The organism is Rothia sp. HMSC066G07 (assembly GCF_001814485.1).
In the GTDB taxonomy this organism is placed as follows: Bacteria; Actinomycetota; Actinomycetes; order Actinomycetales; family Micrococcaceae; genus Rothia.
In genome coordinates, this window is record NZ_KV816922.1 from 382,835 (window position 1) to 440,335 (window position 57,501).

Annotated in this window: 51 protein-coding genes and 3 tRNA genes; 12 read left to right on the forward strand and 42 right to left on the reverse strand. The window is 59.4% G+C overall.

The annotated features are described in order from the left end of the window. Positions 1–120 precede the first annotated feature (120 nt). From HMPREF2971_RS03170 to HMPREF2971_RS03185, 4 genes are all read right to left on the reverse strand, one after another. Positions 121–558: a hypothetical protein gene (locus tag HMPREF2971_RS03170; protein ID WP_049346177.1), complete on the reverse strand. Its 438-nt coding sequence runs from the start codon at positions 556–558 to the stop codon at positions 121–123. Positions 559–722: 164 nt separating this feature from the next. Continuing rightward, positions 723–1,352: a polyprenyltransferase gene (locus tag HMPREF2971_RS03175; RefSeq protein ID WP_049346007.1), complete on the reverse strand. Its 630-nt coding sequence runs from the start codon at positions 1,350–1,352 to the stop codon at positions 723–725. 201 nt (positions 1,353–1,553) lie between these two features. Continuing rightward, complete coding sequence (locus tag HMPREF2971_RS03180) at positions 1,554–2,042, reverse strand: hypothetical protein (RefSeq protein WP_005504421.1); 489 nt, start codon at positions 2,040–2,042, stop codon at positions 1,554–1,556. 209 nt (positions 2,043–2,251) lie between these two features. Continuing rightward, a complete protein-coding gene (locus HMPREF2971_RS03185) occupies positions 2,252–2,599 on the reverse strand; it encodes a DUF4190 domain-containing protein (protein ID WP_049346009.1) in 348 nt (115 codons plus the stop codon). A gap of 253 nt (positions 2,600–2,852) precedes the next feature. On the opposite strand from HMPREF2971_RS03185, the gene HMPREF2971_RS03190 reads away from it, so the two are divergent. Further along, positions 2,853–2,944, forward strand: a tRNA-Ser gene (locus tag HMPREF2971_RS03190). Between the two features lie 93 nt (positions 2,945–3,037). On the opposite strand, the gene HMPREF2971_RS03195 is transcribed toward HMPREF2971_RS03190, so the two are convergent. From HMPREF2971_RS03195 to HMPREF2971_RS03235, 9 genes are all read right to left on the reverse strand, one after another. Then, positions 3,038–3,583 carry a SixA phosphatase family protein gene (locus HMPREF2971_RS03195; protein WP_049349918.1) on the reverse strand — a complete coding sequence of 182 codons (546 nt, stop codon included), beginning with the start codon at positions 3,581–3,583 and terminating at the stop codon, positions 3,038–3,040. A 151-nt stretch (positions 3,584–3,734) separates the two neighbouring features. Further along, positions 3,735–4,487, reverse strand: a complete 753-nt coding sequence (locus HMPREF2971_RS03200) for a winged helix-turn-helix domain-containing protein (protein ID WP_070599639.1) — start codon at positions 4,485–4,487, stop codon at positions 3,735–3,737. Between the two features lie 579 nt (positions 4,488–5,066). Further along, positions 5,067–5,705, reverse strand: coding sequence for a uracil phosphoribosyltransferase (gene upp, locus HMPREF2971_RS03205; RefSeq protein ID WP_049340400.1), 639 nt, complete (start codon positions 5,703–5,705; stop codon positions 5,067–5,069). 205 nt (positions 5,706–5,910) lie between these two features. Further along, a tRNA-Ser gene (locus HMPREF2971_RS03210) sits at positions 5,911–5,997 on the reverse strand. 167 nt (positions 5,998–6,164) lie between these two features. Further along, entirely contained in the window at positions 6,165–6,785 is a 621-nt protein-coding gene (locus tag HMPREF2971_RS03215) for a TetR/AcrR family transcriptional regulator (protein ID WP_049340402.1), read from the reverse strand. Positions 6,786–6,865: 80 nt separating this feature from the next. Then, entirely contained in the window at positions 6,866–9,472 is a 2,607-nt protein-coding gene (locus HMPREF2971_RS03220) for a YhgE/Pip domain-containing protein (protein ID WP_049349917.1), read from the reverse strand. A gap of 2 nt (positions 9,473–9,474) precedes the next feature. Beyond that, positions 9,475–10,377: a P-loop NTPase family protein gene (locus tag HMPREF2971_RS03225; protein WP_239668368.1), complete on the reverse strand. Its 903-nt coding sequence runs from the start codon at positions 10,375–10,377 to the stop codon at positions 9,475–9,477. A gap of 299 nt (positions 10,378–10,676) precedes the next feature. Then, the gene (locus tag HMPREF2971_RS03230) at positions 10,677–11,204 is read right to left on the reverse strand and encodes a nucleoside deaminase (protein WP_049340406.1); all 528 of its coding nucleotides are present in this window, start codon (positions 11,202–11,204) and stop codon (positions 10,677–10,679) included. A 42-nt stretch (positions 11,205–11,246) separates the two neighbouring features. Beyond that, positions 11,247–13,433, reverse strand: a complete 2,187-nt coding sequence (locus tag HMPREF2971_RS03235; protein ID WP_070691267.1) for a RecQ family ATP-dependent DNA helicase — start codon at positions 13,431–13,433, stop codon at positions 11,247–11,249. 337 nt (positions 13,434–13,770) lie between these two features. On the opposite strand from HMPREF2971_RS03235, the gene HMPREF2971_RS03240 reads away from it, so the two are divergent. After that, positions 13,771–14,427, forward strand: coding sequence for a DedA family protein (locus tag HMPREF2971_RS03240; protein ID WP_070507274.1), 657 nt, complete (start codon positions 13,771–13,773; stop codon positions 14,425–14,427). 132 nt (positions 14,428–14,559) lie between these two features. Here the strand turns inward: HMPREF2971_RS03240 and HMPREF2971_RS03245 are convergent, their stop codons facing one another. From HMPREF2971_RS03245 to HMPREF2971_RS03285, 9 genes are all read right to left on the reverse strand, one after another. After that, complete coding sequence (locus tag HMPREF2971_RS03245) at positions 14,560–15,219, reverse strand: hypothetical protein (RefSeq protein WP_070691269.1); 660 nt, start codon at positions 15,217–15,219, stop codon at positions 14,560–14,562. Between the two features lie 326 nt (positions 15,220–15,545). Next, positions 15,546–16,370 carry a hypothetical protein gene (locus tag HMPREF2971_RS03250; protein WP_246825022.1) on the reverse strand — a complete coding sequence of 275 codons (825 nt, stop codon included), beginning with the start codon at positions 16,368–16,370 and terminating at the stop codon, positions 15,546–15,548. A 201-nt stretch (positions 16,371–16,571) separates the two neighbouring features. Further along, positions 16,572–17,450, reverse strand: coding sequence for a multidrug ABC transporter permease (locus HMPREF2971_RS03255; RefSeq protein WP_246825023.1), 879 nt, complete (start codon positions 17,448–17,450; stop codon positions 16,572–16,574). Positions 17,451–17,538: 88 nt separating this feature from the next. Beyond that, positions 17,539–19,224, reverse strand: coding sequence for an ABC transporter permease (locus HMPREF2971_RS03260; protein ID WP_070691279.1), 1,686 nt, complete (start codon positions 19,222–19,224; stop codon positions 17,539–17,541). Positions 19,225–19,303: 79 nt separating this feature from the next. Further along, on the reverse strand, positions 19,304–19,897 hold the full coding sequence (locus HMPREF2971_RS03265; protein WP_070691282.1) for a flagellar type III secretion system protein FlhB: 594 nt from the start codon (positions 19,895–19,897) through the stop codon (positions 19,304–19,306). 108 nt (positions 19,898–20,005) lie between these two features. After that, positions 20,006–20,743: an organic solvent tolerance protein OstA gene (locus HMPREF2971_RS03270; RefSeq protein WP_246825024.1), complete on the reverse strand. Its 738-nt coding sequence runs from the start codon at positions 20,741–20,743 to the stop codon at positions 20,006–20,008. A gap of 252 nt (positions 20,744–20,995) precedes the next feature. Further along, a complete protein-coding gene (locus HMPREF2971_RS03275; protein ID WP_070691286.1) occupies positions 20,996–21,679 on the reverse strand; it encodes an amino acid transporter in 684 nt (227 codons plus the stop codon). A gap of 1 nt (position 21,680) precedes the next feature. Next, a complete protein-coding gene (locus HMPREF2971_RS03280) occupies positions 21,681–22,190 on the reverse strand; it encodes an asparaginase domain-containing protein (RefSeq protein ID WP_083314072.1) in 510 nt (169 codons plus the stop codon). A 170-nt stretch (positions 22,191–22,360) separates the two neighbouring features. Further along, positions 22,361–22,433 (reverse strand) — tRNA-Lys (locus HMPREF2971_RS03285). An 87-nt stretch (positions 22,434–22,520) separates the two neighbouring features. Here HMPREF2971_RS03285 and HMPREF2971_RS03290 point away from each other — a divergent pair. From HMPREF2971_RS03290 to HMPREF2971_RS03315, 6 genes are all read left to right on the forward strand, one after another. Then, positions 22,521–23,225: a histone acetyltransferase gene (locus tag HMPREF2971_RS03290; protein ID WP_070691293.1), complete on the forward strand. Its 705-nt coding sequence runs from the start codon at positions 22,521–22,523 to the stop codon at positions 23,223–23,225. A 466-nt stretch (positions 23,226–23,691) separates the two neighbouring features. Further along, a complete protein-coding gene (locus tag HMPREF2971_RS03295) occupies positions 23,692–24,309 on the forward strand; it encodes a hypothetical protein (protein WP_005504391.1) in 618 nt (205 codons plus the stop codon). Continuing rightward, on the forward strand, positions 24,309–25,343 hold the full coding sequence (locus HMPREF2971_RS03300) for an inorganic phosphate transporter (RefSeq protein ID WP_049360878.1): 1,035 nt from the start codon (positions 24,309–24,311) through the stop codon (positions 25,341–25,343). Before HMPREF2971_RS03295 ends, HMPREF2971_RS03300 begins: the two co-directional genes overlap by 1 nt. A 141-nt stretch (positions 25,344–25,484) precedes the next feature. Further along, on the forward strand, positions 25,485–26,552 hold the full coding sequence (locus HMPREF2971_RS03305) for a glycosyltransferase family 2 protein (RefSeq protein WP_070691395.1): 1,068 nt from the start codon (positions 25,485–25,487) through the stop codon (positions 26,550–26,552). A gap of 2 nt (positions 26,553–26,554) precedes the next feature. Continuing rightward, complete coding sequence (locus HMPREF2971_RS03310) at positions 26,555–28,294, forward strand: polysaccharide pyruvyl transferase family protein (protein WP_070691296.1); 1,740 nt, start codon at positions 26,555–26,557, stop codon at positions 28,292–28,294. A 171-nt stretch (positions 28,295–28,465) separates the two neighbouring features. Beyond that, positions 28,466–29,794 (forward strand): FUSC family protein, encoded by a 1,329-nt coding sequence (locus HMPREF2971_RS03315; protein ID WP_049363601.1) that lies wholly within the window; start codon positions 28,466–28,468, stop codon positions 29,792–29,794. 119 nt (positions 29,795–29,913) lie between these two features. Here HMPREF2971_RS03315 and radA read toward each other — a convergent pair whose 3' ends face one another. Continuing rightward, positions 29,914–31,347 carry a DNA repair protein RadA gene (gene radA, locus HMPREF2971_RS03320; RefSeq protein ID WP_070691299.1) on the reverse strand — a complete coding sequence of 478 codons (1,434 nt, stop codon included), beginning with the start codon at positions 31,345–31,347 and terminating at the stop codon, positions 29,914–29,916. A gap of 208 nt (positions 31,348–31,555) precedes the next feature. Here radA and disA point away from each other — a divergent pair, with 208 nt between their 5' ends. Both disA and HMPREF2971_RS03330 read left to right on the forward strand, forming a co-directional pair. Further along, on the forward strand, positions 31,556–32,632 hold the full coding sequence (gene disA / locus HMPREF2971_RS03325; RefSeq protein WP_070507302.1) for a DNA integrity scanning diadenylate cyclase DisA: 1,077 nt from the start codon (positions 31,556–31,558) through the stop codon (positions 32,630–32,632). A gap of 167 nt (positions 32,633–32,799) precedes the next feature. Then, positions 32,800–33,039, forward strand: a complete 240-nt coding sequence (locus HMPREF2971_RS03330) for a hypothetical protein (protein WP_049349900.1) — start codon at positions 32,800–32,802, stop codon at positions 33,037–33,039. Between the two features lie 99 nt (positions 33,040–33,138). On the opposite strand, the gene HMPREF2971_RS03335 is transcribed toward HMPREF2971_RS03330, so the two are convergent. After that, positions 33,139–33,936 (reverse strand): hypothetical protein, encoded by a 798-nt coding sequence (locus HMPREF2971_RS03335; protein ID WP_049363606.1) that lies wholly within the window; start codon positions 33,934–33,936, stop codon positions 33,139–33,141. 93 nt (positions 33,937–34,029) lie between these two features. On the opposite strand from HMPREF2971_RS03335, the gene HMPREF2971_RS03340 reads away from it, so the two are divergent. Next, complete coding sequence (locus HMPREF2971_RS03340; RefSeq protein ID WP_065423848.1) at positions 34,030–35,097, forward strand: HhH-GPD family protein; 1,068 nt, start codon at positions 34,030–34,032, stop codon at positions 35,095–35,097. A gap of 134 nt (positions 35,098–35,231) precedes the next feature. Here the strand turns inward: HMPREF2971_RS03340 and HMPREF2971_RS03345 are convergent, their stop codons facing one another. The 11 genes from HMPREF2971_RS03345 to folP all read right to left on the reverse strand — a co-directional run bounded on the left by HMPREF2971_RS03345 (position 35,232) and on the right by folP (position 48,926). Beyond that, on the reverse strand, positions 35,232–37,814 hold the full coding sequence (locus HMPREF2971_RS03345; protein ID WP_070604967.1) for an ATP-dependent Clp protease ATP-binding subunit: 2,583 nt from the start codon (positions 37,812–37,814) through the stop codon (positions 35,232–35,234). Between the two features lie 1,128 nt (positions 37,815–38,942). Beyond that, positions 38,943–39,296: a histone-like nucleoid-structuring protein Lsr2 gene (locus tag HMPREF2971_RS03350; RefSeq protein WP_049360019.1), complete on the reverse strand. Its 354-nt coding sequence runs from the start codon at positions 39,294–39,296 to the stop codon at positions 38,943–38,945. Positions 39,297–39,974: 678 nt separating this feature from the next. Next, positions 39,975–41,558 (reverse strand): lysine--tRNA ligase, encoded by a 1,584-nt coding sequence (gene lysS, locus HMPREF2971_RS03355; RefSeq protein ID WP_080973351.1) that lies wholly within the window; start codon positions 41,556–41,558, stop codon positions 39,975–39,977. A gap of 52 nt (positions 41,559–41,610) precedes the next feature. Next, positions 41,611–42,558 (reverse strand): pantoate--beta-alanine ligase, encoded by a 948-nt coding sequence (gene panC / locus HMPREF2971_RS03360; protein ID WP_049352737.1) that lies wholly within the window; start codon positions 42,556–42,558, stop codon positions 41,611–41,613. Continuing rightward, entirely contained in the window at positions 42,555–43,517 is a 963-nt protein-coding gene (locus tag HMPREF2971_RS03365) for a Rossmann-like and DUF2520 domain-containing protein (RefSeq protein ID WP_049340444.1), read from the reverse strand. Before HMPREF2971_RS03365 ends, panC begins: the two co-directional genes overlap by 4 nt. 128 nt (positions 43,518–43,645) lie before the next feature. Further along, positions 43,646–45,481 carry a PH domain-containing protein gene (locus tag HMPREF2971_RS03370; RefSeq protein WP_070604953.1) on the reverse strand — a complete coding sequence of 612 codons (1,836 nt, stop codon included), beginning with the start codon at positions 45,479–45,481 and terminating at the stop codon, positions 43,646–43,648. Then, positions 45,481–46,314 (reverse strand): PH domain-containing protein, encoded by an 834-nt coding sequence (locus tag HMPREF2971_RS03375; RefSeq protein ID WP_049352733.1) that lies wholly within the window; start codon positions 46,312–46,314, stop codon positions 45,481–45,483. Before HMPREF2971_RS03375 ends, HMPREF2971_RS03370 begins: the two co-directional genes overlap by 1 nt. After that, on the reverse strand, positions 46,301–46,819 hold the full coding sequence (locus HMPREF2971_RS03380; protein ID WP_012902773.1) for a DUF3180 domain-containing protein: 519 nt from the start codon (positions 46,817–46,819) through the stop codon (positions 46,301–46,303). The genes HMPREF2971_RS03375 and HMPREF2971_RS03380 overlap by 14 nt, the downstream gene beginning before the upstream one ends. Before the next feature lie 45 nt (positions 46,820–46,864). Next, positions 46,865–47,485 carry a 2-amino-4-hydroxy-6-hydroxymethyldihydropteridine diphosphokinase gene (gene folK, locus HMPREF2971_RS03385; protein ID WP_049349892.1) on the reverse strand — a complete coding sequence of 207 codons (621 nt, stop codon included), beginning with the start codon at positions 47,483–47,485 and terminating at the stop codon, positions 46,865–46,867. Continuing rightward, a complete protein-coding gene (gene folB / locus HMPREF2971_RS03390; RefSeq protein WP_012902770.1) occupies positions 47,485–47,898 on the reverse strand; it encodes a dihydroneopterin aldolase in 414 nt (137 codons plus the stop codon). Before folB ends, folK begins: the two co-directional genes overlap by 1 nt. A 68-nt stretch (positions 47,899–47,966) precedes the next feature. Beyond that, on the reverse strand, positions 47,967–48,926 hold the full coding sequence (gene folP, locus HMPREF2971_RS03395) for a dihydropteroate synthase (protein WP_049349891.1): 960 nt from the start codon (positions 48,924–48,926) through the stop codon (positions 47,967–47,969). A gap of 235 nt (positions 48,927–49,161) precedes the next feature. Between folP and HMPREF2971_RS03400 the strand changes: the two genes are divergently transcribed. Next, positions 49,162–49,362, forward strand: coding sequence for a hypothetical protein (locus HMPREF2971_RS03400; protein WP_371325813.1), 201 nt, complete (start codon positions 49,162–49,164; stop codon positions 49,360–49,362). 162 nt (positions 49,363–49,524) lie between these two features. On the opposite strand, the gene HMPREF2971_RS03405 is transcribed toward HMPREF2971_RS03400, so the two are convergent. The 7 genes from HMPREF2971_RS03405 to HMPREF2971_RS03435 all read right to left on the reverse strand — a co-directional run bounded on the left by HMPREF2971_RS03405 (position 49,525) and on the right by HMPREF2971_RS03435 (position 57,303). Next, the gene (locus HMPREF2971_RS03405) at positions 49,525–50,490 is read right to left on the reverse strand and encodes an Abi family protein (protein ID WP_049340464.1); all 966 of its coding nucleotides are present in this window, start codon (positions 50,488–50,490) and stop codon (positions 49,525–49,527) included. 454 nt (positions 50,491–50,944) lie between these two features. Next, positions 50,945–51,529: a GTP cyclohydrolase I FolE gene (gene folE / locus HMPREF2971_RS03410; protein WP_005507626.1), complete on the reverse strand. Its 585-nt coding sequence runs from the start codon at positions 51,527–51,529 to the stop codon at positions 50,945–50,947. Beyond that, on the reverse strand, positions 51,516–53,741 hold the full coding sequence (gene ftsH / locus HMPREF2971_RS03415) for an ATP-dependent zinc metalloprotease FtsH (RefSeq protein WP_070691305.1): 2,226 nt from the start codon (positions 53,739–53,741) through the stop codon (positions 51,516–51,518). The genes folE and ftsH overlap by 14 nt, the downstream gene beginning before the upstream one ends. A gap of 341 nt (positions 53,742–54,082) precedes the next feature. Beyond that, the gene (gene hpt, locus HMPREF2971_RS03420) at positions 54,083–54,634 is read right to left on the reverse strand and encodes a hypoxanthine phosphoribosyltransferase (RefSeq protein ID WP_005504342.1); all 552 of its coding nucleotides are present in this window, start codon (positions 54,632–54,634) and stop codon (positions 54,083–54,085) included. A gap of 193 nt (positions 54,635–54,827) precedes the next feature. Beyond that, positions 54,828–55,961: a tRNA lysidine(34) synthetase TilS gene (gene tilS / locus HMPREF2971_RS03425; RefSeq protein ID WP_070691308.1), complete on the reverse strand. Its 1,134-nt coding sequence runs from the start codon at positions 55,959–55,961 to the stop codon at positions 54,828–54,830. Positions 55,962–55,993: 32 nt separating this feature from the next. After that, the gene (locus HMPREF2971_RS03430) at positions 55,994–56,218 is read right to left on the reverse strand and encodes a helix-turn-helix domain-containing protein (protein WP_070691310.1); all 225 of its coding nucleotides are present in this window, start codon (positions 56,216–56,218) and stop codon (positions 55,994–55,996) included. A 257-nt stretch (positions 56,219–56,475) separates the two neighbouring features. Then, positions 56,476–57,303 carry an S-layer homology domain-containing protein gene (locus HMPREF2971_RS03435; RefSeq protein ID WP_070691314.1) on the reverse strand — a complete coding sequence of 276 codons (828 nt, stop codon included), beginning with the start codon at positions 57,301–57,303 and terminating at the stop codon, positions 56,476–56,478. Positions 57,304–57,501: the final 198 nt, after the last annotated feature.

The following is a 57,501-nucleotide window of genomic DNA, read 5'->3' on the forward strand; positions in this document are numbered from 1 at the left end:
TAGCTGCGACATCGCATCCACAACCTTTCACATTCAACATTAGAGAAGTATTACCCCCTAGCCCCTCCCCTAATCCACTAGAACAAGAGGACACGCAGGCTCCCTGTGGAGTCGACATAGTTATATTCCGCCGGTCAGGACAATCAAGAACAATGCGACGATGATGGCGAAGGGAAGGGCAAAAATTACACCCGCCCAGCTGAGAATACGACCCGCTAGGGCAGGTACACCGTGCTGTTTCGCTACTCGCCCCTGCCAAATACCCAGGACGTTCAGCAACGGTGCAACAACAACTATCTGCAGACCACCACTGTCAAAATCGTGGACAAACAACCAGCACCCTAGAAAGAAAAATAGGAGGCCGAGGGCGCCGAAAAGCAGGGATACGTTCGCTGCCTTTTTACCGTCTTGTGCCCTTTGCTCGTCGGAAGGTTGCTTGCTCGCATGTTGCGTCCAATCGTCCGTGTTGTCAGCGTCAGACTGCGGGCTGCCATTTCCCTGGTAGAGCTTGGCATATTCGGGATTGTAATCAAAAACTTCATTATTTTGGGGCATCATAACCTTTCAATACCGGGCGTTATGCCCACCCTAGACTTTCCCCCACCAAGGGAACAAGTATGTCGAGCCGATTTCACCAAACATACGGCATACATACAGAAAAGCCCCGCACCTCAACGTGAGGAACGGGGCTTTTGCGTACCCTCCAATGAGGGTGAAAGTGTTTAGAAAAGTACCAGCATCTGCGCAGTCTCCACGAGCCTAGAATTTGCGGCAGAATCAGAAAGAGCCAGCATAATCGCCAGCAGCATACCGCCACCAAAAAGCACCAGGAACATGCCACCAATGACTACGCTAATCCAGTTCAAGATACGCCCAGCCGAAGCAGCCGCGCCAAAACGTTCTGCCTCGTTCGCCTTGAAAATACCGATAACACCCAGAATCAGGGAAGGCAGACCAAACAGCCACCAGCTGAGAGTCACTATACACGCCAAGCTGATAATACCCAGCACCGTGGAAGTCTGAGCAGCCTTCTCACCGGCAAGCTGCTCGGGGGTCTTCTGAACAATGCCAATAGGAACCATCATGGGCTGACCGTACTGGCCGGGCTGCTGGTACTGCTGACCGTACGGGTCGTACTGATTCTGACCATACGAGTCTTGGCCGTACGAATTCTGACCGTACTGGTCATAAGAATACTGATCGTAGGAGCTCTGCCCGTACTGACCGTATTGGCCATACTGACCGTACTGAGTGTTCTGCCCGTACTGGCCGTTCTGGTTGTACTGCTCGTTCAGACGGTTGTAGTCCGGGTTGTAGTCGTAGGGGTCTGAACCCCGAGGATTCTGAGACATGGCATCTCACTTTCGTACGGCTGGTGTGTGTTAAACAGTATTCACCCTAACCTATCACCGAAACGGGTACAACTACATCTGTCGCACAAACCCGCGCAATACATTTTAAGAGGGCAGTAGAGTGCCAGCTGGTACGCGAAAGCCCCGCTCCTCAATACGAGAAACGGGGCTTTTATGTACCCTCTAGGAGGGCGAGACCTTTTAGAAGAGTGCCAGGGTGCTGACCAGCTCAGTAAAGTGGTTGGAAGAGGAAGAAGCAGCACCTGCCGCGCCGATAAGACCCAGCAGCAGGAAACCACCGATTACAACCAAGAATAGGCCACCAAAAGCTGCGTTAATCCAGCCCATGATGCGACCACCCGAAGCTGCAGTGCCAAAACGCTCAGCCTCATTAGCCTTCATAATGCCGATAACACCCATGATCAGCGAGGGCAGACCGAACAGCCACCAGCTAACAAAGAAGTTGCAGATCAGACCAATAATGCCGAGCACCATGGAGGTCTGACCAGCCTTCTCGCCAGCAAGCTGCTCGGGGGTCTTCTGAACAATGCCGACGGGCACCATCATGGGCTGACCGTACTGACCAGGCTGCTGGTACTGCTGCTGACCGTTCTGAGCGTTCTGCTCGTTCAGGTTGCCGTATTCCGGGTTGTAGTCGTAGGAGTTAGAGTCCTGCGGGTTCTGAGACATGTGGTCCCTCTTTCGTGTGAATGGTGTGTATTGAACCTTACTCACCCTAACCTATCGCTGAGGTGGGCACAAACGGATTCGTCATTCTGGAGCTATCCGCAGCATATATGCACTGACCAGAAAACTGATGAGGCGCACAGAAGCCCGCGAACACACGGGGCGCTCGCGGGCTTCTTCAAATCATGAGGCTACTGCAGGTAGCTTCAATCTTACTGCTTTACAAAAATCTTCAGAGCGACCAGCAAAATAATACTGACGACACCCAGAACAGTACCGGCAATAGCCATACCGCGGTTCTTCAGCTCGGGGTTATTCATAGCCAGGCGGCCGGTCGCAATAGCTACAGCACCAAGGATGAAACCGAGGACAAAGAAGCTCACAATACCGCTCACCAGAGAGACAATCGACAGGGTCTTTGCCTTCTTCGCCTGAGCCTGCTGCTCAGGGGTCTGAACGGGCACACCGTAAGGAACCTGCTGATTGAACTGGGGTGCCTGCTGGCTAAACTGGGGGTCCTGGTTGAACTGGGGCTGGGGGTTGTTGGGGTTTTCAGACATGATTTCTCATTTCGTTGAGTAAATAAGACGACTCTGGCAACGCTGCATGGAAAAATCACACGCCAGAGACGCCCTCTATTTATCGGTTGGACAGTAGCAGTCTATCGAAAATGTATATGAGCCTCAAAGCGCACAATCCATAATCCGCCCTATAAAGCAACACATACTCAGAGATATCTCCAAAGCACGGGCCGAATTGACCAAGCGCAAAACAGCCTATATTCTTATAGGGATGCGCTCACGAGCGCACCGTGGAGACGTGCCAGAGCGGCCGAATGGACTTCACTGCTAATGAAGGGTCGGGGTTAAACTCGACCGGGGGTTCAAATCCCCCCGTCTCCGCCACAAAAAGCCCCGTACCGGCTGGTACGGGGCTTTTGCTTTACCCATTTCTTCCAGGTACAAAGCCTAGAAAATCCTGGTCTAGAAACTCCTGGTCTAGAAGCTCTTGAAGTCCACGAGGCGCGCATCCGCACCATCAAGCAGAGCCCACTCCCCCGGCACCTCAAACACCGCAATAGAAGAGGGCGGGAAACCGTAATACACATCCATGGACGCATTCGGGTCAGAATCAGGGCTCATCAAATGCTGCGCGGCATCCTGCACACCGGGCAGATGCGACACCACCATCAGAGAATGAACATTCTCCGAAACGCTGTTAATGCGCGCAATAATGCGGGACGCAGACACCTCATACAGCCCCTCATCCAGATGAGCAGTAGGCGCCTTCGCCCCCAAACCATCCGAAACCCAAGTCGTCGTCTGACGAGTACGCAAAGCCGATGACGACATAATCTGCTCCGGAATATAACCGCGAGCCGCCAGCCAGGCGCCAGCAGCGGCAGCCTGCTCATGGCCGCGCTTCGTCAGCGGACGATCAAAATCATTCAGACCCCAATCAGCCTCCGCATGGCGCATAATAATCAGACGCTTGACCCCGCTGCGGTGCGAGCCAGATGCAGTGTTGGAAGAATTTTCAGCCATACACCCATTCTATCTAGAGGGCGCCGGATCGTGCCGCACGCCGCCACAGCACGCACACTAACACCCCCAGGCGGGCACAAGTAAACCCCGGCGCACCGGCATGACGCCAGCACACCGGGGTGCACTCTACAGAAGCTAAATTCTGTACACGCTAAATCGAGTATTCCGGAGCAGCCCAGACAACAACCTCGGGGTGCTCAAAGAAGCGGTAACCCTGACCGCGCACCGTACGCACGGTACCCGAGAGGCGGCCCAGCTTCGAACGCAGACGACGAATATGCACGTCAATTGTACGCTCATGCGGATGCTCGTCACCGGAGCTCCACAGCGCCTTCAGCAGCTCCTCACGACCCACGGTGCGGGAAGAGTTCTCCACCAGGTGTGCCAGCAGCTCGAACTCCTTGAAAGTCAGCATGAGCGGCTCACCATCCAGGAACACCTCGCGGCGTGCCAAATCAATCAGCACACCCGAAGAGTGGCTATTCGTGGTCTCTGCTTCGCGGGCGACATTCGCCTCCGGGTGCATGTACATTGCGGTCGGGTCGCCGAGCGCATTACGTACCACCTCAAGGTCGCTACCCTCAGCGTTCACCGGAGCCAACGCCACAGCGGCGTACGACTCCGACTCGGGAGCCAGGTGGTGTGCATAAGTGCGCAGATCTTGAACGATACGCACCAGGGAGGTGCCGTTCGCTGCAGCAAGTTCCTCATTCAAACCCACATAGAGCACAAAGCCGCGTGCCTCATTTTCCTGAGCCTGCTTATGGGCAGAGTCACCGGCTGAGAAAGTCATCGGACGCAACGTTGCGGCCTGCGCAGCGGGACGCTGAGGCTGCACGACCTGGCGCTTAGCGGCGCGGCCGCGCTGGGAGATGTGGACATATCCAGGTACAGCGCCTGACATGGTTCAACCTTCTCTCAAAGTCTGTGTACGGGATCCCTGTCGTACGTAGTGTGGGGTGCGCCGGAAGTGACGCCGAGTCAAACAGTCCCCAATACCTGTTCGAGCTTCAATCCTCTTACTTAATATTTCTCCTATTTGACGGATAAATCAAGCGGATTCAGCATAGTGGATTCATCTTTATGGGCGAGAGGAGTACAATGCCCCCTCTCATGTTTTAGGGTTTCAGGGACTACCTGAAGCTTTCAGTATTTTTTTCCCTTATAAATATTCATAGCTTCTTTTATTTACTGGTTCCACCCTGTATTTTCATGTGAAGCTGTGAATATGCTCAATATATTTTGAACCCTTCAAAACATTATAGTGTTCCTCATCACATACTATTAAGGGTGTTTCATAAACCCACACAAGCGCCCAACAACACCATAAACACCCAAGACAGCAGACCGTTAGACACACATCCCCCAACACCACACCATATAACCTGCGCACAGCCTCCAGCAGATACAACAAAGCGCCCCCGCACATGCTTAAACATATGCAGAGGCGCCCCACTCACATCACGTGAATAACGCTGAAAAACTACTCAGCCAGACCGTACAGGCGGTCACCAGCATCGCCCAGACCCGGAATAATGTACGCCTTCTCGTTCAGACGCTCATCACGAGCAGCCAGGAACAGGTCAACATTCTCCATACCCTCAATACCCTTCTCCAGAGCAGCAATGCCCTCAGGAGCAGCAATCAGGCACACGCAAGTCACAGACTCAGCACCACGCTCACGCAGGAACTTAATGGCCTCAATCAGAGTGCCACCGGTAGCCAGCATCGGATCCAGCAGGTACACCTGACGACCAGTCAGGTCCTCCGGCAGACGCTCAGCATACGTCACAATATCCAGGGTCTCCTCATTACGAGCCATACCCAGGAAGCCCACCTCAGCGGTCGGAACCATACGAGTCATACCTTCCAGCATGCCCAGACCAGCACGCAGAATCGGAACAACCAGCGGCTTAGGATCAGCAATACGAACACCGGTAGTAGTCGCCACCGGAGTCACAACCTCAACCTCTTCCACACGAATCTCGCGAGTCGCCTCATAAGCCAGAAGGGTCACCAGCTCATCAACCAGCTGACGGAAAATCGGGGACGGAGTGCTCTTATCACGCAGAACACTAATCTTGTGAGAGACCAGCGGGTGGTCAAGAATCTTAATACGCATAATACGATTTTACCCACCCCCGAATCAGCAAGCACCGGCAAAGCCCCGGAAGTGGCACACACCCTATAAAACTAGGCGAATACCGCCGCGCAGAACCCACCAGCGCACCCACCAATGCACCCGCCAGCACCACCCCAGAACAATCCGAAACAATCCGGACATGCAAAAACCCGCCGAGACGAATCTCGACGGGTTTTCGTTGGTGCGGTGGTGGAGGGATTTGAACCCCCGTTGGCTTTTACACCAAACATCATTTCGAGTGATGCACCTTCGGCCGCTCGGACACACCACCAACAGTGGAAAACTATAGCACACCCCCAACAGGAGGGCAAGAATGAGCCTACATATCGTGCGCGTACGGCAGCCGGGTGTCGCCCCTTTCACGGCCCCTTTCACCGTGCCCTTTTCGACACCCGACACCGAAGTCCCGGCTACGTCTACAGACCCTAACAGGTCCGCCTAATGACGGATATACCCATCTACAACCAGCATGACAGCACGCGTTGCATCCTCAGCATTGCGCTCCGCCTGATGCACTTCACGATCCATAGCAAACATGTAAATCGCGCCGAACATAGAGATCGCAATCGCACGAGGATTCTGAGCGGTATCAACCGTATAGCGGCGAGCCACAGCCTCCGTCATCTCCTCCAAAAAATCCAGAAGATTCAGACGGTTATCGCTCATCGCCTCAGTCCAACCATCCGCACCCTTCCATGCCTCCGAAAGCCACATCCGAGTAAAACCCGGACGGTCCTCAAGATACTGGAACGCGGCGCGAACAGCACTCCGCAACGCCTCACGCGGATCAGAATGAACCGACGCCGCGCGACGCGCATCGCTCAGCAGCAACTGCGTGCCGTACTGAACCAGCTGATCCACCATGGTCTTCTTAGAACCGAAGTTGTAATACACGGTTCCCTTAGAAACACCCGCCCGGGCAGCCACCTCTTCAACAGTGGCGTACTCAAGCCCCTTTTCGGTCATGATTTCCATAGCAGCGTTGAACAACTTCAACTGAGTTCTACCTGTACGGCCGGGACGACGACTTGAAGCTTCAGCGGCTGGGCGCTGCAACATCAGCAGTCCTCCCTCCCTTTTTGCAGATATATCTCTATTTTATTAGACAGTTTTCCCCCGGTGCGACTAAACAGGGTTTGTTACACCGTAATCTCCGGAGCCAGCTTCTTCAGCGACCACGTACGATCACGACGCGTGCCAATGTAACCCAACATCAGACCAGCCAGACCCCACAGAGTCAAAACCAGCATGATGCCCCACAGGCTCGACTCATTAATGCCATACGCCAAACGACGCGTACCAGCCACCGCATAACCCATCGGGAAGAAATCATGCATCCAACGAATCGACTCAGGCAAAGTCTCATACGGCATCGTGCCGCCCGCAGTAATCAGCTGCAGAATCAGAATGACCAAAGCAACAAGCTTACCCGGCGCACCCAAAATCACCGTCAAACCATGAATGAAACCGGTAAAGACCAGAGCCACATAGCAGAGGAACAGCCACACCAGCCACGGATGAGCCATCTCAAAGCCCAAACCAAACTTAATCGCCGCGAACATCAGAGTCGCCTGAGCAATACCTACCAGTCCGAACGGCATCCAGCTACCGAGCATCACACGAATCGACGGAGCATGCGAAGCCAACGCACGGTTATTCATCACGCGCAGCGTCTGAACCAGCATCAGGCCACCAATCCACAGCGCCAAGCACATGAAGAACGGGCCCATGCCCTCACCATAGTTACGAGCCGACGCCAGCGACTCATGCGACAAAGTCACAGGGTTCGACATCGTATCCGCAACCTTCGCCTGTTCAGTCGGCGCAAGGCTCGGAACCTGCTTAGCGCCAGAAGCCAGACCGCTCTCCAACGACGAAGTGCCATCCTTCAACTCGGAAGCACCATCATTCAGCTGAGTAGAACCATCAGACAGCTTCGCCGTACCGTCAGAAAGCTGCGACGCACCATCCTTCAGCTCATTCGCGCCATCAGCCAGCTTCTGCTGACCCTCAACCGCAGACTGCTCCTTCTCCGCCAAAGTACCGCTACCATCCTTCAGCTCGGCGGTACCGCTCTTCAAAGAACCAGTACCCTCCTTCAGCTCAGAAGCACCACCCGACAGAGTCGCAGAACCACTCGCAAGGCTCGAAGCACCCGAAGCGATCTTGGAATTACCATCAGCCAGGGTCGCCGAACCCGACGCCAACGAGGACGCGCCAGCATCCACACGAGCGGCACCATCAGCCACCGACGAAGCGCCCTTGGCAAGCGAAGACGCACCGGAATCCAGCGAATCCACGCCAGTCACCAAAGTCTGAATCTTCACCGCAGTCGACGACGAACCATCAGAAACACAATGGCTCGACTTCAACGCGCGCAACTTCGACAGAGCATCAGCAGCGGCAGCATCACGAGTAGCCAGATGCGACTGCAGAGCCTTCTGATTCAGCTCAGCAACCTCATTCTTCGTCTCCTCAGAATCAACAGCAGCGACCAGCTGATCAGCCTGCTCCTGAGTCAACGTACCCGCCTCAACCAGCGGAGTCACCCGAGCACGCACCTTCTGCGCACTCGCAGACACCACAGTATTCGACAAGTCACGACCAAAATCGCCGCTACCAGCAGAAGTATCCGTCTCATGCAGGCGCATGCACATCGCGTTCAACTCGGCCGGCAACTCACGAATACCCGCCTGATCCATACCTTCACGCAACTGATGGATACCAGACGCCAAATCATTAGCACCCTTCGCCACCGAAGCCGAACCACTCTTCAAGCTCGCGGTACCCTCAGCCAGAGTCGCCGAACCATCCTTCAGCTTCGACGCACCATCAGAAGCAGACGCCGCAGCCGAAGCCAAAGTCGACGAACCATCCTTCAAACTCGAAGCACCATCGGCAAGCTTCGCGGCACCAGAATCCAGCTTCGCCGCACCAGAATCCAAAGTCGACACACCATCAGCAAGCTTCGCGGCCCCCTCAGCCAACTGCTTCTGACCATCCAACAACTGCGACTGACCATCAGCCAGAGAGGAGGTACCATCCTTCAGCTTCACGGCACCATCATTCACCGTGGCGGTACCGTCCTTCAGCTGAGTGATAGCGTCCGCCAGCTTCACCGTACCGTTATTCACCTTCGACGCACCATCAGCAGCCTCATCCATCTTCGAATGAATCGTCGTGAAGCTAGCCAACAGCGAATTAGCCGTCGAATTACCGACCTTCTCAGCCACCGAATCACGCACCGCAGTGCCCGCCTTCGTGACAATATTCGTCAGCACATAGTTATTCGCGTCATTCGTAATGACCTCGATACCCGCCGAACGCGCATCAATAGGGCCCGTCTTACCGTCAGCATCAGGCTTAAACGAACCGGCACTCTGCAAATTACGCGAGAAATCCTTCGGAATCACCATCGCAAAGTCATAGGTGCCGTTCTCCACACCCTCGACAGCCTCAGTACGAGTCTGCACCTGACGCCAATCAAACGTGCCAGCATCCAGAAGATTCTTCTTCACGTCAGCACCGGTATTCACCTGCTTACCTTCGGAATCCGTCGCGCCCTCATCCTCAACCACGAGAGCACCCACAATGCCATTCACATTGCCGTAAGCATCCCAGTTACCGTACAGGTACAGGGCGCCGTACAGCAGCGGGATGCAAGACATAGCAAGAAGCACCAGAACCGGCAAAACACCGCTGGTCAGGCGCTTAAGCTCAACAAGAGCCACACGCAGAACAGTCATTCTTACTCCTTCTCAGCGGTCTTCTGGGCAACAGTCTTCTGGTTGCCGGTCTTCTGGTTATCAGTCTTATGGTCAGTGGTCTGAGCGGCTCCGGAAGTGCCGGATGCCGCGGGGGTGAGGGAAATCGAAGAGGCCGAGGGGATTTCCTCAACCTCACGCACGTCAATCACAGGCTCGGTCTGGGTTAGTTCCTCTGCCGCAGTCAGCTCTTCCGTCTCAGTCAGCTCTTCTACAGGCTCCTCAGCCGGCTCAAACTCGCCGTCCTGATCCATGTGAACACTACCCACCACAGCACGGGCGCCCTGCCAGGACTCCGAAATATGCGGAACAATCGCCACCACAGTGCGAGGGCGATCCTCGTCAGTGGCAAGCTCCTCCAGGTAAGGAAGCCACATATAGGTGTGGTTCAAATGACGGGAGGGCGTATCAAAAACCAGCAGGTCCGAAGGACTCGCCTGCGCCAAAGCCGCCATCAACTCAATGTTCATCTCACCATCAAGCTCATCCATCCACAGGCCGTCCAGGTCCTCAAGACCGCGTTCCTTCAGCCAGCGGCTCGCACGGGAACGACCAAAAACCGGCAGATTATAGGAGAGCATCTCAGACACGTAATCGTGCACACGCATGTGCTGCTCCGGGGCAGTCACATCGGGAGAATCAACAATGTCACTGATACGACGCAGCTTCTTCATCGAAATCGGCTGCGGCTCCGCATCACCATCGCTCCAAAAAATCTCGCCACCCGACAGAGGCAAACGGCCGGTAAGAGCCAAACCCAGCGAGGTACGTTCCATCTGGCTATCCGCCTGAATAATGATGACCTCGCCCTGATTTACAGAAAAAGAGGTACGACCAAAAAGGGCGTGGTGACGCCCCTTAGCCCAAATATTGTCAACGCGAAGCACGAATAAATCCCCTTTAAATACAGGACGGTTCAGGTGAGTTTTGGGGAGCACTCCGCAGGTTGCGTGGGGTATCTATTTTCAGTCACGGGCAGACGGAGGCTCCAGTGCCTATATATGGTAGACCCGGACATGTGTGATGTAGTGGGCTTTTTGCCTGAAATTGGGTACCAATTTTGAAATTTTTGAAGTATTTTTCAAATAAATGGGGGTTTCGTACAAATAACGCGGAAAGCCACGCGTTCTCACGCAGCTTTCCACGTTATACAAAACAGTTCCTGAAGCGCCACCACGGGTGACGGTTAGGGGCGGCGTTCCTTAAAGAAGTCCACCATCAGCTGCGCGCACTCATCAGCACGCACCCCCGCATACACCTCGGGAGCCGGAGCGACCTTGCCGTCACGCAGCACATCGTAACGGCTACCAGCAGCCCCCGTCTTCTCCTCCCAGGCACCAAAAACCACCGTCGAAACGCGCGACGCCAAAATCGTGCCGGCACACATCAGGCACGGCTCCACGGTCACGACCAGGGTGCAACCGTCCAGGCGCCACTGCCCACGATGCGCCGCCGCCTGACGAATCGCATTCACCTCCGCATGGGCGCTGGGGTCATGCTCCTGCTCGCGGGTATTGCCCGCTGAACCAATAATGATGCCCTGCTCATCCACCACCACGGCGCCGATAGGAATCTCGCCACGCTCACCAGCGGCGGCACCCTCAACGAGGGCGTGCGCCATCCACTCACTGTGTTCAGAGCGAGAGGGAATATCGCTGAGCACAGCGGAGGAACCATCAGTGACCGTTAATTTTGAATATTCCGAATATGACATAAATCCTCGTCAGGGGAATAAATGAAGCATTATCGAGCGCGACTAGTGAGTAGCAGCCAAAGAGAAAGGATACACCGCAGAAGCGCCCGCCAACCTCAGCTCGCGAGCCACCGCAGTAAACGCCCACCGCGAATCCACCACATCAGAAACCAGTAGAACCGGGCACTGATGCTCACGCACATAGTCCAGAACCTCTGCAGGTACCCGGTACGAGCGCAGTACATCCGCACAGCGGAACGCGCTATTACCGCCAAAGAAACGAGGCTCCCCCACCAGATACACCTGACCCAAATCCACCAGACGACCCACCGACGCAAGCCCCCTACCCAGAGACTGAGCCAAACGAGGACGCACCGGCGAAGGCAGAGTCAACACCGCCACCGGACGACCCGCCTCAGACCACTCCCAAGCGGCAAGCACCTTCACGCAAGCGCGACCCAGCTCGGCAGGGACCTCAGAATCAACCGGCTCACCCAGTTCATTCGTCGCCAGAAGCTCACGCAGACGAGTACCGTACCCCATGTCGCTCAGACGCGCCAAAGCGTAACCGGATTCAGCCTGCTCGTCCTTAGACAAACGACCGCGCGGCGCATCCGCACCCATCAGCTGGTCCAGCCCGCTCGGCCACATGCGGCGCGGTTGCAGGGGCACGCCCACCGTATTGAAGCTGCTCTGTGCCGCCTGCTGCGCCTCAGCGGGAACTTCAACCGGGTACCAGGGGCCCGCGCACACATCGCAACGACCGCACGCAACAGCGGAAGCATCATCAAGCTGCTGAGCCAGGAAAAGCATGCGGCACTGACTAGTACATTCATACTCGAGCATGGCGTTCTGCTCCAGCACACGTGCCTGCGCCACCGCCGCATAGCGAGCGTTATCGTACCGCCACGGCGAAGAGGTTCGACGCCAATAGTTGCCTTCCTTCACGACGGCGCCCTCAACATCCAGCACCTTCAGCAGAAGCTCCAGGGTTGAGCGGCGCAGTTGAACGCGCGCCTCCAAAGCGGTAATGCTCAACCCCTCCGGGGCCTGAGCCAGCGCATCAAGAACAGCCAGCGCCTGCTCCTCGTTAGGCATGGAGGCGGTCGCAAAATACTCCCAAATGGCGCGGTCTTCACGACCGGGCAGGAGCAAAACATCAGCGTTGACGGCACCTCGACCGGCACGACCAATCTGCTGGTAGTAGCTCACCGCAGACGACGGCGCGCCCAGGTGCACCACAAAACCCAAATCAGGCTTATCAAAACCCATACCGAGGGCACTCGTCGCCACAAGAGCCTTGACACGGTTTTCCTTGAGCGCCTGCTCCGCAACCAGGCGCTCATCGGGGTCGGTTTTACCCGTGTAGGCGAGAACCTCGTAGCCGCTGGCACGCAGAGCGTTTGCGGTATCTTCTGCAGCAGAGACAGTCAGCGTGTAGATAATGCCGGATCCGGGCAGGTCGTTCAGGTGCGTGAGTAGCCAGCCGATACGTTGCGCCTCATCAGGCAGGGTAAGCACACCCAGGCGCAGGGACTCGCGGGATAGCGGGCCGCGGATTACGTGCACAGGGGCGGTGTCAGTGCTGAGCTGTTCAGCGATATCGCGGCTAACGCGGTCATTAGCGGTCGCGGTTGTCGCCAGCACCGGCACACCCACCGGCAGAGACTTAATGAGCGAACCAATACGGCGGTAATCGGGGCGGAAATCATGGCCCCAGTCAGAAATACAGTGCGCCTCATCAATAACAAGCAGGCCCAGGCGCGGCAGCAGGTACGGCAGCCACTGCTCGCGGAACGCCGGGTTATTGAGGCGTTCGGGGCCCACCAGCAGCACATCGAGCTCATCAGTTTCGAGGCGGGTGCGGATCTCATCCCATTCGGTCACGTTCGCGGAGTTCACCATTGCGGCGCGCACCCCCGCGCGGGATGCTGCCTCAACCTGATCACGCATCAGGGAGAGCAGTGGGGAGACAATAAGCGCCGGGCCCATACCGCGGGCACGCAACAGCAGGGAGGAGATGAAGTAGACGGCGGACTTACCCCAGCCGGTACGCTGCACCACCACAGTGCGGGCTCGGTCGGCGACGAGGGCGCGAATCGCCTCGTACTGGCCATCGTGGAACTCAGCATCAGCGACATCGGTGAGGCGGCGCAACACTTCGCGGGCTTCAGCGTGCAGAGGGTCAGCCTGCAGGGAATCGGTGCGCAGGGAGTCCGCGGGGCTGGACGCTGGCTGTTCGGGGTTCATGGTTCTCTCCAACGGTGGGTGGTTGGGGCAATCGCTACGCCGCGACGCGCCGTGCTCTCTTTCCATCATGTCACACCCGGTATCGCCCGGCTCTGCGGATGGTCATTTCTTGGGGAGGCACGCGAGCGCCGCGTCACCTCAGGTTGTTTCGCCATGCGGGCGAGGAGATTTACGCCTCGCTCACCCGTGCGTCCGGCGTAAATGCCGGTAGAATTGTGCCAGTAATACACAGCCTCCGCATAGTTTTGCACAATGTTCACCATAGGTACGCTTTCTATGCTGGTGTTACTCCGCCGCCGATCCGTGTGTGCGGTCCACTCACAGTTCAGGATTTTTCATGACTTTTCTTGCCACCGCTTTGGCGCATCTTCCGGTTGCGCTCTTGGGTCTCGACCTTGAGCAGTTCCTGCTCGATACCGGCCCCTGGGTTCTGGTTGTTTCGGCAATTATCGTATTTATTGAGTCCGGTGTTCTTTTCCCTGTTCTGCCGGGTGACTCCCTGATTTTTGCTCTGGGTATGCTGCATGAGCAGATGGGCCTGTCCCTGTGGGTTGCGTTCCCGGTCCTGGTGCTGGTTGCTATTGCTGGCGCTGAGGTTGGCTACCAGATTGGTGCCCGTTACGGCCGTAAGATCTTCAAGGATGACGCGAAGATTCTGAGCACCAAGAACCTGCACACTACTGAGGAGTTCTTCCAGAAGCGCGGTAGTTTGGCTCTGGTTCTGGGTCGTTTCGTGCCGATTGTTCGTACTTTTGTGTCTCTTGCGGCTGGTATTTCTTCGTACGACCGTAAGAAGTTCCACCTGTGGAATGTTGTTGGTGCGGTTGCGTGGATTGGTTCGATTGGTCTGGCGGGTGTGCTGCTGGGCGGTATCCCGTTCGTGCACAACAACATTGAGTACATTGCTGTGATTATTGTGGCGGTTTCTGTGGTGCCGGTTATTATCGAGTACCTGCGTGGCCGTTCGAAGGCGAAGCAGGAATCTGCTGAGTAATACGTGAGTCCTTCTCAGCTGCTGAGCCGGGGACGAGAAAGGGTGGGGATACCGTCTGGTATCCCCACCTTTTTGTGTTCTCTCAAACCCGGTGGAGGCGACGCCCCGGAAGCGAGCTATGCCTCTGCGAGGTTACTTTACGCTCATGCGTCGCAGGTCTCCACGCATTTGGATGTATCGCCCCACCTGCGGCTGGCAGAGAAGAACAATAAAGAAGATACGGATGATGAAATCAAAGGCGAGCTTCACATACATACCCTCAAGGGTCATAAACGGACCAAAAAACATAAACCTGAACGCTTGCGAATCATAGTCATTGCTCAGGAAGAATCGGGAAGAGCCAGCTACAACCAAAATATCCAGAAGCATACGCAGTGCGCCCTCGATAATAATCACCACTCGCGCCCACTCATAACCCTCATTGAGGTACCAGGCAGAGACTACTCCAAGAACAATAGGGAGAATCATCGTAAGCCCCATAGTGGAAGCTGCCAGCCAATACACAAACATAAACTCTAGACCCACAAGAGGCTGTAGGGGGTACGTAGCCAGAAGCAAGACCACGCAAATGCTTACCATCCAGATAGCAATGGGGCGCGGCGGATGATTGATAGCGCGCTGGACACCCGGCACACCATACACAGGGCGGGCACCTGCAGGAACCGGAAGCTGAGGTGCCGCTGCGGCGGGTGCCGGAAAGTTCGGTGCCGGAATATTCGATGCTGCGGCGTTAGACTGAGCTGCCTGCGGTGCCAGCGTGCCCGCGGAGGCGCCGGAAGTGTTGTTAAACATCGTCGTTCTTTCTCTCATATGCTCGCACTGTGGTGCGTCAGTCGGTGATTGTTGTGCTCGTATAGGCAGATTTGCTTGAAACATACCTAAAAGAGTTGTTTGATGTAGTTAGCTGAGAGAATAATACTTTTTCAGTATAGGGTAAGCCCTTAGAGGAAAATAGGGCTTTTTATAGAAAGACTGGAACCTTTTAGGCAACTCAAAGGGTTTTACCAGCTAGAAGATTTCGATATTTAACGCAAAAGGGTGGGGATACCGTTTGGTATCCCCACCCTTTTCACGCTCTGAGCCTTTTGGTGATAGTGGCGCCGTTTGAGGCAAACATCCTAGTTGAGGCGGTTCCCGCCTTCATTGAAGTTCGTGTTAGGTGCCTGTGGATTCTGATCAACCACCTGACTATGCGACGTTCTGCCGGTAGCCGTGTACGCCCACACAGATGGACGGGTCAGCAACACAATATTCCGGACGTAGAGGACAGTAATGAAAACACCAATCGCGGTACGTATGAGAAAAGCGACCGCAAAATCTGCAGAGTCGGAGGATTGCAACTCATCCATCAACAAGGTGATATAGCGGGAGTCCACGAGGAAATCTTGCGCAAACCAATACATGCGACTCAAGACCTCGTAGGCGCTGTACATGAGGGTAAGTATGTGCGCCCACCTGTGTCCTTTCCAGGTCATCCAGAAGAGGCAAATCTGGATAAGAACAAAGAGGAGAGGGTATCCCAGCATACGCACGACAAGGTCAGGTAGCGTCTCCACACCGGCGATTGGTTTACCGAAGAGCAGGAAGAGCTGGATAGTGGTGAAAAGCGACAGAATAATAATCGCGGTGGTGCACCGCTTGGCGCTACGCAGAGCCTTCGGTCGTACCCAACCCGCATGTTCGGAGGCGGCAACGTAACCGGCGGTCGCGTCCCGGTAGCCGGTAGTGGCATGCTCGGGAGCGCCGTTGCTGGGTGCGTTATCCTCTGCCGCGTTATTGTCTACCGCACCGGTGGGGGCGGCGTTGTTGGTGGCGGTGTTGTTGGATGTGCCGTCACCCTCTACCGTGCTACTTTCAGGCTCATTGGACGGTAGCAAAACACTGTACTCGGGAACCGTGTACTCCGGATTATTCAAGGGCAGCTTCGGGGTACGTTCTGACATCGTCGTTCCTTTCTCCCCTGGCACCCACCCCGCGCTACAGCGCACGGAGCGGGCATTAAAGAGTCTTACCCCAAGGATATAAGGAGGCGCGCCACACCCCAGGAAGGCGGTACCCTTTCTCAGCGTATTCAGAGGTACCCGAGTCACCACGTGCACCATTCCGAGAGCTAGCCTCGGAACTCCTGACGTTGGTGCCCCTTTCTATGTTCCCCATCCCGCACTACGGTGTGGCGGGCGAGGGTTGTTTTCCTTTGATGAGGTGCGTTCTCCATCCTCATCATCAGCGAAAAGCTCTCGAAGTTCCGCCGGCACCTGACCGGCAGCCTGTCTCGTCTCAGACATCATCTGCTGGCGTTCTAGCGCACGTGCCCCGCTAACGATTTGTGTGTACACCCTAATAGGAGCACGAGTCAGCAGCACAATCATCAGGAGGTAAAGAACAAGAGTAAAAATGCCGCTCGCGACACGCCCCAGGCTGGACGCCGCAGCCGCTCTAGAGCTTAACTCCGAGAAATTATCCGCAAGAATAAGCACACCGCTAGCAGCCGCGAGAGCGCAGTAGATGATGGTAAGAATGCGCGCCCACTCGCGGCCATCCCAGATCTTCCAGAGAATAAAAATCGGGATGGCGGAGATGATGAGGGTAACCACCAGGGCAGAGAAGAGAACACTCACCACCGTCTCAAAATCGATATATGACCCGCTTAGAATCGGCAGAAAATTACTCAGGGGCCCCAGCACGATAATGGCGGCAGCGCACCACATAACGCTGCGCATAGCCTTCGGGCGCTCCGGAATTATCTGCTCAGAGGCGGGGTACACAGTGTAGCCAGCGGTCGCCTCCCGGTAGCCAGTAGTGGTTTGCTCGGGGGTGCTGGCGTGCTCGGAGGTGCTGCCGCCGGGCGCGTTATCCTCCGCCGCGCTAGTGTCTGCGACATTACCGGAAATTACGTTGCTGGAGACGGCATCGCCCTCTGCCGTGCTATTTTCAGCCTCGTCGGAGGGTAGCAGCACGCTGTACTCGGGAACCGTGTACTCCGGATCGTTCAACGGCTGCTTTGGGGTACGTTCTGACATCATTGTTCCTTTCTTCTCTTCGCACCTGCCTCGCGCGCTGTAGCACGGGGCAGGTGGCAAAGAGTCTCCCCATGGGGAGGGGCTTCCCGCCCTAGTTGAGGCGGTAGCCTTCCTCGGTGTACACGGAAGTATCCTTGTAGCCGCGCTGTTCGTTGCGGGAGTTCTTCCGCGCATCCGTACGGCGGGCCCTCTTGTACTGCTGAGCGACCGCTTCTTCAGCCCGTCGGTTAGTTTCCTTTTCTTCCCTGCGGGTCTGTTCTTCTTCCAGATGAGTACGCGTTTCTGCATCCTGATGCGCAACAATCCAACCGTCACCGGCGTTCACCTGTTCACGTGCTTCTATCCATGCCAACCTCGCGGTAGCCATAAACGACCTGGTGGGACGGCTCATGAGCAGCACGACTATCAGCAGGTAGAAGGCCGTAAGAAAAGCTCCCATAATGTCACTCACCACGATGGAAACTACGTAGTCTCGGGGCCTTGAAGTCAACGACTCATCCGCCAGCCTGGAGAAATAATCAGCCGAGATGAAAGATTGCAAACTCATCGCCCCGATAAAAACCACAAAAGCACTACCGAAGAGGGTGAGGAAGTACGCCCATCTACGGCCCTTCCACAGTCGACGGAGGACGAAAATCGGTATGAGAGAGAAGATGAAGGTAGCAAATATGCCTGAAATGATGATGCCCGGCATATTTTCCATAACGCGGTCTGGCACTTCGTTATGGATAGATACATAGATACGTTGGATTGCGGACAGAATAATAATGGCTGTAGCGAGCCACATGACGCCGCGCAGCGTCTTCGGGCGGGGCGGGAGCACCACCTGAGGGGCGGCAGGCGCGGTGGAGGCGGCGGTCGCCTCCGCACCCTCGTGCGCTTCCTGTTGGGGCTTAGCCGACCCGCCAGACGTGCCTCCGAAGTTAGGCTTTACACCCGTCTTCTGGGCGCGCTGAATCTGCTGTATCTCAGCCAGCAGGCGGTTCTTCTCCACCGGATCATTCGAGAGCGCATAATCGGCAGAAAGCTCACGCAACAGCTGCTCGGTAGAGTCCTTGACCGGGCCTTCTTCCTTCTCAAGCTGACGAAGAACATCCTCGCGAGTCAGCTCTTCTTCGTCCTCAGCACCCGAGGTGCTTTCCTCGATAGCCCTCATCTGTTTCCGAATCACCGCAAAGCTCGGAACCGTGCCCACAGCCGGGCGAGTCAGCAAAAACAGGAGAACGGCGCTACCCGCCGTAATCACCCCGACCAGAGCCTGCGACACCATAGACGAAGCAGCGGCAGGATGCGACACCGGATCCAGTGCGGTAAACGCAGGGAAAAGCACCTGAGCCAGACCAAAGACACCCGCAAAAGAGAGCACACCGCTCAAGGAACACAGCAGAAGGTACAGCATCAGCAGGCGGCGCGGATTAACGTACCCTGACTTGGTATAGTCCAGAACGAACCAGAGGAACGGCACCACCAAGACAGCGTCAGACAGAACCTTCGGCAGGGCATAGCTAAGGAACGAGCCGATGTTCACACTCCGGCCCGCGGTAACGATAATCTGGTACGCATCCAGGAGGAAATACACCAGAATGAGCATCATCGCGATGGAATACGCTTTACCGAGAATCGCCATTCCCCGGTCGAATTGCTGCTCCTTATCGCCGACTATGCCGAGGTTTCTTTTCGCCTCTTCAAACGCCGCCCGCTCATCATATGTGCGCTTAGCAGCGCCGGGGGTAGTCTGCGATGTGGATTCGTGCGCAGGTTCGGAAGTAGGGTGCACGAGTCATCCTAACTGTGGTTGGGTGAATAAAGTTATCGGTGAGCCGCAGGTCCGGGACCCGCAGCCAGAATCTGCAAGGCTAAATCAGGTAGTCCTCGCTACGGCGCAAACGCCAATCACGGCGCGCCTGCATGTACGAACGCGACTGACGCGACCACACCAACGCCAACGCTACCACGCACACCAGCATGTACGGGCCAGCAATATACACCGGAGTGTACAGCGGCGAAGCGCTACTGAGCAGCAACTCAACATCCTGGCTCGGCGCACCATTCAACGTGCCCAGAAGAGCCGCCACAGTCAGCATAATCAGCAAAGAAGCCAAAACGCCCAACGCCAACGCCACCGACAGCACCAGCGCCGCCCAACGGTAGCCACGCAGGTACGCCACCGTGCAGAAAGCATGCAGGGTCACGTTACCGAACGCGCTGACCAGCAAGAACATCACCGGGTAGTACGCCTGCGCCTCCACCAGCGACTGGGCGCGCCAGGTCGAAAAATGCGACAAATGGGTAGTCGCATAGGAGACGCCGGTGTACGCAATCAGCGCCAGCCAGCCCACAGCAATAACAAGCAGAACCCAACCCGCCACAGACACGAGAGTGGGGGTGGCGGGCTTCGTAGGATGCGTGGTGTTCGGAGCGGATGGCGGAGAGGACTCGACGGCGGGCATAGCTGAATCTTTCGAATGTCGGCTGATAGTGTGTGTGGAAGATGTATGAGCGAGTGTGTGGTGTGTGGGTGGCGGCGCGGCGTTCGTCTACCGCGCCGCCTCAGAACTTTAGGCAGAAGTGGACGGATCAACCGTCGCAGAAATACTGTCAGGTAGCAACGGAGAATCTGCCCGGTTCGCCATTGCAATTCGCAAGTTGTTGAAGCGGTAAATGGTTAGCAACGATAAACCGACCTCGCTCAACCAGACTAGGCCCAAGACAACAAGTATCAGCAGGGGGTCAAGCCCCATCGAAACTCCAGCCCAGTCGAGCATCAGCAGCAGGAACGTAATCGGTGAAAGCACCAGCCCCACGGCAACATACCCGATCAGGGAGCAGATAGCCCAAACGCTATACACGGAGGCGTCCGTCGAATCATTCGGAGGGCGCATCAGCGGCCACATCTGAACCACCAGGTAAAGCGCCGCCACAAAACCAAAGCAAATCGCTAACGGCTGCGTGTACTGGGAGATAATGAGGCCCTCAACCAGGGTCAAAATACACAGAATAACCGCGCGGACTAGGAGGTTCTTCTTGAGCTTCTGCTTGCGCTCCTTCACCTCATCAGCGGTATAGGTGCGCAGAAAAGCGGGAACCTGACCCTGCCCCGGGAACGGCGGTAGAGGACCCGTCGGGTGTGTACGCACCACAATCGGAGGGTTCGTACCATCCTGAATGATGACGGTAGAAGTCGCCGAAATAACCGGATGCGAACCAGTCACCACCGGCGGCACGTTCAGCGGAACGGACACCTCCGGCGTAGCAGGAGTCACGTGACGGATAGGCGCCTGAAAGCGGGTCTGCATACTGATATCTTCATCCGGGTGTTCTGCGGATGAAGCGGCATCTGTGTTCAGGTGTGTAGCGCCCATGAGTGGCCTCCTGGCAGGTGCGGGTCGTGTTTCTGTCTCTACCGTATCACGCGTACTTTAAGGGAATCTGAGCAGTAGCTGGGCGTCGCGGGGAGCGTGTCACACCGCCGCTTATCGCCTCGTTATCACCCCGTCGGAGGCGTGGATACGCGGGGTAGAATCCCCGCCCGCCGGGGCGCGTTAGCCCTACTCCGCTACCTGCGAAGCCTCCGCGTTCGGGTCCTCTGCATGCTGCTGTTCTGCGTTCCGCTGTTCTTCCTCTTGCTTCTTCTGCGTCAGACGCAAGCTCCTACGAACCGCCAAACTATAGAACAGCGAGAACAGAACCTCCAACGCGAACGACGCCATGACCGTCAGCAAGCTCACCGTGTAGAACACGCCCACACGGTCCAGCAGCGTCTGCGGACCCTGCACCGTCACAAGCGCATAGGCAAAGAACGCCGTCATAATCGCCGCCGCGACCCCGGACGCTGCATTCGCCAGCAACACCAACTTCACCGAACGGTTCGCCCGGTAAATCATGGCAACCCACATATGCATCACCAGATAGACCAGCGGCACCGCACCAATCGGGAAAAGCGTGACGCGAATGAAGTAATAAACAGTAATCAGCGAGGGTACGACCAGCAGCAGCACACGCACCAGGTACAGGTTCTTAGCCGGCAGCGGGTAATCACTGGTGACATTCCAGAACTCATCAGCCTGCTGCTCCAGCTCATCCATAGCCTGCAGCTGCATAAGCTGCGCCTGTGACATACGCTCCTGCGGCACAAGATCCGAGGAGCCCTCCACCTGCTCAAGCTCAGCAGCAGAACGCGGTGCGCCGTGAGAACCCGACTGCGCCTGCGGAGTACGAGCGGAATCAGCCATCCTAGCCCTCAAAAATGCCGCGCGAACGGTCCTTACGCACGCTCTCAGCAGGGAAAATACGACCGCTCATGCTGATGTACACGCCCGGCTCCAGCAGATTCAGGGCGGCAATAGCGGCACCCAGGTTGAAGCCTGCATCCGAACGAGCCATCACGGCGGGCTGCATCGCACCGGTCAGCACCACAACCTTATCGCCCAGGTCGGCGTGCTCCAGCAGGTAGCGGGCAGTCTCCGGCATGGTGTCAGTACCGTGAGTGATGAGCACCTGGTCGTTAGTGACAGCGTTCAGCGCCTCGGTCAGCTCGGCACGATCCTCATCGGTCATGTCCAGGCTGTCCTTGCCAATCAGCGGACGAATATCGAAGCGCACGTCAGTGATGACGCGGTCCAGCAGGTCCTTAGCGGCAGGCTCACCAATATCCATGGTGCCCGCCACCGAATAGAACTTATCGATCGTGCCGCCAGTGGCAAGAATCGTGATTTCTTCAGGGTTCTTAATGGTGACGCTCACGGGTTTCCTCATCTTTTCGGGTCAACGTACACAAATCAAAAACTGCCAGGCCAACCCGGCAGGACACGCCCCACCACACGGAATCAACACGGGGGTAAAACCCCGCACACGAGGGTGAAGACGCAAAAACCCGCCGACCCCCGCAAAGCGGGAGGCGACGGGTCGGCTAGTGCGCCCTGTGGGGCTCGAACCCACGACCTGCGGATTAAAAGTCCGTAGCTCTACCGACTGAGCTAAAGGCGCTCCTATCCACACAAAACTGAAAGTGTGCAGATAGAAATACTATACACTACCGACTCCCCGCCAATGAACGGTACACTGGGAAATCCTATGTCTACACCCGTATCATCAACCAGCGCCTCCGGGCGCTCACGTCACCGCACTCACCACCGCCCCGTCTTCTACTCCGCCGAGAAATTTGAACGCCACGAAGGCGGCATGGACCCCGCCGCACGCGAAGAGGCGGCGCACGCCTCCGCACGCATCCTACTGATGCGTGGACGCGGCACCGACCAGCAGATGACCGAGCGGCTTGTCAGCTTCACCGACGACTACGGTATTGAGATGCTCGCCGAACTCTGGTCGCACGCGAGCGCCCACTCCCTGCCGGGTGCGCTGTGGCGTATGTACTGGCTGCGGGACGTGGTGCATCGTTCGCCGCGCGGGGTGAGCCGTGCTTTTGAGCTGGGCATGGCGGAGGATTACCGTTCGCACGTGGTGGCGGGTGTTCCCGACCCGCCGAGTGCCGAGGAGGTGGTCCGCACGATTGATAAGATTCTGGCAGGCCTGTACACCGGCGATATGGACATTGCGATGGAACGCTGCGCCGCGTTTGCGCACGTGGTGGCGTTGGGTATTCGCGCCGATTATGCGCGCTCTGCCGGGCAGGATGGTGCGGTTCCGGGTAGCCACGAGGTGAAGCGTGAGGCGGTGGAGCGTCGTGCTCGTTTGCCGCGTCAGGCTCAGCAGATGGAGCAGATCGCGCACGATTTGGAGGCGGTCGCCGCCCAGCTGCGCGCCGTTGAGGCTAGTTAACAGGCTAACGGGGGTTCCGGGGCTGATTCTGCGCAGGAAAAATCGCAACCCAACCTCGAAGCATTCTAGTCTTCTGCGCCGTTTAGCCGCCCAAAAATGCGGGTTCATGCCGCGAATTGGCACAGGTTCCACATTGGGTCACGCAGGCGTGAAAAGCCTGTTTCCGATTGACTCTGTGCCGGGTACGGGTGGATAATAATTACAAGATGTCGGGTTGCTAATAGGTAGCCCCGGGCTCCAAATCTTTAGCCGCTTCGAGCGGCCTTCCGCCGAGAGGCGCTCCCAACCCGACATCCCTAAACGTTCCGGTGGGGGTCGAGAAATCGACCCCCACCGTTTTTCGTTTAAAACCCCGTCTAGAAGCAGCCGTCAGCTCGGCGCGATTGCGCATAAAAACCGTGTGCCCCGTGAGATACCCCCGAGCTGCGCGCACCCGCAACCCCCGATACTGGTTAGACTGGGAACTATGCTGCACCGACTTTTTCCCCACGCTAACGAATCCCTCGCCTCCCTCGCTGAAATTTCAGCGCAGGTCGGTGAGGCCGCCGCGTTGCTCTCTGAAATGGTCGGCTCCCCCGTCGCGGAGTACCCCGAACTCTTCGAACGCATGCTCACCCACGAGGCGGACTCCACGAACCTGCTGTTCCGCACCCTCACCGAGGTGCGTAGCTCCTTCTCCCCACCGATCCCGCGTGAAGACCTGTACACGCTGGCACGCAAGCTCACCAACGCCGTTGAGAAGCTCACCAGCGCCGCGCACGTGCTGTCCCTGCACAGCATTGACGGCTTCGCTACGCACATCACCTCGATCCTGGACATTATTCAGCGTCAGGCGGTGCTGACCGCCGCCGTCATCCCCAAACTCGCCGACATTCGCGGCCTCGACAACTACTGGATGGACATGCTGCGCATCTCCCGCCAGGCGCTGCGCACCGCCGAAGAATACGACGCGTACATTGCCGAACGCTACACCCCCGAACGGTACCGCCGCTACGCCACCTTCCTGGCGCAGCTGACCGCCGCCTCCAACGCTATGCGTGATGTGTCCGCCGAAATCGGCCGCATCATCGTTCAGGAATCCTAATGCTCCTGGGTCTTCTCGCCTGCTGCGCCTTTATTGCCGCGGTCTACGTCACCGGTGTGCATGACGCCTCAAACGCCGTCGCTGTTCCGGTGCGTACCCGCGCCCTCGGCGAGCGCTCCGCCCTGTACCTTGCCGCGCTCTTCAACGTGCTCGGCGTGGTCGGTGCGTTCCTGCTGCTCGGTGAGTATTCCGCCTCGTGGGTGAGCGCCCCGGACGGCGTCACCGGCCTGAACGGTATTGTTGCGGCGCTGCTGGTCTGCGCTATTTGGGGTGTGCTCACCTGGTTCCTGCGGTTGCCGTCTTCCTCAACCCACGCGCTGGTTGGCGCCCTCGCCGGCGTGAGCTGGTGGACCCAGACGAAACTCGAGGACGGTGCTGAAGCCTTCGGTTCACTCGCCTTCCTGCCGCATATTTTTGGGGCGACCCTGCTACCGCTCTTCTACCTGCCGCCGCTCATTTTTCTGCTGTCCTGGCTGATGGTGGTGCCGTTCTACCGGCTCGTGGTGGGGCATAACCCGCGCCTGGTGAATCAGCACGCCCGCGAGGTGCTGGCGGTGTCCGCCTCCGCAATTTCGCTGTTGCACGGCCTGCAGACCGGCTACCTGTACCTGTTGCTGTGGGCGCTGCTGAGCGAACGCATCATAGACCCGGATTTGCTTCAATCTCTCACCCGAGGCGGGATGCTGCTGGGCACCCTCATCATTGCCCTCAGCCTGGGTGCCGGTACGCTGACCGGCGGCCGCCGCATCGGCTACACCTTCGCCTACAAGATGGTGCGCCTAGACCCGTTCCGTGGTGCGGTCGCTCAGGGTACCACCGCTGTGGTGCAGGTAATCGGCTACTTCCTGCTGCAGGTGCCGTTCTCCTCCTCGCACCTGGCAACGGCATCGGCGCTCGGCGCGGGCGTGAATCAGCGTTTTAACGCGTTGAAGTCCAGGATTGTTCTGCAGATTCTTCTGGTGTGGCTGGTGACCATCCCGGCGTGCTTTGTGCTCGGAGTGCTGGCGATGGTGGCTCTACAATCCATCCACTAGATTTTAGGGGCGGTGCATGCCCCTGCATGCTCACTGCCGCGGGATAGCCGGGCGGCGGGTTGAGTCTGAACGGTGCACACCCTCATAATGGTTGAGTTCTTGGGCTGGCACGCGCCCACTCACCCTCGACTGATTGTGGTTATGTCTTCTCCTACCGTAGCTATTCTGGTCCGTACAAAGGACCGCCCCCGCTTCTTGAGCCGCACCCTGGAGAACATTGCGCAGCAAACCTTCACCGACTACACGGTCTGCGTGATTAACGACGGAGGCGACGAGCAGGCAACCCGCGCCGTCATTGAGGCTTCTCCACTGGGTTTGCTGGGTTCTAACGCGCACGATTCCAGCCGCGTGCAGCTGCTGACCACCGCCGGCGGCAACATGGAGGCGGCATCCAACGCCGGTTTGGCGGCGACCACCTCCGAATACGTGGCGATTCACGATGACGACGACTTATGGGCACCCGAGTTCCTGGAGCGCACCGTCGCGGCGCTGGAAGAGAGCGGCGCGCTCATGTGCACCACCCGCGTTGTGGAGCGGTACGAACGTGAGAACGCCGACGGCGAGTTCGAGGTGTACGAGGAGCGTATTTTCCACGACGGCCTGCCCGGCATGGGTTTGCAGTTCCTCTTCCGCACGAACCGTGCCGTGCCAATCGGTATTCTCTACCGCCGCAGCCTACACGAGCTGGTCGGTTTCTACGACGAGTCCCTGCCGGTGGTCGGCGACTGGGAGTTCAACATGCGTGCCGCCTCCGTTGCGGATATTCTGCTGGTGGATGAGCCGCTGGCGTACTGGTCGCTACGCCCCGATGCAGAAGGTGCTGAGGCAAATAGCGTGAAGCGTCAGGCTGAGCATGCCCGCTTCGATTCGATGGTGCGTGCCCGCGCTATCCGCGAGGATCTGCAGGCGGGTGCCCGACCGGGTGCGTACCTGTACCAGGCGCATTTGGCGGCTGACTTGGAGCGCCGCGTGATTGACGGGCACGATCTGACCCGTGAATCCCTGGACATTCTGCGCTCTATCGAGAGCCGCCTGGAGCGTATCGAGGCTCGTCAACAGGCTATTGAGTCCCGCCAGCAGAGCATTGAGGAGCGTCTGCGGGTTCTCAAGCACCTGCGCACTCCGGGCCGCGCGCTGCGTTCCTTGGCGAAGCGTTCCCTGGTTCGTCGCGGTGCTGAGGCTGAGTCGGCAGATCAGAAGGGCGCATAGCCATGACAGAGAACAATCATTCTTCTACAGCACTGCCCGTTACTGAAGCACCGCGCGTGCTCGTCATTGGCGATATCGGCCAGCACACCTACCACGTAGGCGACGAAGCCATGACCATTGCGAGCGCTGCGGCGCTTTCCGAAGGCGGCGCGGCGGTCACCCTCATGACCCGCGATGTGGATCATTCGGCGCGCTATATTGGCGCGGCGGTGAATCATGAGGCGGCACAGCATGAGGCGGGCACGCCCTACGGATACCTGCTGTTCCTCCTCTTCCCCTGGGCACCGGCTGAACGCGAGCTGACCCTCGCGGCGTTCGAATGCGTCCTGACGGAGCTGCACGCCGACCGGGAGCACCCTTCCACCGCCGAGCTGTCGGTGTTGCCGCAGGTGCAGGCGCTGCCGGAGGTGTTGCATCCGCTGGCGCAGACCGTTGAGCGCATGGTGGAGTTCGCGGACGCTATCGCCACCATGGACGCGGTCGTGGTCTCCGGCGGCGGCAACCTCAATTCCCGCTACGGCTGGCTGCTCTACGAACGCGCCGCCGCGGTGCGTGCCGCCGAGCATGCGGGCGTGCCCGTGTACGTGACCGGCCAGTCCCTGGGCCCGGTGCTCAATCCTGAGGATGCGCAGGTTCTGGAGCGTATGCTGCGCACCGCCCGTTCGGTGACGGTGCGTGAACATTCTTCCCTCGCCTGGTGCCGTGAGCGGGGTATTGACGCGCGCCTGAGCGTGGACGATGCCACCGACTACCTGCCGACTTCCCCCGCGCGTACCCTGCACTATGCGGAGGGTATTCCCGCAGGTCAGGCGCTTAACGAGCTGCCGGAGCACTACGTCTGCGTGACCGTCAACGAGTGCACCGACCAGCAGGCACAGCAAATCGCGCACCTGCTCGACGGCATGTGGCGCGAGCACGACTACGCACCCGTGTTCCTGAGCCATTTTGGCGACCCGCAGAACCCCGAAAGCGGCGATATTCAGGCACACCAGCGCATCGCCGAGCAGCTCAGCCCCTCCACCCCGGCGACCCTGCTGCCGATTCTGCACGCCGACCAGAGCATCACCGTGCACCGGGCGGCGGCGTTCACCCTGACCAGCCGCTACCACCCGGCGGTATTCTCCGCCGCAGCGGGTATTCCCGTGCTCGCCCTCGTGCCGGACGCCTTCACGCAGATGCGCGTGGGCGGCGCGCTGAGCCAGTACGGGCTGGGCGAGTTCACCCTGCCGCTGGGCATGCTCGCCGGTGGCGTTCCCGAGCTGATGGTTGCCGCCGCCCTGCGGCACGCGGCGGTGGCATCGGATGCACGCCGCACCGAGCTGCTGGAGGTGCTGCGCACCGAGCGTGCCTACCTGCTTGCGCAGATTCTTGGCTCTGATACAGAAACTAGCGGCGAGGCAGAAGCCCCCGCGCCTTTCCCTGCCGCAGAGCAAACCCCGGCTCTCCCCGAGCCGCTGGGTGCAACCGTCCGCGCCGCACGCGATCTCTTTACCGAAACCTCCCTCACCGCGGGTTTCGAGTGGGCGATGTCTGACCGGGCGCACTCCTGGGATGCTGAGCACCGCCGGCAGCTCGAACGTGCCCGCGCAATCGGTGGCGGGTACAGCGCGCACGGTGTTCACGGGGCACACGGCGCCGAAGAAACGCATCCTGTCGCCGTTGAGTCTGAGTCATCTTCTGAAGCGCCCGCCGAGACGAATCCGGGCCTGCTGGCGAGGGTGGCGCGCCGCCTCCGCGGCTAGGTTGCATAACGGGGGCCAGGCTGCGTAACGGAGCTAGAGCAGCGGTTTTGGAGCTAGGTTTCCGCGAAAAACGCGGCTTCGGAGCGGGTATAGGGCGGGTACGGGGCGCGGGGTCTCTCACACTTGCACCCAACACTCCCCTACCCCCTTGTACAGAGCACACGCGCCGGTATGATGGTGCTCATGGCACGCTTCGCAGAGATTCTACGCACTACTGAACAGAACACCCGGCAGTTCGTCCATGAGGGTATTCACCGAGTCCGGGCTGACTTCTTTCAGTCTGTGCAGATTGTTGCGGCGTCTATGGGCGCTTGGCTTTTCGCTGAGCACATCCTGGGCCACCAGGAACCCATTTTCGCGCCGGTTGCCGCCCTCGTATCCCTCGGCTATGTAAGCGGTGCTAAGCATTCCCGCCGAATCCTTGAGGTGTCCTTCGGCGTGACCCTCGGCATTCTCATTGGCGACCTTCTGCTGATTCTGCTCGGTCACGGCACCTGGCAGGCGGCAGTGGTGCTTTTCTTGACCGTGATTATTGCCCGATTTATTGATAAGGGCATTATTTTTACGATTCAGCTCAGCTTCCAGGCCTGTTTCACGTTGCTGCTGCCCGTACCTGACGATGCGTTTACCCGCAGTTTCGACGGTATCGTTGGTGGCGCCTTTGCGTTCCTCGCCATGTACCTGATGCCACGCGACCCGCGTAAGAACCCGCGTGCCCGCGCGCAGGCTCTCATGGATGCGTTCGCGAAGGTTTTCCAGCTTTCCTCCGAAGCAATCCGCTACTACGACTACAACAAGGCGTACCAGAGCCTGCTTGATGCACGCGCCCTGCAACCGCTGTATGATGCGTGCCGAGGCGACCTGATCACCGCGCAGGGTATGAATGAGCTGTCCTGGAATAGCCGCAAGAGCAAGGGCGAGCTGGCGCGCATGGCAAAGACCCTCGCCGCGGTGGATTTGGCGATCCGTAACGACCGTGTGCTCAACCGCCGTATGGCGTCCACGATTCACCACGTGCAGCTACGCACCGCCGCGCAGCTTTCACTCAGTGACGCGCTGACCGAGCTGTCGGTGGCGGCGCAGAGCCTCGGCTTGGGCATGTCTGCCCCGACGGAGGGCGAACGCGAGCACTACATGATGGAGGCACGCGAGCGCATGATTAAGCTTGCCGGCACCCTCGAGCCGCGCACAATGGGTGTGGCGACCTTTGAGGGCGAGTCGCTCGTGCTGATGCTCCGCCTGATCGTGGTCGACTTTATGGAGGCAACCGGTATGTCCCACCAGGACGCCGTGGCGGTTCTGGTGCCCCTGGGTGAGGCGGTCACCAAACATGCACCGCGTACCTCGGTAATCCCGATTGTTGACGCTGACATGGATGACTCCATGGTGGTTGACGACGTGACCGATAGCGCGGTGAACACCCACCGCACGAACAAGCTCCACACCCGCTCGATCAACATCATGTTGCACGAGAACGAGGAGGAGAGCCGCTCCTCCTAGCGGGGTTCTAGCGGGGTCAGTGGCGACCGTCAAGACACAGCGGAGGGGGCTCCCGGTGACCTTCACGTCAGCCGGGAGCCCCCTCCTCCGCTATCTCTATGCTGTTGATGCGCGGGCGGCTACTTCTGCGGGAAGAGTAGTGCCAGCGCCTCGCCCAGGGTGGTCACCTCGCGCACGGTGACCCCCTCGGGCACGTCCCCCACGCCGGTCGGGGAGGCGGGCACCAGCACGTGCGTGAAGCCCAGGCGGCCCACCTCCGCAATGCGCTGGCGGATGCCCGGAACGGCGCGCACCTCACCCGCCAGGCCGACCTCGCCGAAGACCGCGAGTTTGCGCGGTAGCGGCTTATTTTGCGCCGCCGAGGCAAGGGCCATGACGCACGCCAGGTCGGCGGCGGGCTCGGCAATTTTTGCGCCGCCCACCGTGGAGACGTAGCAGTCGAGCTTGCCCACGTTCAGCCCGGCGCGGCGCTGCAGTACCGCCAGCAGCATCTGAATACGCGCCGAATCCAGGCCCGAGACGGTACGGCGAGGGGCGGGCGCCACCGCCTGATCCAGTAGCGCCTGTACCTCCGCGAGCAGGGGTCGGCGGCCCTCCATCGTGACGGTCACGCAGGTGCCCGCCACCGGGTGCGGGGTGCTGGAGACGAACATGCCGGAGGGGTCCAGCACGGGCGCGATGCCGTCCTCGTGCATGTCGAAGCAGCCCACCTCATCGGTGGGTCCGAAGCGGTTCTTAATCGCGCGCAGCATGCGGATATTCGAGTGCTTATCGCCCTCGAACTGGCAGACCACGTCCACCAGGTGCTCAAGCAGGCGCGGGCCCGCGATGGTGCCTTCCTTAGTCACGTGACCCACGAGCAGGGTGCACATATTGCGTTCCTTAGCCGCGGCAATCACGGAGGCGGCAACCTCACGCACCTGGGTCACACCGCCGGCGCTACCCTCAACTTCCGCGGAGGCGAGGGTCTGCACGGAGTCAATGACCAGCAGGGAGGGATTGACCTGCTCAATATGCGCCAGGGCGGTGCCGAGGTCGGTTTCGCTGGTCAGGTAGAGGGTGTCCGCGATGGCGCGGATGCGGTCGGCGCGGAGCTTGACCTGCGCGGCGGATTCCTCGCCGGTAATGTACAGGACCGGGCGCGGCGGCTGGGGCGCGATATTCTGCACCCCCTGCTGCCCCGCGATCCCGGCGGTGCCGCGCGCGAAGGTGGCGGCGACATCCAGCAACAGGGTGGATTTGCCCACGCCGGGTTCGCCCGCCATGAGGATAACCGCGCCGGGCACGAGTCCGCCGCCGAGCACGCGGTCAAATTCGGGGTTTCCGGTGCTCATGTAGGCGGCTACGCGCGAGTCGACTTCTGCGATGGGCTGGGCGGGTTTCTGCACGCTGGATGCGGCGCGGGTGCGCGCACGGGTGGCCCCGGCAGCTTCTTCGACGGTGCCCCAGGTTTGGCATTCGCCGCAGCGGCCTACCCATTTGGCGGTGGTCCAGCCGCATTCGGTGCAGCGGTAGGCGGGTGCGGTTTTGGTGTTTTTTGTGCGCGCGGTCATGGGTCTATTTTAGGGTCTGGAGCGATATGGTGCGCGGTGTTTGGTCACGGCGAAATGGGGTACCGCAGAACGTATTTTTACCCTTATATGCAGATAATTTCACCTCGTGCACTCCTGTATAAATATCGAGAATACTCGTTCGCTTTTGAGGCACTTTAGCCCGCCGTTCCGCCCCTGACCTGGCTCAATAACCACCCTTATGGGTACAATGGTTTTCGTGCAGATGAATTATAGTGACCTCTTGCTGAAAACTATCGCCCGAATCGCCCCCGGCACCGAGCTCCGCGAGGGCCTGGAACGCATCATGCGTGGCCGTACGGGCGCGCTCATCGTACTCGGATCCGACCGCACCGTATCCTCCCTGTCTTCGGGCGGTTTCAACATCGACACCGAGTTCTCGGCAACCCGCCTGCGCGAGCTGGCGAAGATGGATGGCGCTATCATCTGCGACCGCGACGCCACCCGCCTGTTGCACGCCGGCGTGCAGCTCATGCCGGACGCCTCCATTGAGACGAACGAGTCCGGCACCCGCCACCGCACCGCCGAACGCACCGCGATTCAGACCGGTTTCCCGGTGATTTCGGTGAGCGCGTCGATGTCCGTGATTTCGGTGTACGTTGACGGCACCCGCTACATGGTTGAGGACAGCCAGTACCTGATGGCCCGCGCAAACCAGGCGATTCAGACCCTTGAAAGCTATAAGAAGCGTCTGCGTTCGGTGCTCTCCAACCTCTCATCTCAGGAGATTGAGTCGAACGTTTCCCTGGGCGACGTGGCGATGACCCTGCAGCGCATGGAGATGGTGAACCGCATTATCCGCGAGGTCAGCCACTACGTGCTGGAGCTCGGCGTGCACGGCCGCCTGATTGCCCTGCAGCTGGAGGAGCTGCGCGCCCCCGAGATGACCGCTAGCGACCTGATTCTGCGCGATTACCTGCCCGAGGTGAACGACGAGCTGATTACCGCCGGCGTTGAGGCGCTTCAGAACCTGGACGATATGGACATCGTGGATCTGCGCACGATTGCCCGCACTGTCGGCTTTGGTGAGAACCCCGACCTGGAGTTCCCCCTGCAGCCTCGCGGTTTCCGTCTGCTCGCCGGTATTCCGAGCATCCCGAACGCTATTTCTGAGCGTCTGGTGGAGCGCTTCGGCAGCCTGCAGGCTCTGATGGCGGCGTCCCTTGAGGATCTGCGCGCCGTGGACGGTGTGGGTGAGGCTCGTGCCCGCACGGTGCGTGAGCAGCTGTCCCGCATGGCGGAGAGCAGTTTGGAGAAGTACCTCTAACAAAAGCTCATACGAGAAGCCCCCGCACCGGAGACTATCTGGCACGGTGGCTTTTTCTGACCTCACGAGAACCTTTTGCATTATGATGTAGTAACAGCGGAGTTCCCCCTCCCCCCCCCCGCCGCACCCTGATGCCTCAAGCATCATGACACCCCTTGGAGGTCACAATGTCGTACTCACAAACCAAGTATCCGTCGACCAAACGCCCCGTCCCGTTCTTTGTGTGGGCGTCCCCCATTCTGTTCCTGATTTACCTGCCGCTACTGTGGTTCAAGGTCATCCCCAATTCTTTTGAGGTGACCGACCTGTCCACCCTGCTGCTGGCGGCACTGCAATGGACCGCATTCGGTAGCCTGCTCGGGTACCTGGGCGAGCGCCGCTTCGCCAAGCCCCGCGCCTCCAAGTAATAGCCAGACAAAAGCTCATACGAGAAGCCCCCGCGCCGGAAGAACATCCAGCACGGGGGCTTCTCACGCCCGCACGGGGGCGAAAACTATAGAAGTGAACTACTGAATCACGAAGTTCACCGGAGCCGAGCTCACACCATTGACGGTCACCGCAGCCCAGTAGGAACCCTTCTGAGCGGTCGAAGCGGAGGAGCAACCCAGAACGTTGATCTTACGGTCCCACGCCAGGTCGGTTGCGCCCTCGGCACCTGCGGCTACCTCAGCCTTCTGAACGGCGGTCGCCGCGCACAGGCTACGGGTGTACACCTGAGCTGCACCGGAGGTAATGTTCAGGTCCACGCCGGTGTTCGCACCCTCGCCGCCCACAGCGCAGGGGGTCTTCGAGGAGTTCGTGTAGGTCACGTGGAAGGACACCTGCTCACCGGCTGCGAAGGTACGCTTCGCGGGGGTGACGGTCACCTTCAGGTCGTTCGCGGTGCACGCCGCAGCAACAGCCGCAGTGGTCACCGAGGGTGCCGGTGCGGGGGTAGTCGGGGTCGCCGCGGGGGTGGTTGCCGCAGGGGTTGCCGCGGCGGTGGTCACGCTTGCAGTGGGTGCCGCAGAAGCGGTCACCGAGGGGGTTGCCGAAGCAGTAGCCGACGCGGTTGCAGAGGCAGTCGCGCTAGCGGACGGGGTGGCCGAAGCAGTTTCGGAGGGGCGAGCGCTGAAGCTCTGGAAGGGCGCGCCGGAAGGCGTCGCGGTGGAGGCTACAGTGGCGTCCTTCTTGCCGTTAATCATGCCGACCATGGAGGTCACGCCAGCGACCAACAGCAGAATGACAGCGAGCAGAGCAATAACCGCCACGATGCGACGGCGGCGGTAGACTTCGGGAGGCAGAACGGGACCATTTTCAGACATACTCTTAAGGATACCGGGTTTAACCCTGAGAATCACAGTGAACTCTATTCATGCAGTTTTGGGAATATATGCCCTGTGGCGTAGGCTTTTCGGATGACCTCAGAGCCCAACCGCACCGCACGCACACGCCCCGAACCGGCCCTGCCCGAAGGCACGAATACCGAGGCGCTCCACCGCCGAATCAACGGGTGGTTCCTCGACCAGGCACGCGATTTGCCGTGGCGTCGTGACGAGTGCACCCCCTGGGGCGTGATGGTCAGCGAGTTTATGCTGCAGCAGACCCCCGTCAAGCGCGTTCTACCCGTGTGGGAGGAGTGGATGCGCCGCTGGCCCACCCCCGCCGACCTTGCCGCCGAGCCCGCCTCGGAGGCGGTGCGCGCCTGGGGCCGCCTGGGTTACCCGCGCCGCGCGCAGCGTCTGCACGGTGCCGCTGTGGCGATTGTGGAGCAGCACGGCGGTAAGGTTCCCGCCGACTACGAGGAGCTGCTGGCTCTGCCGGGCGTGGGTTCTTACACGGCGGCGGCGATTAGCGTGTTCGCGTTCGGTCTGCGCGCCACGGTCATTGATACGAATATCCGCCGCGTGCACGCCCGTGCGGTATCCGGTAAGGCGCTACCCTCGCGTTCGTTGACGGCGGCTGAGACTCGCCTGGCGGAGGCGCTCATGCCCGCCGATACCCCCACCTCCTGCCTGTGGAATGCGGCGACCATGGAGCTCGGTGCGCTGGTCTGCACGGCAAAGTCCCCGACCTGCGAACTGTGCCCGGTGGAGGATCTGTGCGCCTGGGTTGCGGCGGGCAAGCCGGAGGCGGACTACACCCCCAAGGGCCAGAGTTGGCACGGCACGGACCGCCAGGTGCGCGGTGCGGTCATGGCGGTGCTGCGTGCGGCACATGAGCCGGTGAATCGCGAGCTCATCCTGGGTGCGGGAGTAGGTGCGGGTGTAGCCTCGGCTGGCGATACGACCTCTTCACCCGTTGCAGCCTCTTCGCCAGACTTTACGTTCCCGGCTGATGCACCCGCCGCGGTGCATCGTCCACTGAAGGCGCTGTACGCCCTCTCCCCCGCCACCGAGCAGCTGCAGCGCTGCTACGCGGGGCTGCTGGCGGACTCTCTCGCCCGCGAAGTCACGCAGGGCGATAGTGTGCTCGTCTCGCTCTAGTACCCGCCGCAGAGGAGCTCCTGGAGCCTCCCAAAAGCATAGAAACGCCTGTGGGGCGGCACCGGATGATTCCGGTACCGCCCCACAGGCGTTTAGTGCGCTAAAGCCTAGCTACCTAGAGCTTATTCCAGAGCCTAGTCGTTGCCCTGACCCTCAGCGGCAGGTGCCTCAGCTGCGGGAGTCTCAGCGGGAGCCTCGGAAGACTCGCCCTCGTTCAGCTCCTGCACCGAATCCAGAGCCAGCTCCTTCATCGGCTGAGAAGAGAAGACGAACTTCGCGGAGTCGCCCTCACCTTCAACGTCCACGGTGATCTTCTCACCGGGCTTGATGTCGCCGAAGAGGATCTTCTCAGACAGGGCGTCCTCAATGTTGCGCTGCATCTCGCGGCGCAGCGGACGAGCACCCATGGACGGGTCGTAACCCTTAGCCGCCATGAGAACCTTCGCAGCGTTGGTCAGCTCAATGGACATATCCTGCTCCGCCAGGCGCTTAGCCAGGCGACCCACGAACAGGTCCACAATCTGCAGAATCTCAGACTCGGAGAGCTGCGGGAAGACGATAATGTCGTCCACACGGTTCAGGAACTCGGGGCGGAAGTGCTCCTTGAGGTTCTCCATCACGCGTGCCTGCATACGCTCGTAGTCGGCTGCGGTGTCATCCATCGCCTGGAAACCGACCGGGATGCGGCGGTTCACATCGCGCGAGCCCAGGTTGGTGGTCATGATGATGACGGTGTTCTTGAAGTCCACCACGCGACCCTGCGAGTCGGTCAGGCGACCGTCTTCCAGGATCTGCAGCAGCGAGTTGAACAGGTCGGCATGAGCCTTCTCAACCTCGTCGAACAGAACCACGGAGAAGGGCTTGCGGCGGACCTTCTCGGTCAGCTGGCCGCCCTCATCGTAGCCAACGTAGCCGGGAGGCGCACCGAACAGACGGGAGACGGTGTGCTTCTCCTGGTACTCGGACATATCCAGGGTGATGAGCGAATCCTCATCGCCGAACAGGAACTCGGCAAGAGCCTTAGCGAGCTCGGTCTTACCCACACCGGTCGGGCCGGCGAAGATGAACGAACCACCGGGACGGCGCGGGTCCTTCAGACCTGCACGGGTACGGCGGATAGCGCGGGACAGTGCCGCAATAGCGTGCTCCTGACCGATAACGCGCTTGTGGAGCTCCTGCTCCATGGTCAGCAGGCGGCTGGACTCTTCCTCGGTGATCTTGTAGACCGGAACACCGGTGGAAGCGGCAAGAACCTCAGAAATAACCTCGGGGGTCACGGTGCCGAATGCGTCGCCGCCTTCGCGCCATGCCTTCTCGGCTTCTTCCTTCTCAGCCAGGACCTTCTGCTCCTGATCACGCAGGCCTGCGGCCTTCTCGTAATCCTGGGAGTTGATGGCGTCTTCCTTCTGCTGGCGCAGCTTGGCGGCCTTCTCGTCGAGCAGCTTGATTTCCGGGGGTGCGGTCATGCGCTTGATGCGCAGGCGTGCGCCCGCCTCGTCAATCAGATCGACAGCCTTATCCGGCAGGAAGCGGTCAGAGATGTAGCGTGCCGCAAGGTTCACGGCGGTCTCGATAGCCTCGTCGGTAATGGTGACGCGGTGGTGCGCCTCGTACTTATCGCGCACGCCCTTGAGGATCTGCACAGCGAGCTCCTGAGAGGGCTCATCAACCTGAATCGGCTGGAAGCGGCGCTCCAGAGCGGCGTCCTTCTCAATGTGCTTGCGGTACTCGTCCAGAGTGGTTGCACCGATGGTCTGCAGTTCGCCTCGAGCCAGCATGGGCTTGAGGATGGAGGCAGCGTCAATCGCGCCCTCTGCGGCACCTGCACCAACGAGGGTGTGAATCTCGTCAATGAACAGGATGATGTCGCCGCGGGAGCGGATTTCCTTCAGGACCTTCTTCAGGCGCTCTTCGAAGTCACCGCGGTAGCGCGAACCTGCGACCAGGGAGCCGAGGTCCAGGGTGTACAGGTGCTTGTCCTTGAGGGTTTCGGGAACGTCACCGTGCACGATAGCCTGTGCCAGGCCCTCCACGACGGCGGTCTTACCGACGCCGGGCTCACCAATCAGCACGGGGTTGTTCTTAGTACGGCGGGAGAGGACCTGCATGACGCGTTCCATCTCCTTGTGGCGGCCGATGACCGGGTCCAGCTCGCCCTCACGCGCTGCTGCGGTGAGGTTGCGGCCGAACTGATCCAGGATGGTCGAACCCGCGGGAGTGCCTTCGCGAGAGTTACCTGCACCCACGCCGGCGGTTTCCTTATCGCCAGAGTTGTTACCGGGGTAGCCGGAAATCAGGTCCATAACAGCCTGGCGCACGGCAGCGGGCTCAGCGCCCAGCTTGACCAGCACCTGGTTTGCCACGCCCTCGTTTGCACGAACCATGCCCAGCAGGATGTGTTCGGTGCCGATGTAGCCGTGGTTCAGCTGAATAGCCTCGCGCATGGACAGTTCGAGAACCTTCTTCGCACGCGGGGTGAAGGGGATATGGCCGTTAGGCGCCTGGGGGCCGGGGCCGACGATGTCCTGAACCTGTTCACGTACTGCGTTCAGGGTAACGCCCAATGATTCCAGGGCGCGGGCACCGATGCCTTCGCCCTCGTGAATCAGACCGAGCAGAAGGTGTTCGGTACCGATGTAGTTGTGGTTGAGCATGCGTGCCTCTTCCTGGGCAAGCACCACAACGCGCCGAGCTCGATCGGTAAAGCGTTCAAACATTTACGCACTCCTTGCATTTTCCTATTGATACAAGAGTACGTTGAGCGCGGCTGAAAGGGCGGGCTGATGGGCGTCTGTTCGCCATCAAGAGAACAGATGAGCTGTTCGGGGCGTTCTAGGGGCGGTTTAGGCGCGGCTTCGGGGCTTCTGGCGGGGTGCAGGGGTAGTTTTGAGGGGTCTAGCTCACGCAGGTGAGCCTACCTGAAGGTGGATGGGTGCCGCCAGGTCGGTGCTAGCTGTTTTTGTCGGTGCTGACTACTTCTCCCGAGGCCAGCTGTTTTTGCCGGGGCTAGCTACTTTTGCCGGTCCTAGCTGCTTTTCCCGGGGTTGGCTGCTTTTCCCGGGGTTTCCTGTGCAGAGTGTGCGCATATTGCCGTCGGATGTACCGCGGACAGGTGCTACAAGTGGGTTCCGAGGGTCTACGGTGCCGATACGAGGGTTTGCGGGAGGGGCGAACACACAAGAACCCACATAGACCAACACCTAAACCGCTTGTTTCCTGCACGTGCATGAATATATTGCAGAAATTTTTAAAAATTTATATGTTTAAGTGAGAAATTTCAATAATTCGCAAAAAATATTTGCCGGATAACGCGGCGCTTATTTTCCGGATAATTCCCGCATCATTTCGGCGCCCCATCAAGAGATAATCCGTAAGTTCTGAAAGCCCCACCGAAGATGCAGGGCTCCCAATTATTCGAAAATTTCAGTCAGTACATTCCAGCCCCTTCGATGGAATACCCAACGCAACGATCGCATGAATATCACAGTGCATATCCCCCGCTTTGAAGAGATTAATGCACCATTACCTTTAGTGTTCCTGCCGATGCATGAAATCTAAATGGGGAGCCTGAACTCGACACCATATTGCGCATCCGATTCTCGGATATTCCTCCTAATAATTCAGAAGCGGGCATCAGCAAAGGATCAATATATTTTACATGTAAATAGTTAATTGGGGTGGGTGATATAAAAACACCCCACCACCCCCAGCAGATATGCAACTCATATCAAGAAATACCGGGGCAAAACTAAAGGCGGACAGTGAGAACACCATCCGCCTTTAGCGCCCGGAGGATTAGAACCCTAAAGCACTAAACCCTCCGACAACGTGAATACTGAGAGCCTTTAGCCCTGAGCCTTCATTGCTTCGTAGTATGCGTCCTGAACATCCTGGTGGATGCGGCCACGGTCAGAAACCTTGTGGCCGTTAGCCTTAGCCCATTCGCGGATTGCTGCGGTCTCGGGGTTGCGCTTAACCGGAGCAGCGGTGCCACGGGGAGCACGGGTGCGCTGGGCAGCGGTGCCCTGCACGCGGCGGGACTTCGCTACGAAGGGGCGGATAGCGTCACGCAGGCGAGCTGCGTTTGCGGAGGACAGATCGATTTCGTAGTGAGCGCCGTCCAGGCCAAAACGGATAGTTTCGTCTGCGGGGCCGCCGTCGAGATCGTCTTCAAGGATGATGCGAACCTTCTGTGCCATTGAGGCACCTCCTCATCTGTTGCATATATCCTGTGGAGTAAACTCAAAAGCCTCTATCGGGATTGAGAAAATAATGTGCCGGATATATTTATGTACTAATTTTCTTTCATATAGTAACAGAACTGTATTAAAAATTCCGAAAATATTCTGAGCATTGAAACAATGCACCAATCACCCGCAGCGATATATCGCTTCTGTGCATCCCCGCTAAATCTGCACTCGCTACAAGAACATTAAAGTGAAGTTTAGAGTGCAAATACTTTGGATTCTTCCAGACAGCAGACACAGCCCCCAGAGACAAAGACACCTAATAATGCGCCCCGGCGTCCCCGACAATCTGAGCGCAATATAGCGCCCGCACGAGCCTGCACATTAGACCATTCACACCATACATTTCAGCCCTATTCAAAAGCGAAATTCTGCCACCTCTCAACCCCTCATTATTTTCTATGTAACGCGTTCATGCATAAGAGCAGAAACCCCCGCCAGAGTGAATAGAGCAGCATAAATCAGCACCAGAATAGAGTAAAAACGCCCCTGACCTGTGTAAATAAACAGAAACCCCACCCCAGAAGCTATACACCGTGCAAAAGAGTACACAGAAAACGGCGGGTACCGCAGATACAACCGTATCCGCGGCACCCGCCGCATTAACACCCTCACAGGTGAAGGGGAAGCTTAGGCCTCCGGCTTCATCAGGGGGAAGAGAATAGTCTCACGAATACCGGGCTGACGCACCACAGTACCCGGACGCTCCGGATCCTGATCGCCCGCCAGCAACATAATCAGACGGTCAATGCCCAGACCCAGGCCACCCATCGGGGGTGCACCGTGCTCCAGGGCGCGCAGGAAGTCCTCATCCAGCTCCATCGCCTCATCGTCACCGGCAGCAGCCAGCAGCGACTGAGCGGTCAGGCGCTCACGCTGAATGACCGGGTCAATCAGCTCGGAGAACGCGGTACCGCGCTCCATACCGCCAATAATCAGGTCCCACGCCTCAATCAGGGGCTCACCGGAACGGTGCGGGCGAGCCAGCGGCTGAGCGCTCGGCGGGTAATCGTACACGAAGGTCGGGTTCACCAGGGTCGGCTCAACGATCTCTCCGAAGAGCTCGGTCACCAGCTTCTCAGCGTCCCACTTCGGGTCGATGTCCACCTCGTGCTTCTCAGCAATTTCGCGCAGAACGGACGCGTCGGTCTCCGGGGTAATCTCGACGCCCACGGCCTCGGACAGGCCCGGGTACACGCCAACCCACTTCCACTCACCAAACAGGTCAATGGTGCCGTTCTCAGTCTCAATACGCTCAGTGCCGACAGCCTTCGCGCAGCTCTGGATAATCTCCTTCATGCGCTCGGCCATTACGAACTGGTCGGCGTACGCCTCGTAGCACTCCAGGGTGGTGAACTCGGGGCTGTGGGTCGAGTCGACGCCCTCGTTGCGGAACACGCGACCAATCTCGTACACGCGGTCAATGCCACCAACCACTGCGCGCTTGAGCGGCAGCTCGGTCGCAATACGCATGGTCATCGGCTGATCGAAGGCGTTCAGGTGGGTGCGGAACGGGCGAGCAGTCGCGCCACCGTGCACCAGCTGCAGAACGGGGGTCTCAACCTCAATGTAGCCGTGATCCTCCAGCACGCGGCGGACGGTGCGGGTAATCAGGGCGCGCTTCTTCACCAGCTCCCGAGCCTCCTCGCGAACCATCAGGTCCAGGTAACGCTGGCGAACGCGGGTTTCCTCGTTCAGGTCCTTGTGCAGAACCGGCATGGGGCGAAGAGCCTTCGACGCCATCTTCCAATCGGTCACCATAATGGACAGCTCGCCACGGCGAGAAACAATCACGCGGCCGGTCACGAACACGTGGTCACCCAGGTCAACCAGGGACTTCCACTCCGCCAGGGACTCCTCGCCCACCTCAGCCAGCGAAAGCATCGCCTGGATGCGCTTACCCTCGGTACCACCCTGCAGGGTCGCAAAGCACAGCTTACCGGTGTTACGGACGAACACCACGCGGCCACCAACATGCACCACACGGTCAGTCTCGTCGCCAGCCTTCAGCTCCTCAGCAGCCAGCTTCGGATCGTACTCGGCGCGCAAATCCTCAATGTGGTTGGGCTCCACGCGGTTACCCTCAGAATCCAGCAGACCCACCGGGTATGCCTCGCGACCCGACTCGATTAGCTTCGCACGCTTTTCCAGGCGAATCTGCATCTGCTCAGACATATCAGCAATCGCCGGTGCGGCAGTGTGCTCAGTGCTCACAGTGATACCTATCTGTGTAGTGTGTTGGGGACTCTTCTAAACGAACGAACGCTTAGCGCAGGTCCATGTTGTCAATCAGGCGGGTCGGGCCAACGAACGCAGCAACCAGTGCCAGCACTCGCTCCGACTCCTCAGTCGGCTCACCGAAAGTCATCGGGTCGACCAGCTCCAGGTAGTCAAGGCGTACACCCGGAGTGGAGTTGATACGCTCACGCGCACCGTCCAAATCAATCTCGTGGAAGCCACGGTTCAGCGAATTCTCACGCAACATAGCCAGGGTGCGGGACAGCACCAGGGCAGACTCGCGCTCCTCATCCGACAGGTAGCTATTACGCGAAGACAGCGCCAGGCCGTTATCTTCGCGAACAATCGCCACAGGGCGCATGGTCACGTCGTGGTTGAAATCGCGCACCATACGCTGAATCAGGATGTACTGCTGAGCGTCCTTCTGACCGAAGTACGCATTCACCGGGTGGTTACCGGCTGCGGGGCGAATAATGTTGAAGAACTTATTGACCACAGCCAGCACGCCATCAAAGTGGCCCGGGCGGGTCGCACCCTCAAACTTGGTGCCCAGCTCGCCGCTCGAAATGCGGATGAGCGGGTCACCGTCGGGGTACATCTCTTCAACCTCGGGGGCAAAAATAATGTCAACACCGGCGGCACCAGCCAGGGCAGCGTCTGCCTCCAGGGTGCGCGGGTATGCTTCGTAATCCTCGCCGGGGCCAAACTGCAGCGGGTTCACAAAAATGGAGGCGACCACTACATCATTCTGTTCAGCGGCGCGACGCAACAGGGTTGCGTGGCCGTCGTGCAGGGCGCCCATGGTGGGCACGTAGCCCAGGGATGCGTTCGTGTACTGAACTGCGGTGCCGTTCTGCTCCGCCTCCTGGCGGGCGGCCCGGTCCAGTTCCTCCTGCGCTGCGGCAAGGGATTCGGTGATTGCCGTGCGGAAATCCGCAATGGTGGTCACGACTCGGGGCATCGAAGTCTCAGTCATGACGAGAACTCCTTGTTTTCGGGGGCTGAATCATCAATATCGCCGGGGTGGTTGCGGTCCGAAGACTCACCCAGCAGATTCTCAATTCGTCCCAGTTGTTCATCGTTTAACAAACCTCTATTATGCGCTCTTTTTGCGGTTGCGTGTGCCAGAGCGGCATAAGAGTCTGTAATATCACCTGTTTTCTCATGCTCTGAGTACTCATTCAGAGCCTGAAGGTGAGCCTTCACGGTGCCTGCGTCTCCACGTGCCACGGGCCCGGTGAGAGCACCCTCACCGCTGGCGAGCGCATTGTCCACGGCGGCTCGAACGAGCGGCCCCATGTAGCGTGCAGGGTCCTCAATACCGATGGAGGCGAGCATCTGCTGGGACTGACCCAGGATGGTCACGAGGTGGTTCGCGGCGTGCGCTAAGGCTGCGTGGTAGAGCGCTCGGTCGGCCTCGGCAACGTGCACGGGTTCGCCGCCCATCTCCACCACGAGTGCCTGAGCAATCGGGATGAACGGTGCAGGCCCGGTCACTGCGAAGCAGGTGCCGTTCAGGCGCTGCAGGTCCACGGACATGCCGGTAAACGTCATAGCGGGGTGAATCGCCAAACCGATAGCGCCCAGCGCGGTCGCCGGTGCGAGAACCTCGGTGCCGTGACGGCCGGAGGTGTGCACCAGAATCTGACCGGCGGTAATACTTCCCGAGGACGCCAGGTAGGTGACAAGACCCGGTAGCTCGTCATCGGGAACCGCAAGAATCAGCAATTCGCTACGCTCAGCAATCTGCTCCACCGGCAGCAACGGCACATCGGGAAGCAGCATCGCGGCGCGCTCCTGGGAAGCCTCAGACACCGCGTGAACACCCACAATCCTGTGCTCACAGGCGCGCAAAGCCGCACCTAGGACGGATCCGACCCTCCCGGCTGAAATAATTCCAATGCCTAAACGCGCAGGTTTTGAATGCTGTATCACGGCTTTAAGTATATTCTCCCTTTCACGGCAGCCCTGCCGCCGGTGTCACGAAGAACACTGACGGCAGGGCGCGTTCTGTAGTTTTGCTGCCCGCTTAGCTGGCGGGTTAGCTTAGCTAGCGGGCTGGCTTAGGGGCGTCCGCTCAGTACCGGCTCAGGTACGCGGTAGTAGGGTTCAATACCCTCCAACCGAACCGTCATCAACCACACCAAATCCTCGCAGATACGCGGCGGCAAGTGCATCATGAGCGTGCGTACCGGGCCGGGCACCGTACCGAAATGCACACTCGCACATCCGAAGGCACGCTGCAGCGGACCCTGGCCTCGGCTCACGCTCAGCACACGGCTGACCGGCACAATCGACAGCGTGCGGATAAAGTAGCCGCCACGAATCAGCAGCAGGTCACCGCGCGTATGCTCACCAACGCTCGAACGCGCCGCATCAGAATCAATGCGGGTGGTCGCCTGCACCGAACCGGCAGTGTAACCGACCGTGGTCACGCCGTTACGCTTCCAGGTGAGCAGGTCCATCCAGCGCGCCGAAGAGGGGGTCACAATCATTGCCGGAACCTGCGGCTTCTGACTCTTCAGTGAACCGTTGGCGGTATCCAGCAGCACCTGCGCCTGCACCTCATCCAGGGCGGGCAACAGCAGGCGCAACACCATCAGCGTCTCCTGCTTATTGCCAACCGGCAGGGCAACATTGCGGGTCACAACCTTCTGGTTGTCGTTCTTCTCAATACCGATACCGGCAATGGTCATCTTGATGCGGTACCAGCCGAACGCACGCCACAGAATGGACTGCTCCACGGCGAGTGCCTGAATACGCTCAACCATCACGTTCTGAGTGTGCGTGCCGGTGAAACCGTAGCGCAGGGTCACGCCACCCTGACCGCTCGGGGTGATTTTGAAGTTCGCGGCACCGTCAAAACGTGCCCACAACGTACCCAAGTAACCAAGCAGCGGTACGAAGGTGCCGGGTAGCAACGCCATGAAAATCAGGAACGGGCTCTCGCCACCCATGATCGCGGCGAAGACGGCAATGCCAACCATGAGGGCCACGGCGGGCACCAGCCACACCAGGTGCTCCAGCATGATGGAGGCAATCAGACGCACATTCGAGATGCGGAAAATCGGCGGCTGCGAGGGGTCAGCCGCGACCGGCATCGGCATGCGAGCGCCGCGGCGGGATGCGCCGGGCTGCTGGATGCCCTGCTCGGGTGCGGGCTGCGAGTAGCCGCCCTGCTGAGGTGCCATCTGCTGATTAGTGGGCTGGGTGCCGCTCTGTACGGGCGCACCATAGGACGCCTCGTAAGATGCCTCGAACGGCTGATGCAGCTGATCCGCGTCCGGCATGCGCTCCGCCGAAATCTGCATGCTCTCGGGCAGCACGTCGACCGGGCGGCCCGCCGCCTCCGAACGCAACAGGTTGATGCTCGCCATCGCGGTACGGCGCAGAACCTCCGCCTTGCGGGCGGAAACGTACTTGATGTGCAGCGCCTCCGAAGAGCCGTCAGCCACCTCAAAACGAAGCTCCGACACACCCAGCAGGCGCGCCACCAGAGGACGCGAAATGTCCACGCTCTGCACGCTCTCCAGGCGAATCGTGCGGTTCTTCTTGAACAGAAAACCGCTACGGCGGTGAATCGCCAAATCGTCCAGGCTGTAGCGGGTAAACCACCAGTCAATCGAGCCAGCAACCAGAATCAGCACGAGCACGGCGAAGCCTATAAGCTGCGAGTACGTTGCGCTGAAGTAGCTGCTGTTCTCATCAAATGCCTGCGTCAGGCGCGCGCCCCACTCGTTCGGCGGGGTGGTCAAAATATTCAGGATAATGCTCTGGAAGAAACCAAACGCCAACAGAATAATGAACCAGAGGTTCATGATGAACGTGCGAATATCGGCACGCCACCACTTCTGCTCCTGAGAGTTCGGGGCGTTATTATTCGGAACCGGGGTACTCATTAGAGTGCCGCCATTCGCTCATCGGCGCGGCGCACCAGATCCGCACGCAGCTCCTCCGCCACGTTCAGCGGAATACCGAACAGCACCATCGTGCCAGTGGTCGTACCCGCCGTGCGCACCGTCAGGCGGGCAACACCGCACATGCGCTCCAGCGGACCAGAATCCACATCAACATACTGGATGCGCCCGTACGGCATAGAGCTCATCGAACGGAACACGATACCGCGGCGAGCCATCAGATGATTCGACTCCAGCGCGTAGCCGAGCGCACGAGTACGGCGCGGAGTGGTCAGAATCCACCACAGACCCCACAGACCAAACACCGCGACCACCACCAGGCCGACGATGCGTAGCACCTCCGGGCCGCCAAAGAACGCACCCGCACAATACAAAGCCGCACCCGCAAGAATCGGGAACACCAAAGCAGAAATAGTGTGAACAAAACGAACCGTCAGGTAGCCGGAGGCGGCGGGCACCCACTGCGGCTCCGGCACGGGCTGCGAGGTAACCGGCTGGGGGCTTACCGGCTGCGCAGGCTGAGAAGGTGCCTGCTGAGGCGCGTTCGGGTACGCGGCAGCCGGCGGAACCTGCTGACCGTACTGTGCTTGCTGTCCATACTGCGCCTGCTGGTCATGCTGGGTTTGCTGTCCATGCTGGGCACCAGGCTGACCGTAAGCCGCCTGCTGGTACTGCCCATACTGGTTCTGCCCGTACTGACCCTGCTGACCGGGCTGACCGGGCTGACTCTGCCCATACTGACCGTATTGGCCGTTCTGAGCGTCCTGCCCGTACCGACCATTTGGCGAATAACTATTCTGGTTAGGAGCCGACATAGGTTCCTCCCTCTCGCGGCTTTACAGCACCGGAAGAGGAGGCCGCATCCTCATCATCCTCCGGCGGAATACGACAACAATGCTGAGCCCATAGCCCAGCAATCAGCAGGGCAACACTGCCCACACAATTAACAAGGACCTCCCAAAAGACCACCGAAAAACCGCGCACAGACACCATCGCCACATGGTAACCAAGAATCGCAGCGCACCAGCCCGTCAAGAGGGCACCGGTCATGATGGAACCCTGCGCATACGCCACCGCACGCGCCGCAAGAATCGGGCCCATATGCGGCACCTTCTCACGCGTCTGAATACGACGATAACGAGCCACCTGCACACCCAGCCACACGGCACCCGCCGCAACCAGCAGGCACACCGCGCCGAGCATCCACGAAAAATTCATCTCACCAAAACCGGCGCCAATCATCACGGAATTCACCATAAGAGCGGCAGCGGCACCGCACACAGCCGCCACAATAATCGCCCGATAACTCAGGGGCTTCATGGTGTTTCCTTTCGGTAGGTTCCTCTACCTTCCAGAGTGCCACATTTAAGGCTGATCAGGTACCTGCATCTCACGCATATAGCTGATAGCGTCTTCATCCGCCCCAAGCAGCGTGCGGGACAGCTCCGCAACGTTCACGACCTCGCGGCTCAGCGGCGCAGGAACCTCATCCGGCCGCTCCCCCGAAGGCTCCGCACGCCGGGTCACCGTCAAGTGTGCCTGCGGGTCCATCTGCGCCCACGGCACCAGCACGAAAGCACGCTCCTGCGCCCGCGGATGCGGCAAAGTCAGCACCGGATCCTCAGAGATCACGCCGTCATAGTCAATCACGTCAATATCGAGGGTGCGCGGGCCCCAACGCACCAGGCGCTCACGGTGATGCGCCGCCTCCACCGCATTACACAGCTTCAGCAGCTCGTAGGCGCCCAGGTCAGTGGCCACCTCAATGACCGCGTTCACGAAATCCGGCTGACCCACCGGGCCACCCACCGGGGCGGTACGGTACAGCCCGGAGGCGCGCACCAGCTGCACGCCGCCCGCCACCAGGTCGGCGACGGCACGCTCCAGGGTGTCTTCGCTTTCGCCCAGATTCGAGCCCAACGCCAGCACCGCGCGGTGTTTCAGGGTGTTGGGCTTCTGCGTATCGGTTGTCTGGGTGCCAGCCACTAGCGGCCGCCCTCCACGACACGCTCCGCGGCACGCTCACGGAACACGCTCACCGCAACGTTACCGAACGGCAACTCAATCGGCGCCTGCGGCTTCGATACGGTAATCTCCGCCGCCTCCACAAGCTCAAACATCGCAAGGATACCCTCGGCAATGTTCACCGCAAGGGTCTCAATCAGGTCCAGCGAACCGTTCGTCACGTGGCGGTGAATCAGGTCAACCACGAGCGCGTAGTTCGTGGTCTTCGTCAGGTCATCCGTGGCGGCTGCGGCGGAAAAATCACTGTACAGGGTCGCGTCCACGACGAAGGGCTGGCCGTCGCGCTTCTCAAAGTCGAGCACGCCGTGGTAGCCCTTGGCCGTAATGCCGGTGAGGGTGATGCGGTCGCGGTGGGCGTAATCTGCCTGGGTCATTGGGGGGGTCTCCTAGAGGGTATTCGGGTAGTCGGAGGTTGTGGGTAGTGGTTCTAGCTGGCAGAGCCTTAGCTTACGGAGCGCAGCGCGGAGGCGACCGTCACCGCATCCACGCTGGCGGGCACGTCGTGCACGCGCACCGCCCACACGCCGCGCGCCGCCACCAGGGCGGTCACCGCCGCGGAGGCTGCCGCACGGTGCTCAGCCGGGCGCGGCTCCGACAGCGACTGCCACAGTTCGCGTTCCGCCTCGCCCGCATCGGTTGCGGTGAAGCCGCTCGCGTTCAGGCGCTCAGCCAGCGCCATATCCGCCGCCGTGAGGGCGTTCGCGATAAAACGCTTGCGGGAACCAGCAATGAGCAGGCGGTGGCCCAAGCCCTGTAGCTCGTCAAGGGCGGCGAGCAGCTCCCAGTCCTGCATGCCGCCCTTCGCAAAGCCCAGACCCAGGTCAAGAATCAGGTTCTGCGGCAGCACACCGGCGGCAAGGAAACGCTCACGCAGATCGGTCAGCTCCTCCACAACCTCGGTGACCACGCCGCGCGGGTACTCCGCCAGGCTGTCCATGGTCTGGGAGGTGCCGCGGGCGTGCATGAGGATGTACGGCACCTGCAGTTCAGCGGCGGTTTCAATCATTTCATTGCTCACGTTCAGACCGGACACATCGTTGATGATGTGCGCACCGGCGGCAATGGCGGCGCGAGCGGTCTGCGGGTTCATGGTGTCAACGCTGATGGTGGTGCCCATCTGCGCGACTGCCTCGATGACGGGCAGGATGCGGCGCTGCTCCTCCTCCACGCTGATGCGCACGGCACCGGGGCGGGTGGACTCACCGCCAATGTCGATAATGGAGGCGCCCTCGGCAATCATGCGGGCGGCGCGGGCGATGGCGTCGGTGGCGGCGTAGTGCTGGCCGCCGTCGCTGAAGGAGTCGGGGGTGACGTTGAGGATGCCCATCACGAGGGTGCGTTCGGCGGCGAGCGCGTCGCAGGGCAGAGGGGCTACACGGGTGGTGTGTGTGGATTCAGTCATAAATTTATCGTACCGAATCTGTGGTGCTCCCATGTTTGCCGCTGTGATTGGAAGGGGGATTGAGGCGGGGGTTGGGACAGCGACGGGACGATTTTGGGGACACAACATGCAATATTTGCATTACAGATACTTATTTAAGGGTATGCTGGGAGGGCACGCATACCGTGCCTGGCGCGTTCCCGGTCGGTGGCGCGCACCCACACATACATACTCTAGGAAGTGACTCGTTGTGAATATGAAGACTGGAGCTTGGATCCTTTCCCTGGTGGCTCTTGCCGCGCTGGTGACTATTGTGCTTGCTGAAGGTGCTCCCGCCGTGCGCTGGATTGCTTTCGGCACCGCGACCGGTTGCGGTTTCATTGCCGTGGGCTTGATCGCGACTCTTGCCCTGGGCTGGGATAATCCGAGCGAGGCGAAGGGTAGCCTGCAGCGTTAGCGGCGGGGCTCTTCTAGCTTCTGCGGTGCGGCACTACCGGCGCTGCCACAGCCGCGGAAGGTACCGGCTCAGAATACATTCTCAGAGCACTTTGGCGATGCGAAAAAGGGGCGGAGGTTTTCACCTCCGCCCCTTTCAGCGTGTCTATAAGCAGTGAAGATTTTAGCTCCACAAACGGGTTTCTTCCCAACCTCGCGGTATACCCATAGCACGCGAGATATCAACTCCAGGAACGGAAATATTAGGACGTTCCTTCAGAATCTGCGTTAGAGATTCCGTATCCCCGATTCCACCCTGGTCCATCAGATATTTGAGGAGGGTGAGCATGCCGAAGGTTTTACACATCTTATGGTTCTCTTCAGCCTGTGGCACACCAAATAGGTCAACAACCTCACGGATTTCAGGGCTCTCAACTCTTCCACCTCTCAACACACGCGGTAAGCGAGGCTCTGGGTGCAGCTTATTGTAGAACCTACTTTGATGCGCACAAATATTGCGCATTACCCGCAGCGAGTTAATCCAGGTTTCCAGTTGGGGGTCAGTACACCCCAGGGCTTTCGCGATATCTCGCCGAATATTTGGCGGGGAGACCAAATACAGATTCTGCAGAGCCCCTAAATCTAGAACTTCCACCACTACCCACACAGGCAACTTCCCGCCGTATTGCTCACGGTGATGCTTCACGAATTCTTCCTCAGAAGTACGAATAAGTTGTTCGCTTTTTCTCGTGAATCTATTCCAAGCAGTGCGCCTTTTACTACCTTGAAGATCACACCGGGCTTCATCCTCGTATATGAGAGGGTCTACTTCCCCCAGTAAATTCCCTAGGCGGGACCGCAAATACACCTCAAACTGCGAGAAGTACGAAAACGCAATAGACCGAAGATTACGGTCATATTCATACAGGGCCACGATATCTTCAAAGACAGTTCCGGGCATGAAAGTATCCGAGCGCCGCCCACTTCCTGCCGGTCGCCGGAACGAATAGTAGTAACCACTCAGACGGTAGTAACTAACACGCTCAAGGACGTGAACGGCATGTTCCTGAGAACCTACGAGCATACCTCGCTGCCGCAAGATTCCAACCTGCTGTTCATATGTTTTAAATGGCTTTACGATTGAAGACATGCACTATCCATCGCTTGATATCATTTCATCATCGGAACTCTTTAATAATATCAATATAAGGATATTAAGGGTATAACTACACGGCATGTAAGTCATCTCTGTCTTACTAAGGTCATCGTTTAAAAACGATGACCGGCTCCAGACCCCTGATGGGCGGAACCGGCCACGGTTATTTTCGCTCCTGATGAGGAGAGGAACAGTCATATATTCATCAACAACGGTACGTGAAGAGCACTGTACGTAGCGTTAACAAAAAGAAGACCGGTCCTGTACTCCCGAAGGAGTGGTGCCGGTACTAGTGGTACTACTCTACAGCTGATGACGCCCTCTACGCAAGGGCACTCGTCATGCGGCCCAACACATGCGACCGCACAGCGCAGGGGTATAGCGCAAGGGGGCAGGATTCCTTAGAATCCTGCCCCCTGGCGTATAGCTATATGCTCATTGCATGCGCTTAGCGCTGCGAGAAGATCAGGCTCATCGCCTCCGCACGGGTTGCGCCGTTCATCAGCGCACCGCGCACCGCGCTAGTCACGGTCTTCGCGCCCGGCTTACGCACACCGCGCATCGACATGCACATGTGCTCAGCCTCAATCACCACAATCGCGCCGCGCGGGTTCAGATGCTCCTCCAGAGCCTCCACCACCTGCGTAGTCAGACGCTCCTGCACCTGCGGGCGGCGAGCGTACAAATCCACCACGCGGGCGAGCTTGCTCAGACCGGTCACCTTACCGTCCGGGCCCGGAATGTAACCCACATGCGCCACACCGTGGAACGGCACCAGGTGGTGCTCACAGGTCGAGTAGAACGGAATGTCCTTCACCAGCACCATCTCAGAGTGGGCGATGTCGAAGGTCGTACCCAGAATCTCGCCGGCGTCCTGGTGCAGGCCCGAGAAGAACTCCGCGTAGGCGCGCGCCACACGTGCAGGGGTCTGCTGCAGACCGTCACGGTCCGGGTCCTCACCAATCGCGAGCAGAATCTCACGGACGGCAGCCTCAATACGCGGCTGGTCGACGGCGTTCTTAGCCTCGCTCATTCTCTGCTCCATTCTGGTTCGGGTTGCCGTTCTCCGGGCGCTGCGCCGGAGGGGCGGGGTAGTTCGGGTACTGCTGGGTGGGCATTGCGACGGTCGGATCGGCGTCCGGGTCGCTGAGGGGTGCCTGAGGCGGTAGAGGCTGCGTAGGTGCTACCGGAACCTGCTGCGCGGGTGCCGCCGGTGCTACAGGAGCGGTCGGCGCTACGGGAACAGTCGGCGCCTCGGCAGGTGCTTCCTCAGCCTTCTGTGCCTCCTGAGCCAGCTCGCTCGGTGCCTTCACCGGCGGGATGTCGGTACGCTCGCGGGTCGGCTTGGAGTACCAGTGCTCACGCTCGGGGCGCTTACGAACGTCCTTGAAGATTTCGGCAATCTCGTTCTCGAGCAGGGTTTCCTTCTCAAGCAGGGCGAACGCCAGGCGGTCCAGAATATCGCGGTTTTCCAGCAGAATCTGGAACGCCTCATCGTGTGCCTGCTCCAGCAGGGCGCGAATCTCAGCGTCGACCTTTGCCGCGGTCTCGTCGGAGTAGTTGCGTGCCGAAGCGCCGCCGCCACCGAGGAACGGTTCGGTGTCTTCGCCGCCGAGCTTCACGGAACCAATCACGGCGCTCATGCCGTAGTCGGTAACCATCTTGCGGGCGGTGTCGGTTGCCTTCTGAATGTCGTTAGACGCACCGGTGGACGGGTCGTGGAAGACGATTTCCTCAGCCGCACGGCCACCCATCGCGTACGCCATCTGGTCGAGCAGTTCGTGGCGGGTCGTGGAGTACTTGTCGTCCTGCGGCATGACCATGGTGTAACCCAGGGCGCGACCGCGCGGAAGAATCGTAATCTTGGTGACCGGCGCGGAGTTACGCAGTGCCGCCGCGACCAGGGCGTGACCGCCCTCGTGGTATGCGGTGACCTTACGCTCGTGCTCGTTCATGATGCGCGAGGAACGCTGCGGACCAGCCATGACGCGGTCAATCGCCTCGTCGATAGCGCGGTCGTCAATCACGTTGCCGTTATCGCGGGCGGTCAGCAGAGCCGCCTCATTCATGACGTTCGCCAGGTCAGCACCGGTGAAGCCGGGGGTGCGCTTAGCCACCTGTGCCAGGTCAACGGTGTTAGCGATTGGCTTGCCTGCGGCGTGCACGCGCAGGATGTGTTCGCGGCCCTGCATGTCGGGGGCGTCCACACCAATCTGACGGTCAAAACGGCCGGGACGCAGCAGTGCCGGGTCCAGAACGTCGGGTCGGTTCGTTGCCGCAATGACGATGACGTTCGAGTTGCCGTCGAAGCCGTCCATCTCAACCAGCAACTGGTTCAGGGTCTGCTCACGCTCATCATTACCGCCGCCCATGCCGACGCCGCGGCGGCGGCCAACAGCGTCAATCTCGTCGACGAAGACGATGGCGGCGGGGTCGCTCTTCGCTTCCTTGAACAGGTCGCGCACGCGGGAGGCGCCCACACCCACGAACATTTCAACGAAGTCAGAGCCAGAAATCGAGTAGAACGGCACGCCAGCCTCGCCCGCCACAGCCTTGGCGAGCAGGGTCTTACCGGTGCCGGGAGGGCCGTACAGCAGAACGCCCTTGGGGATCTTTGCACCCAGGCGGGTGAACTTTTCGGGTTCAGCCAGGAACTCGCGGACTTCTTCCAGTTCGGCGAGCGCCTCGTCCACGCCGGCGACGTCGCTGAAGCGAACCTCCGGCTTGTCCTTGGTGAACTTCTTCGCGCGGGACTTGGAGAAGCTCATGACGGAGGAGCCGCCTCCGACTCGTCCCATCAGGAACCAGAAGAGCACACCAAAGAGCAGAATCGGCAGCAGCAGGGACACCAGGGAGCCCAGGAAGCTGTGCTCAACCGGCTGGTCCGTGTAGCTTTCCAGCTCGGCGGATTCCATTGCCTTAGCAACTTCGTCGCCGCGGGGCTGCACGTAGTAGAAGCGCACCGACTTACCGTAGTTGTCGTTGCCCTTCTTGTAGTCGTCCTTAAGCTGCAGCTCGACGCGCTGGTCGCCGTCGTAAATCTTTGCGCTCTTGACCTGGTGGTCGTTGAGCAGCTGAAGACCCACGTTGGTGTCCACCTGACGCGAGGGCTGAGTGAAGAAGGAGGCCATGAGGAAAGCCAGCATGATTACGAGAGCTGCACCCGGCCAGAACCAGGGGCCGTTAATCAGCTTCTTCAGGAAGCCCTCCGAGCCTTTCTGCGGAGTATTGGGGTTTTGCGCCAATGCTTTGTCCTTACGTTGCGGCTGTAACCCGTTGGGGTGCGGCATGCCTGCCGGAACACCCAACGGTGCAACCTTAAATGTACCCTACCCCGGCGGGCGGCTAGGTACCGGGCTTCTCTATTTCACCTGCGGGCTAAAGGGTTGTAGCACTCGGCGGGGGTGAAAGTGCATCTTCTTCGCCGGGTATCTGCGGCGGCTGGTACACCGGCGGCGGCCCGTCTTGGCGGATGCGCCTCCCGCCTCCACGTACATCCACCGGCGGGTACAGCAACGCCCCGCTCCCCCACAAGAGTGAGGAGGCGGGGCGTAACTACCTACAGTATGGTTGCTGAGGTGAAGGCTTAGGAGTAAACGTGCGGGTGCAGGGTTGCGACGCAGTCCAGGTTGCGGTACTTCTCAGCGAAGTCCAGGCCGTAACCAACAACGAACTCGGGCTCGATGTCCCAGCCGACGTACTTGACCTCAACGTCAGCCTTGACGACCTTGGGCTTGCGCAGCAGGGTGCAAATCTCAACGGAAGCTGCACCGCGAGAAATCAGGTTCTGCTGCAGCCATGCCAGGGTCAGGCCGGAGTCAATGATGTCTTCAACGATCAGGACGTTGCGGCCCACCAGGTCGGTGTCCAGGTCCTTGAGGATACGCACAACGCCGGAGGACTTGGTGCCGGAACCGTAAGAAGAAACAGCCATCCAGTCCATGGTGTAGTGGCCCTTGAGAGCGCGGGAAAGGTCAGCCATGATCATGATGGCGCCCTTGAGAACACCCACCAACAGCACGTCCTTACCGGCGTAGTCTTCGTCGATGCGCGCCGCCAGTTCGGCGACCTTCGCATTAATCTCTTCCTTGCTGAAGAGAACGTTCTTAATATCGTCCTGCACGTCGATAGCCTGCACGATGTATTCCTTCGTATCTTTAGACGCTCTGCGCCTCCGCCGGGGCCCCGGGTGCGGGGTTTCATGCCTTCCCACAGCGGACAATGTGGATGGTGTTCGCCTTAAGTATGGCTTAAAACGGCGCCGCGGCGCACCTCACCACGCAGATAGTGTGTGCTGAGGGCGCTCCACGGGCACCTAGCTGGGCACCTAGTTAGGGTCGAGTTGGCACTAATACGAGCACGTCCAGGCGTTCACCGGTTGCCGGATGCACAATTTTGCGGCGGCGGTACGCGCTCACGTGACCGGGCATCTGAACGGGCCCAGCTACCGCGTATTCGGCGGTGAAAGAGTCCAGCGCCTGCAGTCGCTCAAAGCCGGGGTTCTCTCCCCCGGCAGCCTTGCAGGCGGCCGCAAGCACACGCAATCGAAGCGCCGGATGCAGCGCCGCCACCTGCGCACGGTCCAGTAGCACGGCGTCCTCGCGTTCGATGCCGCGCACGGCGGTTCCGCCGGGTAGGAGCGCCTGCTCGTAGGCTACCTGTGCCTGCTCATCGAGGTATTCGGCGTCGGGGCCAGCTACGGAGGCGGTGCGCGCCAGGGAGCGGGCGACGTCCCCGCCGAGGTGCTCCTCCAGGTAGGGCAGCACGCTGTGGCGGATGCGGGCACGCATGAGGGACTGGTCGGCGTTGGTCGGGTCAATCCAGGGGATGAGGGTTTCGGCCTCGCAGATATCGAGCATGTCGGTGCGGCGCAGACCGAGGAAAGGGCGCAGGTAGGTGACGCCCTCTTCGACGCGCACCGGCGGCATACCGGCAAGGGAGCGTGTGCCGGAGCCGCGGCTCAGGCCGAGCAGCACGGTTTCTGCCTGGTCGTCGAGGGTGTGGCCGAGCAGCACGGCGCGGGCGCCGGTCGCCTCGACGGCTTTGGTGAAGGCGCTGTAGCGGGCGGTGCGTGCCGCCATTTCGGGGCCCATGTTCCCGACAGGAACCTGCACTTTTTCGGTAATGACGGGGTGAAGCCCCAGGTCGGTGAGGGTCTGCGCGGTCTGCGCGGCAACCGCGGCGGAGTTTTCTTGTAGGTCGTGGTCGACGATGATGGCGCCTACGCGTACGTCGCTGCGGCGGGCGAAGTGCGCGGCAATTGCTGCCAGCGCGAGGGAGTCGGGGCCGCCGCTGCAGGCGACCAGGAGCAGGGGCAGGTCGGCGGCGTCCGCGGTGGAGGCGGTGCGGGAGCGTCCGGTGGCTTTGATGCTTCCGGCACCGAGGAGCTTTTCGAGGGAGGCGGCGAGGTGGCGGCGGGCAGTGCCGACGGCGGGGTGCAGGCGTCCTGCGCGTCCATTCTGCATGGTGGTTCCTTTATATAGGCGTGCGGGAGGGGTTAGGTGAGGGGGTTGGTGATAGCCAGCTCGATACCGAGCTCTTGGGCGACTTTGAGGACCGCACCAATTGACGGGCCGGGTAGCCCACGCTCAATATCGCGGATTGTTTTATCGCTGAGCCCGACCATCCACGCCAACTCCATTTGGGTGATTTTTTCGTACTTGCGGACGGCGCGAACCTGCGCACCAAATTCTTGCGCGAACCTCGTTGCGTCGAATGCCATGGGGTTTCCTCCTCACCGCTACAGAACCTCAATTTATACGAACTATTCTTCGCAATATGCCCATAATAGCACCTCGAGAAGCTCTCTGAGGCTATTTTCCGAAGAATAGTTCGGTTACGCACCCTTCCACGGAACCTCCGAACACAATCAAGGAGCACAACAAAAGGGGGCGTGCCCACCGCCTCCAGCACGCGCGAAAACTCGCACAAACCGGACGCGGGGAACACGCCCCCAGCAAGCCCTCCGCTCACCTGCCACTAGGACAGCAACTGCAGACGAGCCACAATGGGCGCCAGCTCCTCGTGGTAATCAAGAACCATGAGAGGGGTGAAAATAGTGGGGTACGAAGCGTAATAGAAATCCGGTGTTTCATTGAAATCCCCCGGCGTGTACCCGTTAGTGAAGAAGTTAGTGTTATACGCCCGGATATCTTCCCCCTTCGCCAGCGCATGCTGGTACGCCCAGCTCATTGCTCGATGCAACTCACTACCTTCCTTAATGGGGGCAGCACCCTTCTCAGCACGCACAGCATTCGCCGCATCCAGGGATTCCAGAGTCACCTTAGGGCTACCCGCGGCACGATAGAGGAAGGTAAAATAGGCGCCACGGCTCGCCGGAGTGTCGTAGTGGAAGGAACCATCAGACCAACCAGCACTCAAACCCACGCGGGTCGCCCAAATAGCAACCTTATAACGCGCGTCGCCCGGAGTCAGATCGGTGTACGGGGACTTCTCCGGCAGGTTCTTCACCTCGGGTGAACCAGCCAGATGGTACAGGTACTCCAGCAAGCGACCACGCGAAATGGTCATGACCCCGTTCGGCAACTTATCTTCACTGATTCGGGCCAGCCCAACAACCTGCTTCTTCGTAATCAGGCCGGTACACTCCGCCCAGTGCAAATTGGTCATCATGTTCGCGCCGTAATAGAAGTGCATGCCAAAACAATCAACATCAAATTCCAGCTCTTCAATAGGCTGTGCAGATTTCGGCTGAATGTATGCCGCCTGGGCTACGCCCTGACCCATGCACCCCATAGCCAGCGCCAACAGTGCCGCCGCGCCGCGGGTCGAAAGGTTTTTCTTCATTTTCTATCCTCGGTGAAAGGTGTGAGAGTAGAAGAAGAGTGAATCCCTTTGAAAATACTCTGAATCTGCACCTCGCGCAATCAACTACACCCAGCGTACAAGCAGATGCGGCGAAAGACACAACAAAGGCGAAAGATGCAGCAAAAGGGGGCGTGCCCACCGCCTCCAGAACGCACGAAAAATCGCACGAACCAAACG

Coding starts and splice junctions, on each gene's coding strand:
- HMPREF2971_RS03230 (WP_049340406.1), bottom strand. CDS start 11,204: ATGTCATATTCGGAATATTCAAAATTAACGGTCACTGATGGTTCCTCC.
- HMPREF2971_RS03435 (WP_070691314.1), bottom strand. CDS start 57,303: ATGAAGAAAAACCTTTCGACCCGCGGCGCGGCGGCACTGTTGGCGCTG.
- tilS (WP_070691308.1), bottom strand. CDS start 55,961: ATGCAGAATGGACGCGCAGGACGCCTGCACCCCGCCGTCGGCACTGCC.
- HMPREF2971_RS03270 (WP_246825024.1), bottom strand. CDS start 20,743: ATGCAGACCCGCTTTCAGGCGCCTATCCGTCACGTGACTCCTGCTACG.
- HMPREF2971_RS03245 (WP_070691269.1), bottom strand. CDS start 15,219: ATGTTTAACAACACTTCCGGCGCCTCCGCGGGCACGCTGGCACCGCAG.
- HMPREF2971_RS03305 (WP_070691395.1), top strand. CDS start 25,485: ATGTCTTCTCCTACCGTAGCTATTCTGGTCCGTACAAAGGACCGCCCC.
- HMPREF2971_RS03375 (WP_049352733.1), bottom strand. CDS start 46,314: ATGTCGGCTCCTAACCAGAATAGTTATTCGCCAAATGGTCGGTACGGG.
- HMPREF2971_RS03180 (WP_005504421.1), bottom strand. CDS start 2,042: ATGTCTCAGAACCCGCAGGACTCTAACTCCTACGACTACAACCCGGAA.
- HMPREF2971_RS03220 (WP_049349917.1), bottom strand. CDS start 9,472: ATGACTGTTCTGCGTGTGGCTCTTGTTGAGCTTAAGCGCCTGACCAGC.
- HMPREF2971_RS03430 (WP_070691310.1), bottom strand. CDS start 56,218: ATGGCATTCGACGCAACGAGGTTCGCGCAAGAATTTGGTGCGCAGGTT.
- HMPREF2971_RS03255 (WP_246825023.1), bottom strand. CDS start 17,450: ATGATGTCAGAACGTACCCCAAAGCAGCCGTTGAACGATCCGGAGTAC.
- radA (WP_070691299.1), bottom strand. CDS start 31,347: ATGACCGCGCGCACAAAAAACACCAAAACCGCACCCGCCTACCGCTGC.
- HMPREF2971_RS03195 (WP_049349918.1), bottom strand. CDS start 3,583: ATGGCTGAAAATTCTTCCAACACTGCATCTGGCTCGCACCGCAGCGGG.
- HMPREF2971_RS03170 (WP_049346177.1), bottom strand. CDS start 558: ATGATGCCCCAAAATAATGAAGTTTTTGATTACAATCCCGAATATGCC.
- HMPREF2971_RS03340 (WP_065423848.1), top strand. CDS start 34,030: ATGACCTCAGAGCCCAACCGCACCGCACGCACACGCCCCGAACCGGCC.
- HMPREF2971_RS03350 (WP_049360019.1), bottom strand. CDS start 39,296: ATGGCACAGAAGGTTCGCATCATCCTTGAAGACGATCTCGACGGCGGC.
- HMPREF2971_RS03215 (WP_049340402.1), bottom strand. CDS start 6,785: ATGTTGCAGCGCCCAGCCGCTGAAGCTTCAAGTCGTCGTCCCGGCCGT.
- HMPREF2971_RS03335 (WP_049363606.1), bottom strand. CDS start 33,936: ATGTCTGAAAATGGTCCCGTTCTGCCTCCCGAAGTCTACCGCCGCCGT.
- HMPREF2971_RS03380 (WP_012902773.1), bottom strand. CDS start 46,819: ATGAAGCCCCTGAGTTATCGGGCGATTATTGTGGCGGCTGTGTGCGGT.
- folP (WP_049349891.1), bottom strand. CDS start 48,926: ATGACTGAATCCACACACACCACCCGTGTAGCCCCTCTGCCCTGCGAC.
- HMPREF2971_RS03185 (WP_049346009.1), bottom strand. CDS start 2,599: ATGTCTGAAAACCCCAACAACCCCCAGCCCCAGTTCAACCAGGACCCC.
- upp (WP_049340400.1), bottom strand. CDS start 5,705: ATGCGTATTAAGATTCTTGACCACCCGCTGGTCTCTCACAAGATTAGT.
- HMPREF2971_RS03275 (WP_070691286.1), bottom strand. CDS start 21,679: ATGGCTGATTCCGCTCGTACTCCGCAGGCGCAGTCGGGTTCTCACGGC.
- HMPREF2971_RS03265 (WP_070691282.1), bottom strand. CDS start 19,897: ATGCCCGCCGTCGAGTCCTCTCCGCCATCCGCTCCGAACACCACGCAT.
- HMPREF2971_RS03175 (WP_049346007.1), bottom strand. CDS start 1,352: ATGTCTCAGAATCCTCGGGGTTCAGACCCCTACGACTACAACCCGGAC.
- panC (WP_049352737.1), bottom strand. CDS start 42,558: ATGACTGAGACTTCGATGCCCCGAGTCGTGACCACCATTGCGGATTTC.
- HMPREF2971_RS03345 (WP_070604967.1), bottom strand. CDS start 37,814: ATGTTTGAACGCTTTACCGATCGAGCTCGGCGCGTTGTGGTGCTTGCC.
- HMPREF2971_RS03310 (WP_070691296.1), top strand. CDS start 26,555: ATGACAGAGAACAATCATTCTTCTACAGCACTGCCCGTTACTGAAGCA.
- HMPREF2971_RS03370 (WP_070604953.1), bottom strand. CDS start 45,481: ATGAGTACCCCGGTTCCGAATAATAACGCCCCGAACTCTCAGGAGCAG.
- HMPREF2971_RS03400 (WP_371325813.1), top strand. CDS start 49,162: ATGAAGACTGGAGCTTGGATCCTTTCCCTGGTGGCTCTTGCCGCGCTG.
- HMPREF2971_RS03235 (WP_070691267.1), bottom strand. CDS start 13,433: ATGAACCCCGAACAGCCAGCGTCCAGCCCCGCGGACTCCCTGCGCACC.
- HMPREF2971_RS03295 (WP_005504391.1), top strand. CDS start 23,692: ATGCTGCACCGACTTTTTCCCCACGCTAACGAATCCCTCGCCTCCCTC.
- HMPREF2971_RS03200 (WP_070599639.1), bottom strand. CDS start 4,487: ATGTCAGGCGCTGTACCTGGATATGTCCACATCTCCCAGCGCGGCCGC.
- disA (WP_070507302.1), top strand. CDS start 31,556: ATGGTTTTCGTGCAGATGAATTATAGTGACCTCTTGCTGAAAACTATC.
- folB (WP_012902770.1), bottom strand. CDS start 47,898: ATGACCCAGGCAGATTACGCCCACCGCGACCGCATCACCCTCACCGGC.
- HMPREF2971_RS03290 (WP_070691293.1), top strand. CDS start 22,521: ATGTCTACACCCGTATCATCAACCAGCGCCTCCGGGCGCTCACGTCAC.
- HMPREF2971_RS03405 (WP_049340464.1), bottom strand. CDS start 50,490: ATGTCTTCAATCGTAAAGCCATTTAAAACATATGAACAGCAGGTTGGA.
- HMPREF2971_RS03300 (WP_049360878.1), top strand. CDS start 24,309: ATGCTCCTGGGTCTTCTCGCCTGCTGCGCCTTTATTGCCGCGGTCTAC.
- HMPREF2971_RS03315 (WP_049363601.1), top strand. CDS start 28,466: ATGATGGTGCTCATGGCACGCTTCGCAGAGATTCTACGCACTACTGAA.
- HMPREF2971_RS03240 (WP_070507274.1), top strand. CDS start 13,771: ATGACTTTTCTTGCCACCGCTTTGGCGCATCTTCCGGTTGCGCTCTTG.
- HMPREF2971_RS03330 (WP_049349900.1), top strand. CDS start 32,800: ATGTCGTACTCACAAACCAAGTATCCGTCGACCAAACGCCCCGTCCCG.
- folE (WP_005507626.1), bottom strand. CDS start 51,529: ATGAGCGAGGCTAAGAACGCCGTCGACCAGCCGCGTATTGAGGCTGCC.
- HMPREF2971_RS03250 (WP_246825022.1), bottom strand. CDS start 16,370: ATGTCAGAACGTACCCCGAAGCTGCCCTTGAATAATCCGGAGTACACG.